56 protein-coding genes (2 of these 56 cut by a window edge) are annotated in these 56120 nt (G+C 52.4%); 35 read left to right on the top strand and 21 right to left on the bottom strand.

Going from position 1 to position 56120, the window contains the following annotated elements:
- Both WFK81_RS17345 and WFK81_RS17340 read left to right on the top strand, forming a co-directional pair.
- A protein-coding gene (locus WFK81_RS17345) for a TetR/AcrR family transcriptional regulator (RefSeq protein ID WP_336787651.1) crosses the window boundary here: on the top strand, positions 1-311 show its 3' portion. Its footprint begins 211 nt before the window's first position; only the last 311 of its 522 coding nucleotides appear in the window; its start codon lies beyond the left edge, outside the window; the stop codon is at positions 309-311.
- Between the two features lie 114 nt (positions 312-425).
- Complete coding sequence (locus tag WFK81_RS17340) at positions 426-1376, top strand: SDR family NAD(P)-dependent oxidoreductase (RefSeq protein WP_336787650.1); 951 nt, start codon at positions 426-428, stop codon at positions 1374-1376.
- A gap of 35 nt (positions 1377-1411) precedes the next feature.
- Here the strand turns inward: WFK81_RS17340 and WFK81_RS17335 are convergent, their stop codons facing one another.
- Complete coding sequence (locus tag WFK81_RS17335) at positions 1412-2290, bottom strand: MerR family transcriptional regulator (RefSeq protein ID WP_336787649.1); 879 nt, start codon at positions 2288-2290, stop codon at positions 1412-1414.
- Positions 2291-2444: 154 nt separating this feature from the next.
- On the opposite strand from WFK81_RS17335, the gene WFK81_RS17330 reads away from it, so the two are divergent.
- Positions 2445-3371 (top strand): methyl-accepting chemotaxis protein, encoded by a 927-nt coding sequence (locus WFK81_RS17330; RefSeq protein ID WP_336787648.1) that lies wholly within the window; start codon positions 2445-2447, stop codon positions 3369-3371.
- 52 nt (positions 3372-3423) lie between these two features.
- Here WFK81_RS17330 and WFK81_RS17325 read toward each other — a convergent pair whose 3' ends face one another.
- Together WFK81_RS17325 and WFK81_RS17320 are read right to left on the bottom strand one after the other, a co-directional pair.
- Complete coding sequence (locus WFK81_RS17325) at positions 3424-4410, bottom strand: GNAT family N-acetyltransferase (RefSeq protein WP_336787647.1); 987 nt, start codon at positions 4408-4410, stop codon at positions 3424-3426.
- Positions 4411-4568: 158 nt separating this feature from the next.
- Positions 4569-5459 (bottom strand): hypothetical protein, encoded by an 891-nt coding sequence (locus tag WFK81_RS17320; protein WP_336787646.1) that lies wholly within the window; start codon positions 5457-5459, stop codon positions 4569-4571.
- Between the two features lie 176 nt (positions 5460-5635).
- Between WFK81_RS17320 and WFK81_RS17315 the strand changes: the two genes are divergently transcribed.
- Complete coding sequence (locus WFK81_RS17315) at positions 5636-5953, top strand: hypothetical protein (protein WP_336787645.1); 318 nt, start codon at positions 5636-5638, stop codon at positions 5951-5953.
- A gap of 38 nt (positions 5954-5991) precedes the next feature.
- Here WFK81_RS17315 and WFK81_RS17310 read toward each other — a convergent pair whose 3' ends face one another.
- Positions 5992-7170 (bottom strand): MFS transporter, encoded by a 1179-nt coding sequence (locus tag WFK81_RS17310; protein ID WP_336787644.1) that lies wholly within the window; start codon positions 7168-7170, stop codon positions 5992-5994.
- A gap of 99 nt (positions 7171-7269) precedes the next feature.
- Here WFK81_RS17310 and WFK81_RS17305 point away from each other — a divergent pair, with 99 nt between their 5' ends.
- The 4 genes from WFK81_RS17305 to WFK81_RS17290 all read left to right on the top strand — a co-directional run bounded on the left by WFK81_RS17305 (position 7270) and on the right by WFK81_RS17290 (position 10124).
- The gene (locus WFK81_RS17305; RefSeq protein WP_336787643.1) at positions 7270-8214 is read left to right on the top strand and encodes a helix-turn-helix transcriptional regulator; all 945 of its coding nucleotides are present in this window, start codon (positions 7270-7272) and stop codon (positions 8212-8214) included.
- 105 nt (positions 8215-8319) lie between these two features.
- On the top strand, positions 8320-9117 hold the full coding sequence (locus WFK81_RS17300; RefSeq protein ID WP_336787642.1) for a lipase family protein: 798 nt from the start codon (positions 8320-8322) through the stop codon (positions 9115-9117).
- Between the two features lie 91 nt (positions 9118-9208).
- Positions 9209-9529, top strand: a complete 321-nt coding sequence (locus tag WFK81_RS17295) for a MazG-like family protein (protein WP_336787641.1) — start codon at positions 9209-9211, stop codon at positions 9527-9529.
- Between the two features lie 13 nt (positions 9530-9542).
- The gene (locus WFK81_RS17290) at positions 9543-10124 is read left to right on the top strand and encodes a TIGR00730 family Rossman fold protein (RefSeq protein WP_336787640.1); all 582 of its coding nucleotides are present in this window, start codon (positions 9543-9545) and stop codon (positions 10122-10124) included.
- A gap of 517 nt (positions 10125-10641) precedes the next feature.
- Here the strand turns inward: WFK81_RS17290 and WFK81_RS17285 are convergent.
- The 4 genes from WFK81_RS17285 to WFK81_RS17270 form a co-directional block, all read right to left on the bottom strand.
- Positions 10642-11655: a bifunctional glycosyltransferase family 2/GtrA family protein gene (locus tag WFK81_RS17285; RefSeq protein WP_336787639.1), complete on the bottom strand. Its 1014-nt coding sequence runs from the start codon at positions 11653-11655 to the stop codon at positions 10642-10644.
- Between the two features lie 18 nt (positions 11656-11673).
- On the bottom strand, positions 11674-12726 hold the full coding sequence (locus WFK81_RS17280) for a phosphodiester glycosidase family protein (protein WP_336787638.1): 1053 nt from the start codon (positions 12724-12726) through the stop codon (positions 11674-11676).
- Between the two features lie 932 nt (positions 12727-13658).
- Positions 13659-14945: a sensor histidine kinase gene (locus WFK81_RS17275; RefSeq protein ID WP_336787637.1), complete on the bottom strand. Its 1287-nt coding sequence runs from the start codon at positions 14943-14945 to the stop codon at positions 13659-13661.
- A complete protein-coding gene (locus tag WFK81_RS17270) occupies positions 14945-15622 on the bottom strand; it encodes a response regulator transcription factor (protein WP_336787636.1) in 678 nt (225 codons plus the stop codon). The genes WFK81_RS17275 and WFK81_RS17270 overlap by 1 nt, the downstream gene beginning before the upstream one ends.
- A gap of 194 nt (positions 15623-15816) precedes the next feature.
- On the opposite strand from WFK81_RS17270, the gene WFK81_RS17265 reads away from it, so the two are divergent.
- The 14 genes from WFK81_RS17265 to WFK81_RS17200 all read left to right on the top strand — a co-directional run bounded on the left by WFK81_RS17265 (position 15817) and on the right by WFK81_RS17200 (position 28654).
- Positions 15817-16557, top strand: coding sequence for a polyphosphate polymerase domain-containing protein (locus WFK81_RS17265; protein ID WP_336787635.1), 741 nt, complete (start codon positions 15817-15819; stop codon positions 16555-16557).
- On the top strand, positions 16554-17234 hold the full coding sequence (locus WFK81_RS17260) for a DUF4956 domain-containing protein (protein WP_336787634.1): 681 nt from the start codon (positions 16554-16556) through the stop codon (positions 17232-17234). The genes WFK81_RS17265 and WFK81_RS17260 overlap by 4 nt, the downstream gene beginning before the upstream one ends.
- A gap of 32 nt (positions 17235-17266) precedes the next feature.
- Positions 17267-19102 carry a carbohydrate-binding domain-containing protein gene (locus WFK81_RS17255; RefSeq protein WP_336787633.1) on the top strand — a complete coding sequence of 612 codons (1836 nt, stop codon included), beginning with the start codon at positions 17267-17269 and terminating at the stop codon, positions 19100-19102.
- A 539-nt stretch (positions 19103-19641) separates the two neighbouring features.
- Positions 19642-20286 carry a GntR family transcriptional regulator gene (locus WFK81_RS17250; RefSeq protein WP_336787632.1) on the top strand — a complete coding sequence of 215 codons (645 nt, stop codon included), beginning with the start codon at positions 19642-19644 and terminating at the stop codon, positions 20284-20286.
- 218 nt (positions 20287-20504) lie between these two features.
- On the top strand, positions 20505-21293 hold the full coding sequence (locus WFK81_RS17245) for an SDR family NAD(P)-dependent oxidoreductase (protein ID WP_336787631.1): 789 nt from the start codon (positions 20505-20507) through the stop codon (positions 21291-21293).
- A gap of 53 nt (positions 21294-21346) precedes the next feature.
- Entirely contained in the window at positions 21347-22102 is a 756-nt protein-coding gene (locus WFK81_RS17240) for an SDR family NAD(P)-dependent oxidoreductase (RefSeq protein WP_336787630.1), read from the top strand.
- A gap of 110 nt (positions 22103-22212) precedes the next feature.
- A complete protein-coding gene (locus WFK81_RS17235; protein WP_336787629.1) occupies positions 22213-23109 on the top strand; it encodes a 3-hydroxyacyl-CoA dehydrogenase in 897 nt (298 codons plus the stop codon).
- Positions 23110-23345: 236 nt separating this feature from the next.
- Positions 23346-25232: an ABC transporter permease gene (locus WFK81_RS17230; protein ID WP_336787628.1), complete on the top strand. Its 1887-nt coding sequence runs from the start codon at positions 23346-23348 to the stop codon at positions 25230-25232.
- A 58-nt stretch (positions 25233-25290) separates the two neighbouring features.
- Positions 25291-25776 carry a MerR family transcriptional regulator gene (locus tag WFK81_RS17225; protein ID WP_336787627.1) on the top strand — a complete coding sequence of 162 codons (486 nt, stop codon included), beginning with the start codon at positions 25291-25293 and terminating at the stop codon, positions 25774-25776.
- A 105-nt stretch (positions 25777-25881) separates the two neighbouring features.
- Positions 25882-26316, top strand: coding sequence for an SRPBCC family protein (locus tag WFK81_RS17220; RefSeq protein WP_336787626.1), 435 nt, complete (start codon positions 25882-25884; stop codon positions 26314-26316).
- Between the two features lie 124 nt (positions 26317-26440).
- The gene (locus tag WFK81_RS17215) at positions 26441-27016 is read left to right on the top strand and encodes a GNAT family N-acetyltransferase (RefSeq protein ID WP_336787625.1); all 576 of its coding nucleotides are present in this window, start codon (positions 26441-26443) and stop codon (positions 27014-27016) included.
- Between the two features lie 111 nt (positions 27017-27127).
- A complete protein-coding gene (locus WFK81_RS17210) occupies positions 27128-27628 on the top strand; it encodes an SRPBCC family protein (protein ID WP_336787624.1) in 501 nt (166 codons plus the stop codon).
- Entirely contained in the window at positions 27591-28274 is a 684-nt protein-coding gene (locus tag WFK81_RS17205) for a YdeI/OmpD-associated family protein (protein ID WP_336787623.1), read from the top strand. The genes WFK81_RS17210 and WFK81_RS17205 overlap by 38 nt, the downstream gene beginning before the upstream one ends.
- Positions 28275-28276: 2 nt before the next feature.
- Positions 28277-28654 (top strand): MmcQ/YjbR family DNA-binding protein, encoded by a 378-nt coding sequence (locus WFK81_RS17200; protein WP_336787622.1) that lies wholly within the window; start codon positions 28277-28279, stop codon positions 28652-28654.
- A gap of 26 nt (positions 28655-28680) precedes the next feature.
- Here WFK81_RS17200 and WFK81_RS17195 read toward each other — a convergent pair whose 3' ends face one another.
- Positions 28681-29208, bottom strand: a complete 528-nt coding sequence (locus tag WFK81_RS17195; RefSeq protein WP_336787621.1) for a YfiT family bacillithiol transferase — start codon at positions 29206-29208, stop codon at positions 28681-28683.
- 141 nt (positions 29209-29349) lie between these two features.
- Here WFK81_RS17195 and WFK81_RS17190 point away from each other — a divergent pair, with 141 nt between their 5' ends.
- On the top strand, positions 29350-30321 hold the full coding sequence (locus tag WFK81_RS17190) for an iron-hydroxamate ABC transporter substrate-binding protein (protein ID WP_336787620.1): 972 nt from the start codon (positions 29350-29352) through the stop codon (positions 30319-30321).
- 52 nt (positions 30322-30373) lie between these two features.
- On the opposite strand, the gene WFK81_RS17185 is transcribed toward WFK81_RS17190, so the two are convergent.
- Both WFK81_RS17185 and WFK81_RS17180 read right to left on the bottom strand, forming a co-directional pair.
- Entirely contained in the window at positions 30374-31867 is a 1494-nt protein-coding gene (locus tag WFK81_RS17185) for a DHA2 family efflux MFS transporter permease subunit (protein ID WP_336787619.1), read from the bottom strand.
- A 236-nt stretch (positions 31868-32103) separates the two neighbouring features.
- Complete coding sequence (locus tag WFK81_RS17180; protein ID WP_336787618.1) at positions 32104-32652, bottom strand: helix-turn-helix domain-containing protein; 549 nt, start codon at positions 32650-32652, stop codon at positions 32104-32106.
- 156 nt (positions 32653-32808) lie between these two features.
- Between WFK81_RS17180 and WFK81_RS17175 the strand changes: the two genes are divergently transcribed.
- Entirely contained in the window at positions 32809-33453 is a 645-nt protein-coding gene (locus WFK81_RS17175; RefSeq protein ID WP_336787617.1) for an alpha/beta hydrolase, read from the top strand.
- Between the two features lie 26 nt (positions 33454-33479).
- Positions 33480-34250, top strand: a complete 771-nt coding sequence (locus WFK81_RS17170; RefSeq protein ID WP_336787616.1) for a DODA-type extradiol aromatic ring-opening family dioxygenase — start codon at positions 33480-33482, stop codon at positions 34248-34250.
- A gap of 54 nt (positions 34251-34304) precedes the next feature.
- On the opposite strand, the gene WFK81_RS17165 is transcribed toward WFK81_RS17170, so the two are convergent.
- Positions 34305-36803, bottom strand: coding sequence for a choice-of-anchor A family protein (locus WFK81_RS17165; protein WP_336787615.1), 2499 nt, complete (start codon positions 36801-36803; stop codon positions 34305-34307).
- Between the two features lie 122 nt (positions 36804-36925).
- Here WFK81_RS17165 and WFK81_RS17160 point away from each other — a divergent pair, with 122 nt between their 5' ends.
- The 4 genes from WFK81_RS17160 (at position 36926) to WFK81_RS17145 (ending at position 42071) form a co-directional block, all read left to right on the top strand.
- Positions 36926-38227, top strand: a complete 1302-nt coding sequence (locus tag WFK81_RS17160) for a glycosyltransferase (protein WP_336787614.1) — start codon at positions 36926-36928, stop codon at positions 38225-38227.
- 129 nt (positions 38228-38356) lie between these two features.
- Entirely contained in the window at positions 38357-39451 is a 1095-nt protein-coding gene (locus tag WFK81_RS17155; protein WP_336787613.1) for a GerAB/ArcD/ProY family transporter, read from the top strand.
- Entirely contained in the window at positions 39448-40908 is a 1461-nt protein-coding gene (locus WFK81_RS17150) for a spore germination protein (protein ID WP_336787612.1), read from the top strand. The genes WFK81_RS17155 and WFK81_RS17150 overlap by 4 nt, the downstream gene beginning before the upstream one ends.
- A gap of 14 nt (positions 40909-40922) precedes the next feature.
- Positions 40923-42071, top strand: a complete 1149-nt coding sequence (locus WFK81_RS17145; RefSeq protein ID WP_336787611.1) for a Ger(x)C family spore germination protein — start codon at positions 40923-40925, stop codon at positions 42069-42071.
- A 2-nt stretch (positions 42072-42073) separates the two neighbouring features.
- On the opposite strand, the gene WFK81_RS17140 is transcribed toward WFK81_RS17145, so the two are convergent.
- Positions 42074-42814 (bottom strand): SDR family NAD(P)-dependent oxidoreductase, encoded by a 741-nt coding sequence (locus WFK81_RS17140; protein ID WP_336787610.1) that lies wholly within the window; start codon positions 42812-42814, stop codon positions 42074-42076.
- A gap of 123 nt (positions 42815-42937) precedes the next feature.
- Here WFK81_RS17140 and WFK81_RS17135 point away from each other — a divergent pair, with 123 nt between their 5' ends.
- From WFK81_RS17135 to WFK81_RS17115, 5 genes are all read left to right on the top strand, one after another.
- Entirely contained in the window at positions 42938-43816 is an 879-nt protein-coding gene (locus WFK81_RS17135) for a LysR family transcriptional regulator (protein ID WP_336787609.1), read from the top strand.
- 83 nt (positions 43817-43899) lie between these two features.
- Positions 43900-44442, top strand: a complete 543-nt coding sequence (locus tag WFK81_RS17130) for an NADPH-dependent FMN reductase (RefSeq protein WP_132308383.1) — start codon at positions 43900-43902, stop codon at positions 44440-44442.
- A 225-nt stretch (positions 44443-44667) separates the two neighbouring features.
- Positions 44668-46077, top strand: a complete 1410-nt coding sequence (locus WFK81_RS17125) for an MBOAT family O-acyltransferase (RefSeq protein WP_336787608.1) — start codon at positions 44668-44670, stop codon at positions 46075-46077.
- 20 nt (positions 46078-46097) lie between these two features.
- Positions 46098-47246 (top strand): DHHW family protein, encoded by a 1149-nt coding sequence (locus WFK81_RS17120; protein WP_336787607.1) that lies wholly within the window; start codon positions 46098-46100, stop codon positions 47244-47246.
- 26 nt (positions 47247-47272) lie between these two features.
- Positions 47273-48094 (top strand): DUF4358 domain-containing protein, encoded by an 822-nt coding sequence (locus tag WFK81_RS17115; RefSeq protein ID WP_336787606.1) that lies wholly within the window; start codon positions 47273-47275, stop codon positions 48092-48094.
- 255 nt (positions 48095-48349) lie between these two features.
- On the opposite strand, the gene WFK81_RS17110 is transcribed toward WFK81_RS17115, so the two are convergent.
- The 8 genes from WFK81_RS17110 to WFK81_RS17075 all read right to left on the bottom strand — a co-directional run bounded on the left by WFK81_RS17110 (position 48350) and on the right by WFK81_RS17075 (position 55922).
- Positions 48350-49168 carry a carbohydrate ABC transporter permease gene (locus WFK81_RS17110; protein WP_336787605.1) on the bottom strand — a complete coding sequence of 273 codons (819 nt, stop codon included), beginning with the start codon at positions 49166-49168 and terminating at the stop codon, positions 48350-48352.
- A 19-nt stretch (positions 49169-49187) separates the two neighbouring features.
- Entirely contained in the window at positions 49188-50156 is a 969-nt protein-coding gene (locus WFK81_RS17105; protein ID WP_336787604.1) for a carbohydrate ABC transporter permease, read from the bottom strand.
- Positions 50157-50209: 53 nt separating this feature from the next.
- Positions 50210-51571, bottom strand: coding sequence for an ABC transporter substrate-binding protein (locus tag WFK81_RS17100; protein WP_336787603.1), 1362 nt, complete (start codon positions 51569-51571; stop codon positions 50210-50212).
- Between the two features lie 31 nt (positions 51572-51602).
- Positions 51603-52388: a tyrosine-protein phosphatase gene (locus tag WFK81_RS17095; RefSeq protein WP_336787602.1), complete on the bottom strand. Its 786-nt coding sequence runs from the start codon at positions 52386-52388 to the stop codon at positions 51603-51605.
- A 20-nt stretch (positions 52389-52408) separates the two neighbouring features.
- Positions 52409-53233, bottom strand: coding sequence for a metallophosphoesterase family protein (locus tag WFK81_RS17090; protein WP_336787601.1), 825 nt, complete (start codon positions 53231-53233; stop codon positions 52409-52411).
- A 35-nt stretch (positions 53234-53268) separates the two neighbouring features.
- Positions 53269-54246, bottom strand: a complete 978-nt coding sequence (locus WFK81_RS17085) for a metallophosphoesterase family protein (RefSeq protein WP_336787600.1) — start codon at positions 54244-54246, stop codon at positions 53269-53271.
- Positions 54247-54391: 145 nt separating this feature from the next.
- Entirely contained in the window at positions 54392-55042 is a 651-nt protein-coding gene (locus WFK81_RS17080; RefSeq protein ID WP_336787599.1) for a GntR family transcriptional regulator, read from the bottom strand.
- 76 nt (positions 55043-55118) lie between these two features.
- Positions 55119-55922, bottom strand: a complete 804-nt coding sequence (locus tag WFK81_RS17075) for an S-layer homology domain-containing protein (RefSeq protein WP_336787598.1) — start codon at positions 55920-55922, stop codon at positions 55119-55121.
- 110 nt (positions 55923-56032) lie between these two features.
- Here WFK81_RS17075 and WFK81_RS17070 point away from each other — a divergent pair, with 110 nt between their 5' ends.
- Positions 56033-56120, top strand: the 5' end (the start) of a protein-coding gene (locus tag WFK81_RS17070) for a YhgE/Pip domain-containing protein (RefSeq protein ID WP_336787597.1). 2117 nt of this gene lie beyond the right edge of the window; 88 of the gene's 2205 nt are visible here — the first part of the coding sequence; the start codon lies at positions 56033-56035; its stop codon lies beyond the right edge, outside the window.

Below are 56120 nucleotides of genomic sequence, written 5' to 3'. Positions count from 1 at the left end.
AAGCGTTCAGCCGGGTTGTAGCAACCGCGGCACCGGATCGGCTGGAGCGGGAGCTTATTGAAACGTACGAAGAAATATTGGCCGCCCACCGGCAGGAGACGCTGCTTCAGATGCAGGCCCAGACCATGCAGGAACAGCCTATTCGAGCTGCGATGCAGACGGGATTAAGAGAAGTGCGCCGGATTGTACTGGAGGCGTTTACTGCCAGCCAGCTTGTGAATCCGGAGGAACGAACGATGCTGTTCCTTGCGCGCGGCATGCTATGCAATATTTCGATGGCACTCGACGTTCCGGAATTAATGAATAAATAAAGGGGGCTGCCAAGCCTTGAAAAATAGTTATTGATCAATCACTAACTAAATGATATAGTGAACTTATCGAGAAGTAGTGATTGATCAATCACTAAATAAAAAGGAGTGGCAGGAATGAAAAAAGCGGTTGTTATTGGAGCGACGGGCGGCACGGGTGCTGCGATTACGGAGGAATTGGTCAGCCGGGGAATTCCGGTTGTGGCGTTTGGGCGATCCCGGCCGAAGCTGGAAAAGTTTGCGGAAAGATTAGGAAACCCGGAGAATCTGTCACTGGCTGTAGGGGATGCTTTCAAAGCCGATGATGTAGAGAAGGCATCACGCGGGGCCGAAGTGATGTTCCATTGCGCGAATGTTCCCTACCACGAGATGGAGGAGCGGCTTTTGCCCCTTGGAGAAGCGGTGATGGAGGCGGCAGACCGGCTTGGCCTCAGGGTCGTTGTCATCGACGGTATTTATCCGTACGGAAAAAGGCAAATGGAACGGGTAACCGAGGAGCATCCGAAGCAGCCGCATACCCGCAAAGGGCGGACGCGCCTAAAGTTCGCCGAAATGGTATTTGACGCCAGGTGGCGCCAGGCCCGTCCGCTTATTGTCCGGCTGCCGGATTATTATGGACCAACCGCCAATGAAGCCTCTTATCTCGGTTCCACGCTGGAGGCTATTGCGGCCGGCAAGATGGCCTTCTTCATCGGGAACATGAATGTACCGCGCGAATATGTCTATTTGCCGGATGCGGCGAAAATGATTGTTGAAATTTCGCTGCGGGATCAAGCTTACGGCCAGGAATGGAACATTCCCGGAGGCGATATTATATCCGGTCATGAGATTGTCCGTCTCGCCCGCGAAGCGAGCGGCAGCAAGAAGGCTGTTCTGCCGCTCGGCAAAGCCGGCTTATCCTTGCTTGGGTTATTCGTTCCCGTTATGAAGGAGGTCGTGGAGATGCTGTATCTGACAACGGAACCCCTCCGCCTTAGCGGAGAGAAGTATGAACGTTTTATCGGGCCAATCCCGGCATCCGGCTTCAAGAAAGGGATTTATGAGACTATCAGCCAGTTAAAGAAGTGATCAGGCAGCGGTGACGGGCGTCACCGCTGAGCTCGTTATCGGTATAAAAGAAGGCTGTACCAGTTGTCCCATTCCGAAGGGCCCGGGGGACATACGAGCGGGGAAAGGTTGGCGCTGCACCCCTGAAAGCCGTCGCCGCCCGCAATAATCGTGAGCTCCGGATTGGCTAAGCGGTATTCGCTTATCCATTTCTCGACGGAAACGGCAAGAAGGGGATTGTTTAACGAGATAGCAACAATCCCGATATTTTTAACCCGGATCAGGCCCGTAATATCTTTTAGGGGAGTGTCCGGTCCCAGATAGATGACATCGTGGCCTTTATTCCGCAGAAACAGGCTGAAGAGCATAAGGCCCATCTGATGATGCTCGCCCTCCGGGCATAAGGCGACAACCCTTGGAAGATGCGGATTCAACGGCAGAATTCTCATGAACTGGGTGCATCTCTGAATGATCATTTGGGAAGCGAAATGTTCCTGGGCAACGGAAATAACGCCATTCTCCCATGCCGTACCGATTTGTCTCAACACGGGAGTAAGAATATGGTGAAAAACTTCTTCATGATGGAATAAGGAAAAGCATAAATCAATGACCTCATTCGCCTGGACAGTATTCAGGTCAACGAGCTCCCGGTAGAGCTGTTCCGATAGATTGATGAACCGGCCTGGCGGGCTTGAAGCTCCGGCGGGTTTATTTGCCTGCTTGTCCCGGTAAAGGGTGACGGCTTCACTAATTTTTAAGTTACAGCTGTCCATCTGCTGCTTGATCCAGCGCAGGGTTTCGATATCGGCGTCCCGGTATAGACGGTGGCCGCCTGTGCTTCGGACGGGTGCGGTGAGCTGATATCGGTTCTCCCATGCCCGGATGGTTACAGCGGGAATCCCAACTAATTGGGATGCTTTTCGAATACTATACATAAGCTTACACCTCAGGTTTTATTATACATAAGTTATACAAAAAACATAGAGGTTCCATCCCACAATATTTTCCTTGCGATGGAAATATGATTTATGTATAATTTTAACTAAAATACTATACATAAATTATACATTGGAAGTAGAAGGTGAACCGATGCTTACGGTATCCCATGATCAGCGTTCCAGTTCTCAAGTATTGGATACGCATTTCGTTCTCGCGGCAATGGAGAAGTCTCTGGCTATGATTGAATTAAGTATGGATGGAAGAGTCCTGTGGGCGAACGATAATTTCGCCCGGGCGATGGGGTATAGGGCGGACGAAATGCCTGGCCTCCTGCACCGTCAGTTTTGTACGCCCGAGTTCGCAAACAGTCCCGGTTACCGGGATCTGTGGAATAATCTCCGGACCGGACGGATCTTTCAGGAAAAGATCTCGCGGGTGTCCAAGGACGGACGGTTATTGTGGTTCGAGGCTACCTACATGCCGGTGTTTAATAACGAAGGCCATGTAGAAGGGATTCTCAAAGTTGCAACGGATATTACCGAGAGAGAGAATGCCACGGCAAAGCTTATGAATGAATTGCAGGAGATGGCGCAGGATTTGCTGAATCGGACCGGAGAAGGGATTTCCGGCAGCAGACAGATCGAGGAGACCATAGAAGACGTCGCGCAGGAAGCAGGCGATAATATGAAGGTGCTTGCTGCGCTGGAGCGGGAGACGGAATCGGTGCGAAACACGATTCACAGCATCCGGGAAGTAGCCAAGCATACGAATCTGCTGGCTTTGAATGCGGCGATTGAAGCTGCGCACGCCGGCGAGCATGGCCGGGGCTTTAGCGTGGTCGCCGCAGAGGTCCGCAAGCTGGCCAAACAGGCGGATGAAGCCGCGAAGGCCGTTCAGGCCAATCTGGCCGGGATCGCGGCTGAGGTTGGGAATATTGCCAACGGAATGCGCCGATCGCAGGCCATGATCTCGGAAAGCCGGCAGCGTGCCCGGAAGGCGGTTGTCGAATTTACCGAGATCGGGGAATCCGCGTATCAGCTGGAGGAGAAGGCGCAGGATTTCAAAAACTTGATATAAAAGGAAAAGCGGCTGTACAGGGTTCGTCCTGGCACAGCCGCTTTTTATCGTTCTACAGCGTACATACGATCTTGTAGCTGCCCGGCTCCGCACGGAAGCCCATCAGATCTCGGTTTACGCGCAGCATGGGAATATTGGCCGAGTCGTTATGCGTCCGGAGATACGGAGCACCGGCTGCCCTGGCGGATTTCAGGCCAAGCAGCTTCAGGGCAAGCGCAATACGGCGGCCGCGGTATTCCGGCAGAACACCCGTGTATTCGTGGTACATCGCTCCGGTCTGTTCGTTATGCTGCAGGCTTACCACGCCAACGTAGCGTTCGCCGTCCTTGGCGATATGAATCCACTCCGGACGCACGCCGGGCAGTTCGAGGGTCCATTTTTTCCACTCCTCAAACCAGGGGTAATCCCCCGAATAGCCGGGAATATCGTGGTGCGTGATTTTGTACAGCTCATGCAGCTTGCGCTCATTGTCCTCGCCCGGTTCCTCCGCTAACGTAACGAAGCGTATACCGGCACGCTCCGCATCGCCAATCGAAGCAAGCAGCTGCTCATCCGCGGAATACTCCCGCAGATCAAGCACGGATTCGAAGGCCAGGCGTTCCTTGATATAGCCATGTTTTTCTGCGAAAGCAAGAGACCTCTCGTCCGTTTCCTTCATGTTGTAGTTTATCAGGCGTGACGCCTTGACCTCCTGCGCCCAGGCATGAAGGGCACCGTAGATGGCTGTGCCAACGCCTTTGCCGCGGGAATCCGGATGAACGATTAACGTATAGATTAATGCGCCGGGTTCCGTCCACGGTGCCCGCCAGGCTATGGCGTAAGCGATAATATTCCCGTTCCCGTCCTCGGCCACCCACTTGGGACGGTCCCAGCCCATCAGCTCGCCTTGCTCATTATAATGAAGCTGGCCCGGAGGGATTTTGTCCTCGTCCTCCTGCAGCCGCTCTGCTGTTGTCGGTTCGGACCAAACCAGATTGAGGAGAGGCGCCACGGCCTGGAAATCTTCAGGCTGCTTTAGTTTGCGGATTGTAAAGTTCATATTGACCACCACCGTTATTGGGATAATCTTAGTATGGCATACCTTTTATTCCAGTGGCTGGAAATGATTGATTATAACGAAACTTGCTCACGCCGCCGCCTATGGGCCTATGGATATAACGCGGCCCTTCATCTTCGAGAGCTTCGATTGAGGTATTCTCAATAGCCTGCAGATCTGTTTCGATTGCTGCTGCTTGGACGCGATCCGGAAAGAAGTACTTTGCGCAGCACAGCCGCGCCAGCCGCGATTGAAAGAACAAAGCAGATGCCCGCGGCAATCGGAAGGATGGACCATTCCATTAGAGCGTGACCGTTCATCGTCTGCCATCCGATCGCAATCAAGCCAAGCAGATAAGTGATGCCGGTAATATGAATCAGGCCGGACGCTTTGGCACGGGAACGCTCGACAAGCCAAGCGACAATCGGAACGGCCTGAAGGGCGTGAAAGCCAAGTCCGTGCAGCCAGATGATGTTGCCGTCCGCGCCGACAAATCTGCCTTGATTCATGGAGATCCAGATGCCTGCGGCAAACGATACGGTAACGGCAATCATGGCATAACGCACGCCTAGAGCCATTTCAGGCCGAAGTTTATAAGCCCTCGAGCGGAAGAATTGAACGCCAAGGTACAGATAAAACAAAATAAGCATCAGAGCAACAAAAGCAAAAATATTGCCAACCGCCTGGTCAAAAAGCGAGTCGCTGTTCGTAAATCTCGGATTAACGCCGCGGAAGTTTTGAATGGTCTCCGCCCCGTAAGAGTAAAGCGCAAGAGTGATGTACACTTTCCGGAACAGCGCCCGGCTTCGCGCCTTCATTCCGGTCAAGGGCGCTATCGCGGCGGTCGATAGAATAAAGATGCCTAGGGCTGCATTAAAGGAAAAGGCTTTGGAAACGTCGCCTTCGGGTGAAACCTCTCCCCCGTTTATAAGTACCCATACCCCGCAAAACGCCGCTAGAAGAAACCCGAGAAGGCCGGTCAGAACAAGCCATTTCTCCCCCTCGAACAGCTTTGGCTTCTGCTTTGTTGTTTGATTCGCGTAGCTTTGCATGCAATCGCATCCCTTCCTGTAAATTGGATACCTTAAATTTACTGGAAAGGGCTTACAGGCAAGAATGGACCCGCGGCTAGATTTCGAGCGGCCTTAAGAAGGTTCTTTTCTCGGGCGTAGGTCTTAGGGGATACGTCTACTCGTATGCATAAAGGATAATAGGGATGAGGTGGAGCATGAAAAACTTGTTTTTATGCGCCGCAATCTTTCTCCTGGCCGGGTTGATGCTAGCGGCTTGTTCTTTGTCTAAAGGGCAGGAAAGGGATGCGTTTGCCGTAAACGTAAAGGCAATCGATAAAGGCAAGGAGGATAATGGGCAGTACTGGATTATGATGGCCTACCCCGACAAGAAAAAGTTGAAGAGCGTAGATAAAATTATGTTGGAGAAGGACGTGTGGGATACCGTTCAAATCGATCACAAATACACGGTTCGTTATATCAGGCAGGAAGACGGAACCTACGCTTTCTCCGCGATTACGCCTTTAAAAGATTAGGAGAGCCGGAAGGAGCCGACTCTCCTTTTTTTCTGTTCTCAGGCGGGTTTGGACTGCTGCTTTGCCGACGTACCGGTGTCCGTTATAAGACCGCCGAGCCGGAACGTAACAAGAGAGAGAACGATACATGCCGCGGAAAAAATACCGATAGCCGCATAACCGGCAAAGTGAACGTACAATAGTCCGGCCAGCCAAGCGCCAAGCGTATTCGCACCGTTCATGGTTGAATTGGCGAGGCTGGAGATGGTTCCGCGTATCGATGCGTTAAGGGCGGTAAGCAAGCCCATGACAAGAGGGAAGATAACGCCAAGAACGGTAAAGATAACGAAATAGATCATCACCGCGGACGATAAGCCGGTATGTGGACCAACGATATACAGCAGGGCGAGCATAAGCATGCCGGCGGTTACGGCCCGCGTGCTGCCAAGCCTGCGGATAACCGCGGAGCTGATGACGCTTCCGAGCAAGGTGCCAAAGCCAAGGCCCATCATGACGTTTCCGATCCCGCCAATGGACAGCTCGAAATGATCAGCCATCCATTTGCCGATAAAAGCCATTGCCGTACCGCTCCCCAGATGGAGCAGCAGGTAAGCGAGAAAGCCGCCCCTTGCTCTTCCGTTCGTGATTAACGGCATATAACGGCTGAAGATCGAGGCGCGCGACTGGCCGCTTGGCTTCATGTCCGGGAGGAGCAGGAAGGCGGCAACCGCAAGAAGCAAGGAAAACGCGCCGATGCTCCAGAACGGGACAGGCCAATCGGCCGCGGCCAGCCAGCTCCCGATTGGAACGCCAAGCGCTTGGGCTGCGGCCAACCCGCCGAAGGCGATACCCATCGTCTTCGCAATCCGCTGCGGCGGCATAACGGCAGGAATGGAGGCCCATACCTGCGGGGCGGTAAATGCGGCGCTGACACCGGCGAGAAAACGGAACAGCAGCATCATCCAGTAGCTGTCCGCAAAGCCGCATAAAGCGGTTGAAACGGAGAAGGCGGCCAGCCCGCAGATCATGACCGTTCTGCGGTTCCAACCGTCGGACAAAGGGCCGGACACTAGCGCGAACAAAGCCGAGCCTAAGGTATAGGCGCCAATCATCCAGCCGGCGATGCCGGTTGATACGCCGTATTCCGCCTGGAGCGTTGGGAGCAGCGGCGAAATAAGAAACGTATCTGTGCCAATCATGAACATAACCAGGAAAAACAAAATGGAGTATTTAAGCATTTTTTTCGCTCCTTTGGTTGTGGGATTGCTTCTTGCCCTTATCGTATCGGATAATAGTGACACATTCTGTCATGGATATTGAATAAGGAGGGAAGAAGGATGCCCAAATCCAAACGGCTCATGGAGCTGATGATGACGGTCAACCGCAAGCGGCGGTTCAAGGTGCAGGAGCTGGCCGATGAATTTGGCGTTTCGAAGCGGACGATTCTAAGGGATCTTCAAGAGCTCAGCGAGTTGGGCGTGCCTTTATATTCGGAGGTTGGACCGCATGGAGGTTATCAGGTATTAAGGGAGCGGGTGCTGCCTCCCATTGCCTTTACGGAAGAGGAAGCCGTGGCGATGTTTTTCGCCGTGCACGCGCTGCGGCATTACTCTTCGCTGCCGTTTGAGACGGAATCGGTCTCGGCGCTGAACAAATTTTACCTTCATATGCCCGGCGACGTGCGGGATCGGATCGATGGCATGAAGCACCGGGTTGATTTCATCACGCCAACCAGGCGTGGAGATGCTCCTTGCTTGTCCGTGCTGCTGGATGCGGCGGTGCATCAGAAGGTGCTCGATATCGAATATGAGACAAAGGACAGCGAGGCAGGCAGCCGCAAAATCCAGCCGGTATGCATTTACGCCCATAACGGCCTGTGGTATTGCACGGCGTATTGCTTCCTGCGAGAAGGCTTCAGAGTCTTCCGCTGCGACCGGATCCGCGCCGCTTCGGAGGATACTGCCGGCACGGTAAAGCGCGACCTTGGCGAAATCCGCCAAAGCCGCAAGGAGGCCGTTATGCCCGAGGATCCGGTCCGTCTGCGAGTGGAGCTAAGCCGGGCCGGAGTCCAGCGATGCGAAGCGGAGCTATGGCTCGCTCCGATGCTGCAGGTCCGGGAAGACGGGAGCGGCAGCATTGATGCGGATGTATCCCGCGGCGACATGTCCTTTTATACCGAATTTCTGATTGGGCTTGGGTATGAAGCGATGCTTCAAGGACCGGAGGAGCTGAGGGAAGCGGTGAAGGACAGGCTGACGGGGTTATTGGAGCGCTATCGGTGAGAGTGCAATTTACTTTTTAGCGCCTGTTTGCATAAAGGTTTTTCCCATTATTTGTCAAATTAAGGGGCGGAATGACCATATTCGCAGGTATAGGGAGCTGACCGAATGAGCAATACGATTAGTATGGAAGAGCTGATAGACTGGGGGCATTTTGTTAAGGCAGCTTACGAGATGTACGCGCAGAATCATCTGTCGCCGGTAAAGCCTGCGGACTTCCCGGCGGGCTGGGAGCTGGTGGCCAATCTGACGATGACGCCGCATCTCGAGAAGATGCAGGAAAGGGAATTCGGAGGCTTTATTGCAAGATCCGTGGACAACCCGCTACAGCAGGCGGTGGCGATTCGCGGAACGGAAAGTCCGCTGGACTGGCTGTCGGACTTCGAATTCGTATTGGAGACGTTCCATGAGGTGCCAAACGGAGGCAAGACGGAACAAGGATTTACGAATCTATACCGAAGCATGATGGTGGAGTACGCGGACGCGAGTGTTCCTTCCGAAACGCTGATGGCGTCCATCGACGCGCTGCCGCAAGGCACAAAGCTTCTTGTAACCGGACATAGCCTTGGCAGCTCGCTAGCTACGCTGCATGCCTTTCTCGCCGGAAGTAAAAACGTGGATGTCGAGCTCGTAACCTTTGCCTCGCCGAGGGTTGGCGACAAAAGTTTTGTTGAAGCTTTCCAACGAATGAATATCCCAAATACCCGCGTCTTTAACCAGCCGGATATCGTGCCGCAGGTGCCGGTGGAGATCGCCGGTTACCGTCACCTTGAGCCGGGTCTCGAGATCAACTCGGCGTTATACCCGATTAAGCATTCCATTCCTTGCTATCATGCGCTCAGCACCTACCTGTATGTAATGGGGGATATGGAAGCGAATATTTCGAAATGTAAAACCACTCCGTAAGGAGCGGGACAAGATGGACACCTTACTTTAAGAGGTGTCCCTTTTTTGTTTATAATGAAGTGAACAATGGGAGCGGAGGAGTAATGGCATCATGAAGGAATTTGAGATTCAGCAGTGGATTCAGGACTTCTATAAGCAGCGCGGTTGGTCCAATTACGGTCCCTTTGAGCGGATTGCTTTTCTGACCGAGGAAGTTGGAGAGACGGCTAGGGCTGTGCGGGCTATCGAAATCGGAAGAGACCGGCCGGATGAGGATCCTCAATCCGCCGAGAAGCTGAGGCAGGATTTTATTGAGGAGTTAGGCGATATTCTAGGCAATGTGTTTATTCTGGCAAGCATGTACGATGTGACGATCGGAGAGGTGCTGGAGGCACATAAGGACAAGCTGAGCAAGCGCTACAGTAAAGAATAGCAGGGGGATTAAGATGAATAAAATTTGCGTATTTGCCGGCTCCAATGCCGGGGTAAGTCCGGAATACGGACAAGCGGCAACCCAACTTGGACAGCTGATGGCAGCTCAAGGAATCGAATTGGTATATGGCGGCTCCCGAATTGGCCTGATGGGGCTTGTGGCCGATGCGGTGCTGGCTAATGGCGGCCGGGTTACCGGAGTCATGCCGCGTGGCTTATTCATTGGCGAGATGGCGCATAAAGGTCTGACGGAGTTTATTGAAGTAGGAAACATGCATGAGCGGAAAGCTCTGATGTCGGAGCTGTCGGACGGCTATATTGCGCTGCCCGGCGGACTTGGAACCTTCGAGGAATTGTTCGAGGTGGCAAGCTGGGCGCAGCTTGGCATTCACAAGAAGCCGGTTGGCATTCTGAACGTGAAGGGCTTCTACCAGCCGATTGCCGATATGCTGACCCAGACGGTTGCGGCGGGCTTTATGCGGGATACGAATCTGGGGCTTATGCTCTTTGAAGAGAATCCGAACGTTCTGCTGGACCGAATGGCCGCATACACGGCTCCGGAGCAGGCGAATAAATGGGCTGAGCTTCCGAAATAAACGGTATTTGCGGTTTGTAGACAGGCCTCGGCAGCAGCGATGTGCCGGTACCCGGAGGGGGCCCCTATTCCTATCAAGTAGAGCTACGTTGGATTTCGTCCAGCATAATGAGGCGTTTGCGGCCGGGAGCTTGAGCTACATTGGATTTTCTGAAGTATAATCAGTCGAATTTGGGCGATGGGGGCTCATTCTGGTTACTTTTACTGGAGTGAATCCAACGTAGCCATCGGGATTGTCTTATTAGCCTGATTTTAGTGTAGTTGATCCAACGTAAGGTGATGCATTCAAGCGGATAAGACGGTCGGAAGACAGTCTGCATATTCCGGAGATTTTGTCGCAGCGCAAGGCGTACAACTAGAAAAGAGGCTGTCCTAAGTCAACTTTGATGGAGACTTTGGGACAGCCTTATTATTTTTCACTGTACGTTGGATTACCTACAGCAAAATCAGGATATGAGGAAGGGAGTACGGAGCTAGGTTGGATTCATTCCGGTAAAAAGGTCCGGAATAAGCCGCGATCAGTAAACGAACTTCCTTTGGACCAGATAGCTGAACGCGAACAAGAAGACCTCCGTCATCAGCTTGGCAATAAACAGCGGAATGCCTATGCTCTCGTGGAACAGATACAGGAGAGCGTAATTGGCTATTAAGATGATGACTACAAGAGAGAAGTACCGGGGAAGCGACTTCTGAACCGATATGCCTTGTCCATCGTTAAACACATAACGGCGGTTCATCGTAAAGTTGAAGATCGAGCTGATTACCCTTGCACCGATGACTGATGCGAGCAGGCTTCCCGTCATCCATTGCAGGAGGAACAGCAGCACGAAATCGACAACCGCAGAGAAGCCCGACGAGGTGACGAACTTCAGGAACGGGAAATAGATTGTGGCCGAATCCGCAAGAGGGCGGAAGTGGGAGGACTTGTTGTTCTCCAGATAGACCGTCTCGATGGGCACCTCTACAAAATCATAACCCGCCTTGGGGGCTTCCAGCAGCATGTTCATCTCGTATTCGAACCGTTCGCCGGGCACTTTGCACAGCCAGTCGAGCATTTCGGAGGAGTAGCCGCGAAGGCCGGTCTGCGTATCTTGAATCGGCTTCCCTGTCACCAGCGCGTAGACCATCCGCGTCGCCGAATTGCCAAATCGGCTGCGGAGAGGCACTTTGCCGGTAAATTGCCGGCTTCCGAGTACGATATGATTGCGGTTTTTGCGTACGGCATCGGTAATTTTAAGGATATCCTCCGGCAGATGCTGTCCGTCGCTGTCGGCACAGACAACCCCGTCCGTACCGCCATGCAGCCGGACATAATCAAAGCCGGTCTTCAGCGCGCAGCCCTTGCCCTGGTTAACGGAATGCCGGATAACCGTGCAGCCTGCCTCTGCGGCCGAATCAAAGATCGGCTTGTATTGTTCGCCGCTGCCGTCGTCCACAATCAGAATGGAGGCGCCTTCGGCTTCCGATTTCAGGTTATGAATAAGCGTGAGCAGTCTTTCGTCGGGCTCGTAAGAGGGGATCAGTATAGTCATTGGTTTAGCCTCCGTTTCTTAAGATTGCGGAATATAGATAATGTCGCTTACGCCGCGTTCATTGCCCTTGCCCAGCGGATTGTTCACGACGCGTCCCTTGAAATACATCGTGGACGAGCCGCCGCCGTCGAGGTTGTAGGCTTCCGTCGCTCCAAGCTCCTTGAACAGGTTTGCGAATTCCGTCAGTGTCATGCCGCGGCTGTAGCCGGTGCTTCGGCCGTCAACAACAACAAATACATAATGGTTTGGCGCAATCATTCCGATGCCGGTCCGCGGGTTCGAGTTCTGGATCGAGCGGTTGCCGAAGTTTTTATCGATCTCCACATGGCTGAAATCCCCGGCAATTTCACCGTCTGTAACGAGGGCCGGGCCAAAGGAGAAGGCGTTTGTTACCCCTTGCGCGAGCAGGTCTTTGGTTGAGACTTCCTCCTCGTCGTAAGATTTCATTGTGCCGTCGTTAAAAAAGGCGAGACCAACACGTGCCGGTTCGTCCCGGTAAACGGTGCCGTTGCGGATGACAACCCCGTCGCTGCGGAAGCCGTAGTAATCGCCGTTAATGGCAAACACCGCATTGTTGTTGGCAGCAATGGTTGAGGTGTTCTGGGTGATGTTGGTGCCAAAAGAATTCTTGGCGAAAGCGGTAAGCAGGTTCATTTTGCCGTTAAACGTGACGTCGGCGACATAGTAAGTAATCATGTCCGAGCCGGAGCCGGTCTCCACCTTCTTGATGCTGATCGTCTCGTTGTCATCCTTGTAATTCCAGTCGTCGTTACCGGCATTCGTATCTGTCGTGGAGGCCGAGGTGCCGCCGCTTGAGCTGGAGCTTGGAGTCGAGTTAGAGCTAGTTTCAGAGCTAGGGCTAGAGCTAGAGCCAGAGCTGGTGCCAGTGCCAGTGCTGGTCCCCTGCGTGATGGATGTATTAGGCGTTACCTTCACCTCGACATGCTCGATTAAGTACCGGTCGGCAAGCTTGTACAGAATGGCTGCTACGACGAGTAGAATAACCGCTATAGTGGTCAGAATTTTGGATTTGCGCGTGCGGAAAATAGTAACCAACTCCTTAGTAGGCATCGTGCCTGAACGTTATGGAGTTATCTTAGAGCGGGAACCTTTAGTCAAACTTAAATAAGGAGGAGGGGGATATGAGGGAGGATTGGATCGTCGGCTGGTGGGGAGCTGGGGTATCGCCTTCGGTCGCTGTTGCCGGCAGGAAATTTCGGTTGGAATCCGTTTGTTGCGGATACTTCCCGCCGGCAAGGCGAGCGCTCCGCTCCTCAGGAGATACCCCAGCTCCAATACTCCACCTGCTTCCTCCCTCCCTCATATCCGGGAGGGGGAAGGGTGGCTGCAGGGTTCTTGCGAACCCTGGAACGCCGCAAATAAACGGGCTGACGGCATCTAACGAAACGTCGTATCGCTATTTGATCAACAACGGGCGTTTTGCGAATTTAACGAAACGTCATATCGCTATTTGGCTGATTAGAGGCCCAAAAAGGGCTTAAAGCAGGGAATAACGATACGTAGTTTCGTTAGAAATTTTGGCTAGCCTATTTTGGGCAAATAAGGATACGTAGTTTCGTTAGAGGCGCCGATCAGCTCACGAAAGGTGCCGAGTGCGGCAGGAGTACGACGAGAATGAGGGTAGGAACGAGAAGTAGAGGTTAGTTTGAAAATAAGCTGCAAAAGTGCAGGTTATTGAGGGGAAAGTAGCTCGGGTTGGTCATTCTGATGCAAAAGTACAGGTGAATAGCCTCGTATAAGCTGAATTGGCGGGGACGCAGAGGATTTGCCTGTACTTTCGCAGTACGTGGATCGTTTGGATGAACTAGTAGGGAGTTGTCATGTACTTTTGCATTTCAGAGTGATTGGCAAGGGGCTGCGAGAGTATATTGGCGGCGTGACTATTATGCTTGGTACGGGATTTCGCTCCACGGGTAGAGTCGATGGTCCACACACAACAAAAAAGCAACCATGCAGGAGAAACCCTGCACGGCTGCCCTAATCTAGTGACGTTCAGCCGGGAGCTGAACGGTGAACGAGGTGGTCTCGCCCGGCACGCTTCTGGCGTGGATTTTGCCTTTGTGCTGCTCCACGATCGCTTTGGCGATGGCGAGGCCAAGGCCGTAGCCGCCGTGTTTGCGGGAGCGGGAGGCATCGGCGCGGTAGAAGCGGTCGAAGATTTTGCCCAGATGCTCGGGCGGGATGCCATCTCCGGAGTTGGTGACGTTAAGCACCACTTCGCCGCCGTGCTTTTTCAGCGTAAGGTCAATCGTGCCCCTCGTATTCGTATACTTGATGGCGTTATCCAGCAGAATCAGCGCTACCTGCTTCATTTGCTCCACGTTGCCGTTGATGGACAGCTCCGGCGATATGTCGTAGCTAAGCGCAATGTCCTTCTCGAAGATGACCGCTTCAAGCGTCAGAATAACGCTTTCCACCGCCTCGCTTAAGTTGAACGGCGCAAAAATCACATTTTCCCGCGCATCATCCATTTGGGTCAGGTACAGCAAATCGCTTGTGAGCGTCCGCATGCGCTCCGTCTCCGACTTGATATGATGCAGCCACTTCTCTTGATTGCGGATCAAGTCATCGTTGTTGGACAGCAGCACGTCCGCATTCGTATTAATAACGGCAAGCGGCGTCCGCAGCTCATGGGAAGCGTCGGCGATGAACCTCTTCTGCTTGTCGAAGGCTTCCTTGACGGGCGCAATCGAACGATTGGCGAAGTAACGGCTCGTGAAATAGATGACGATGAGCATAATGAAGCCTACGGCAAGGAACGTATACAGGAGCGTCATCAGGAACTGGTGCTGATTCGTGACATCCAGGAAGACAACCGAATAACCGTCCATAAGCTGCTGCACATTATAAGCCCAGCGGTTGCCGTCGAGATTAAACTCGCCGCGCTCGGAATTGCCCGAGGAGGCGGCTTTGATGGCAAGCGTATAGAAATCGCTGTCCATATCGAAGCGGGAATCCGTCTTCGTAATGTTCCACCCGGCATCCGTCGTAAGCGCAAAAGATACCGAACGCTCCGGCGGCGGACCGGCTTTCATTTTGCCATCGGGAACCATCATGTCCCCGCGTCCATGGCCGCCACCGTTGTACTTGCCGCCTTCGGGACCTTCCTGCTTGCGGTAGAACTCCGATATTTGAATGAGATCCTCGTTCATGGTCTTGCGGTTGTTCTGATAGGTAATCGTATAGATCGAGGAAAAGGCCAGAATCATAATAAAGCTGATGATCACCATGTTGACGATCAGGAACCGGTTGCGCAGCCGATTAAACATCAGGAGGTCGCCTCCAGTACGTAACCAACGCCCCGAATGGTGTTAATTTTTACGCCGGATTGCAGGAACACAAGCTTTTTCCTTAAGAAAGAGATATAGACCTCCACGTTGTTATGCTCCACGTCCGAATCAAATCCCCATAGCTTCTCGATAATCTGCTCTTTGGAAGTAACCGCCGTTTTCCTTACAATAAGAAGCTCCATCAATTCGCTTTCCTTCAGAATCAGCTTAAGCTCCTTCCCTTTGCACATCAGCTTCAGGTTGGAGGTGCTCAGCTCGATATCGCCGTACTTCAGACCGTCCTCCGGAACAACCTCGCCTCTTCTTCGCAGTGCAGCCCTGATCCGGGCCAGCAGCTCGCCGGTCGAGAAGGGCTTGGCTACGTAATCATCCGCTCCGTAGTCCAGCCCGGTAATCTTATCGTTTATTTCTCCCTTGGCGGTAAGCATGATAACCGGAGCGGCAATGCCTTCCTCCCGAAGCTTCTTCAGCACCGTAATCCCGTCCATCTCCGGAAGCATGATATCCAGGAGCAGCAGATCATAGATGCCGCATAAGGCATTATCCAATCCCGACTGACCGTCATGCACGACGTCCACGGAGTAATTATTCTTTTTCAAAATTTGAGATAAGGCATCGGCCAGGTTGACCTCGTCTTCTACAATTAGTATCCGCATGAAGCATTCCTCTTTTCGTTAGCGCTGTCTTGTGAACTTATTATAAGTAGGCAACCTTTAATCAATCTTAACTTTGCTTAAGCGCCAACTCCAGCGGAATTTACATTTACAAACATTTAAGATTCATTAAAGGTTGCCCTTCTAAGATACAGACATGAACAGGCGGCAAGCCAAACGGAAAGGAGCCTGAACCTATGGCTATTGAGGTGTTTAACCGTTATGAAAGCAAATATTTAATGGACAGCCAGTCCTTTCAAGAGATTTATAACCGGCTGCTTGATTATATGGAGCTCGACGAATACAACAAGAACGATCAATTCTACTCCATAAGCAATCTGTATTTCGATACCGACCAGCACTCGATTATCCGCGGCAGTCTGGCGAAGCCGAAATACAGGGAAAAGCTCAGGCTGAGGGCTTACGGGGTTCCGAAGCCGGACGCCAAGGTGTACTTAGAGCTTAAGAAGAAAGTGTTCGGCCTGGTGAACAAGCGTAGAACGGGATTAACGCTAGGCGAGGCGTATGAGTTCGTCCGCACGGGAGTTGAGCCTGAGCTGAAGCCTTATATGAACAAGCAGGTTATTCAGGAGATCAAATATTTTCTCGGGCGGTATGAGCTGCAGCCCAAGGTGTATCTGGCTTACGACCGGATTGCGATGTTTTGCAAAAACAACCGGGATCTGCGGATCACCTTCGATACGAATATCCGCTCAAGACGTTATGATCTGTTGCTGGAAGCCGGTGACCACGGGGAATTGCTGATGGCCAAGGACCAATGGCTGATGGAAGTAAAAGCCGAGAAGACCGTGCCGGTCTGGCTCGCCCAGCTGTTGTCCGAGCTTGGCATGTTCCGGACGGGCTTTTCGAAATACGGCAACGAATACCGCATGAACATCCGACAAGAAGAACGAATAAAGGAGCGCCTTTTATTATGATCGATTCCCTTTTCTCCACAACAGCATCCGTGACCGAGCTAACCTTCGGCGAAGCCATATTGACGCTGTTACTATCCTTTGCGCTTGGCGCAATGATCAGCTTTACCTATATGAGAACACAGTCGGTTTACACCCAGAACTTTGCCCTAACGATGATCGTCCTGCCCACCATTGTGGCGATTATTATCCTGCTGATCGGCAGCAATATCGCCCGCGCGTTCAGCTTGGCCGGCGCCTTCTCCATTATCCGGTTCCGAAGCGCGCCCGGCGATCCGAAGGACATCGCTTTTGTCCTGTTCACGATGGCTTCCGGTCTAGCCTGCGGCGTTGGGGCTTACGGCTACGCGGTGCTGTTCACGATTGTGCTGTGTCTCCTGATGTTCCTGCTGAAAGCGGTGAAGTTCGGCTCAAAGTCTTCCGCGCAGAAGCTGCTTAAGGTAACGATCCCGGAAAATCTGAGCTACGAAGAAGCTTTTGCCGAAGTCTTCAACATCTATAACGTGCAATACGAGCTGAAAAAAGTAAGAACAACCGAGCTTGGCAGCTTGTACGAGCTTGTTTATGCCGTCACGCTGGAGCCTTCCCTGAATCAGAAGGAGCTGCTGGACGCGATCCGCTGCCGGAACGGCAATCTCGATATCTCCTTAACGATGGCTCCTACGGGAGCAGAAGCTTAAACCAATCCATTACCTAGAGAGGAAGAAAAACGATGAACAATAAAAAGCGATTAAGCAAGTTAGCTTTTATTTTAATATGCGCGGCGGCCTTGTCGGCATGCAGCAACAATGCGAATACGGGAACGAATACGGCGGGCAGCACGGGGGCGGCCAATACAAGCGGAACGGCGGCAGCCGTCCAGACGGCAAGCTATCAGCTTGATGACACCGTTGAATATGACGAGGATGATGCATATGCCGACTGGAGCACATCGGATGTGACGAACATTATCTTAAACGGAACGACGGCAACGGTTGACGGCTCCGGCGCGGAAGTGAAGGATGGCATCATTACGATTACGGCTGCCGGGACCTACATAGCCAGCGGCAAGCTGGATGAAGGCCAGATTGTCGTGAATGCAGCGGATAAAGGCGTAGTCCGTCTGGTTCTGAACGGAGCAGAGATCCATTACAGCAAGAGCGCTCCGATTTATGTAGAGGAAGCGGGCAAGCTGATCCTGTCCCTGCCGGAAGGCACCAATAATGTCGTATCGGACGGAACGGACTATGTCTTCCCGGATTCGGAAACGGATGAGCCTAATGCGGCTATCTTCAGCAAGGACGATATGACGATTAACGGCACGGGCAAGCTGACCGTACAAGGCAACTACAACAACGGGATTGCAAGCAAGGATAAGCTGAAAATCACCGGAGGAACGTTTGATATTCAGGCGGCGGACGATGCCGTAATGGGACGCGACCTCGTGGCGGTGAAGGATGGAAACTTCACGCTGGATGCCGTTGGCCACGGCATTAAGACCACCAATGATAATGAAGGCGAAGAAGGAATCATTGTCCTGCAGGGCGGCACGTATAACATCCAGTCCGGCAAGGATGGCTTGCACAGCACAGGCGGTTTGTCCATCTCTGGCGGGGATTTGACCATAGCAGCCGGCGATGACGGCATCCATGCCGATACAGCTTTACAGATTGCGGGCGGCAAGATCGATATTACAAAGAGCTATGAGGGCATCGAAGGTTCGAACATTACCATTGCGGGTGGAGACATCAAGCTGGCGGCTAGCGATGACGGCGTTAATGCGGCAACTGGCGCAGACAGCTCCGGTGGCGAAGGCGCGGCTCCTGGCGGCGGCGGTCAACAGGCAAGCGGTGCTTCGAAAGGTCTTCTCACCATCAGCGGCGGCAGCCTGTATGTTGACGCGAACGGCGATGGTCTTGACGCAAACGGTTCTATCATTATGACGGGCGGCACCGTTATGGTAAACGGTCCGACCGAGAACAACAACGGCGCACTGGATTATGACGACACCTTTAACATGACGGGCGGCACGCTTGTTGCAGCGGGCAGCTCCGGCATGGTGCAGGCGGCATCGGACAGCTCGACGCAAGCCGGCATTCTGATGATGTTCCCCGAGACCCAGCAAGCGGGTACGCTGGTTCACCTGGAAGACGAGTCCGGTAAAAAGATAGCTACTTATGCGCCGTCGAAGAATTATCAGGCGGTCTACATCAGTACGCCGAATCTGGCTAAAGACGCTTCCTACACCGTCTACTCGGGCGGAAAGTCAACGGGTACGGCAACGAATGGACTTTACGCGGACGGTGAATACAGCGGTGGAACAAAAGTGGTATCCTTCACGGCTTCCTCCCTCATCACGTGGGTCAATGAATCAGGTGTTACGGAGGCTCAAAGCGGATTTGGCGGCGGGATGGGCGGCGGACGCGGCGGTCATGGCGAATTTGGCGGCGGCGGCGGTCGTGGCATGGGCGGTCAAATGCCGCAGGACGGCGCCGCTGCACCGGATGGCACAGCGCCAGACGGCGCAGCCCCTCCGGATGCTCCCGCAGCTACAACAACAGCACAATAACGATTATAGGGGGCGTCCATCGGGCGCCTCTTTGTTTTTCTCCGAAATCTGCCGTGTTTCCATGTTTTTTAGCCGGTTACATGCTTCAGATCGGTGTATGGCGGGAAGGTGATAGACCTATATTTAACCGATTATAAGACGGGTTTGAAAGGGTGTTATTATGAAATAAAAATCAAGCTTTAATTTACTTGCGGGCATGTCTTGCGGAGCTGTTTTCGACGCAGAGTATCGGCATCATTCCGTGCCTGAAGCAGGAGGGAGAGGCCGATAGGCGTCCATGTCACCCATGTCGCTTGCCGTCGAAGCAGCGGGATTTTGCGATTTCGGCGGTGATTCAGTTCGATATTTAGGGTGAAATACGACAAAAATCGACGTTTTACACCTTTTGGTTTTTGTCCGTTTTACTGCAAATCGGCAGCGAATTGATGGCCGATCTGCTATGCAGCTGCAGGGGAGAGCGAACGGCATATTGATTTTGCCCGCTTAATTTGGGATAACTAGAAGAGGAGCTTTATTAGACAGACAGGGAGACATTAATCATGTTCAATTCTTATGAAATATCGGATTCGCAGTTCGGGGAGTCTTTGCCGCAGCAGATCTATAGGCATATCCTGAAAAAAATTATCGGCAAAGAGCTGAATGCCGGAGATAAAATCGTGGAAGAGGAAATCGCCAAGGAGCTGAATACGAGTCGTGCGCCCGTCCGGGAGGCGTTATATTTGCTGCAGGTTGAAGGGATTGTGGAGCGTCTTCCGCGGCGCGGGACGATCGTGAAGCCTTTTACCCAATCCGAGATTGAAGACTACAATACGCTGATGGCGGAGCTTCTTCGCGTGGCTGTTATGTACGGGCAGCAGCGATGGACGCCTGAATATAAGGAAATGCTGAAGCAATATGCCGCAGATACGGATGCTGCCTGCGAGCAGGGCAATGTGCGGGAATACGAGATGAAGGCCGAGCGGGTGCTGCGGCATGTTGTGTTAGTGGCGGACAATGTCGCATTGGCGAAGTTCTACGAGAAGGCGAGCCTGATTCTGAACATCTTTGTTGAAGTGAAATGGAGCGAGCAAAAAATCAAGGAATTTCACGCTCCGTTTCAGCGGTTTACTGCGTCCATTCTGGCATCGGAATATGAACAAGCGCAAGCAGCCATTTATGAATTCCTGTTGATAGGAATTAAATAAAAAAAGGGAATTGGAGTTAATGGAAGAGCTTTTTAGGTTAAATTGTCGACAATCGACAAAGTAATCTGTTAAGATAGGTTTGTAAGCAAATTGCTTACGCGACATGAATGAATACAGTTGGTTCATCACAAACTGCGTACTGCAATTCTTTTGTTCAAGCTTACGAAGCAAGAATAGCAATAAAAAGCGATTGCAATTCTTTTAAGGAGTGATTGGTCATGCAAAAGTTTGATTTTACGGATAAAGTGGCGATCGTGACGGGCGCAGGCGGAGGCATTGGCCGCGCAGCATCGCTTGCTCTTGCCGGGAACGGCGCAAAGGTTGTTGTGGTTGACCTGTCGGAGGAAGCCGGAAACGAGACGGTTAAGCAAGTCCAGGCAAACGGCGGAGAAGCCGTATTTATAAAAGCAGACGTAACCAAAGAAGAAGATATTCAGGGTTATGTGGCTCAAACAGTCGAGAAGTTCGGGAAAATCGATATTTTCCTCAACAACGCCGGCTGGGAAGGCAAAATTGTTCCTTTGGTCGAGTATCCAACCGAAGCATTTGACCGACTGATGGCGATTAACGTGCGTGGCGTATTCCTTGGACTCAAGCATGTGCTTCCGCAAATGATCGCTCAGAAGAGCGGCGCAATCGTTAATACCGCATCCGGAGCAGGGCTTTTGGCAACGCCAAACATGGTGGCCTACGGCGCAAGCAAGCATGCGGTGCTTGGCATGACAAAGACGGCCGGCGTTGAAGCGGCACCATACGGCGTCCGCGTTAACGCGGTATGCCCGGGCGTTGTTAATACGCAAATGATGCGCTCGATCGAAAGCGGCTTTGGCAAAGGCAATCAGGAAGCGGCTGAAGCAGCAAGACAGCAATTGGCGAATACAACGCCGGACGGCCGATATGCCGAAGCGGAAGAGATCGCCAACCTGATGATGTATCTCGTATCCGACCTCTCCACTCATATTGTTGGACAAGAATTCGTGATCGACGGCGGATCGATTTTGATCTAATTTGCGGCTTTACGTTTTTCTACAACTACTTCAGAGCAAAGGGGATATTTATCATGGCAGAACTAGACGGCAAAGTCATTATTATTACTGGCGGAGCAAGCGGCATAGGCAAGCAAACGGCTTTGCAGCTGTCTGCAAAAGGCGCATCGCTTGTTATTGCGGACTATAACCTGGATGGCGCGAATGCGGTTGTTGCAGAGCTTGAAGCGGCTGGCGGCAAAGCGGCTTCCTTCAAGGTAGACGTATCGAAAGGCGAAGAAGTGAAAGCACTCGTTGATTTCGCGGTAGAGAAATTCGGCACGTTGAACGGGATCTTCAACAACGCGGGCATTGGCCTTGTGAAGCCTTTCCTCGAGATGGATCCGGAATCGTATCACCGCGTTATTGATGTCGACCAGCATAGCGTCTACTACGGCATGTATTACGGCGCGAAAAAAATGGTCGAGCTAGGCGCCACAGGTACGATCGTGAACACTGCATCGATCTACGGTACGGCGGCGGCGCTGGGCAGCTTCAACTATAACGCAGCCAAAGCTGCTGTTGTTATGATGTCCAAATCCGGCGCGCTTGAGCTCGCCGACTATGGCATTCGTGTTGTAGGCGTTGCTCCCGGCTTTATCAACACGCCAATCCTTGGCGACGACGAAGCGATGAAATCGGCGCTTGGCGCTCAGCATATGCGCGGCCAGCTGATTCAGCCTGAGAAAGTGGCAAGCGTGGTAACATTCTTGTTCACCGACGGAGCAAGCGCGATTAACGGTCAAACCATTCCGGTCGATGATGGCTTCCTCAGCTTCAAAACGAAATAATGGCTTCCAGTGGCCGCTACCCTTCAAGGGTAGCGGCTATTTTATTTTCGCATGGATTCACCTGAACAGGGGATTTTAAAAGAGAATGGCCAAACAAAGGAGCTTGGACAATGAACTACACAAACATTACTGTTGCAGGCAGCGGCGTTCTCGGCAGCCAGATTGCTTTTCAGACCGCTTTTAAAGGGTTTAACGTAACGGTCTACGATATTAATGACGAAGCACTGGAGAAAGCCAAAGAGAGGATTGCCGAGCTGAGGCCGCATTACGAAGCGGATTTGAATGCCCCGGTATCCGAGCTTAACGCAGCTATTGAACGGATTGCTTACAATAGCGACCTGACGCAGGCTGTGGCGGACGCGGATCTGGTTATTGAGGCGATACCTGAAGTCGTTCAGATCAAGATCGATTTCTATACGAAGCTTGGACAAGCGGCACCGGCGAAAACCGTGTTTGCGACGAACTCCTCTACCTTGCTGCCAAGCCAGTTTGCGGATGCGACAGGCCGTCCGGGCCAGTTCCTTGCGCTGCATTTCGCCAATGAGATATGGAAGAACAACACCGCCGAGATTATGAGGCATCCCGGTACGGAAAACCGGGTTTTCGAGGAGGTTGTGGCGTTTGCCAAAGCCATTGGCATGGTGGCATTGCCCTTGCAGAAGGAGCAGCCAGGATACATCCTGAACTCTCTGCTTGTTCCGCTGCTTGAAGCGGCCCAACAGCTGCTCGTCCGCGAAATCGCCGATGTGGAGACGATTGATAAGACGTGGATGGTTGCGACCGGCGCGCCACTTGGACCATTCGCCATCCTTGACGTTGTTGGCATCAATACGGCCTATAACATTGGCCTTGCGAAAGCGAAAGCTACCCGCAACGCGGAGTTCGAGAAAATCGCCGGACTGCTGAAAAGCGAATACATCGATAAAGGAAAGCTAGGCCGGGCAACGGGCGAAGGCTTCTACAAATACCCGAATCCGAGCTTCGCAAAGCCGGACTTTAAGAGCTGATAAGCTGGAGAAGGAGATGTCTCATGACGATCATGGGCATCTCTTTTTCTATTCCCGCCTGCTACAGGTTGGGGAGATCAAGGTGCGGTTGCCGCGAGGAGTACGGCATGTCGCCGGACGCCTACCGTAAGAGAAGAGGAACCTTTCAATAATGTAAGGAAACGTAAGGTTAATCGATAGCAGCGTCATTCCCTCCTTTGTTACGATGGGATCAAATCAACAGGGAGGGCTTATTTATGAGCTTGCGACGGTTTGCTTTCAATAACGTAATCCGCAACCGGAGGATTTACGCGGGGTATTTTCTAAGCAGCGCGTTTTCGGTTATGGTGTTTTTCGTCTATTCAATATTTGCTTTTCATCCGGGGCTTGCCGATGGCAGCATTCATATTAACGTGACTACTGCCATGCATTTCGCGGAATCGGTTATCTATGTGTTCTCGTTCTTCTTCGTGCTCTACTCGATGGGATCATTCCTGAAGACGCGCAAGAAGGAGTTTGGCATCCTCATCATGCATGGGATGACCAGTATGCAGCTGCGCAGTCTTGTGTTTATGGAAAATATCGTGATCGGCTTTGGCGCGACGATCGCGGGTATTGCGCTCGGATTTGGCTTCGCCCAAATCATTCTTATGTCAGCCAAGCAGCTGCTCAGCCTTGACGCGGCGCTGCCGTTTTATTTTCCAACGAAGGCGATTGTGCTGACCGGGGCGGCTTTTATGGCGCTGTTCCTGCTTATCTCGTTGTTTACGGTGACGGTGCTTCGGAACAACTCGCTTATCGATTTGCTGAAGGGCTCTAACAAGCCAAAGCCGGAGCCAAAAGCATCCGCGCTGTTATCCTGGTTTGCGTTGCTCTTGATCGCGGGCGGTTATGCCGCAGCGCTGGTGGCCAAAGGCATGCTGGTCTTTTATGCGATGATTCCGGTAACGGTTGTCGTTATTATCGGTACGTACTTCCTGTTCACGCAGCTGAGCGTGTATGCCGTTCATAAAGGCCGCAAGAGCCGTTCGATATTCTGGCGGAAAACAAACATCGTCCTGTTATCGGACCTTGCCTTCCGAATGAAGGATAACGCAAGAACGTTCTTTATGGTGGCGATTCTGTCGACGGTCGCTTTCTCCGCGATTGGTTCGTTGTTTGGCTTTAAATCAATGTATACGGATGTTATCCGGAACGATAATCCGTTCGCCATGAAGTACACCTCGTATGACAAGCCTTCCGAGCAGGATGTCGCGATGATTGAACAGACGCTGAAGGATGCGGGACTGTCCTATCAATCCTATGCGCTCACCATTAAAAATGTGGAGACGAAGGACGGCAAGAGAATTTCCATCGTGCCACAATCCGCCTTTAATGCGCTCGTAACGGCAGTAAAGGGGACTAAGGCCGACGTGCAAGGCGATGAAACGGCTATTGTCCACTACAACGGCGCGATGATGGGGGCAGCTCAGCCGGAGCTGACGCCGGTTACGCTCAAGGAAGCGGGGCTTATTCTAAAGCCCGTGCAAACGATTGATACGCCGGCTATCCAAGCGGGAACCGATTATTACGTGGTGCCCGATGAACGGTTTGACCGGATGAAGCAGTCGGAGAGCGATATTTACCAGTATGCCTTTGACGTAACCGGCTCGCATGAAACGTTGAAAAAGGCGGGAGAAGAGATTGACGGCAAGCTTGGCAAAACCGATAACTGGTTTATGGGCGTGGATTACGCGCTGTACCAGCAGGATCAGATTTTTGGCATTGTTCTGTTCGTCGGATTTTTTATCGGCATCGTATTCTTCGTGGGAGCGGGCAGCTTCTTGTACTTCCGCCTGTATACCGACCTTGGCGAGGATAAACGGAAGTTCCAGGCGATCCATAAGATTGGGCTTACGGACCGCGAGCTGTCCGCCATTCTGACGAAGCAGCTGATCATTCTGTTCTTCGCCCCGATCGTAGTGGCCGTCATTCACGGAGCGGTTGCCCTTACGGCGATGCAAAATATGTTCGAGTACAATATGATGAAGCCGTCACTGACGGTGCTTGGATCATTCGTTGTTATTCAGCTTGTCTATTTCCTCTTTATCCGTAGCAAATATATTTCTAATGTAAAATCGGCTTGGGGGTTGCACCTTACGTAACGTCATGTTTTACAATAGAGCTACCGGTATGAAGCTAGCGTCCACGAAAGGACTGAGCATGAACAATCTTTGGAAAGTTGGAGACCTCGCCAGAATGACGGGGCTGACGGTCAGAACCTTGCGCTTCTACGACCAGATCGGATTATTCTCGCCGTCGGGACAGACCGATTCCGGTCACCGTCTGTACGACGAGTCCGATCTGTCCCGTCTTCATCAGATTCTGACACTGAAGGAGCTGGGCTTGTCGCTGGAGGAGATTAAGGAGACGTTATCCGCCAAGCAGATCAGTCCGCTGGAGATGGTGACGCTGCAGAAGCAGCGGATCAAAGAGCAGATAATTCGGCAGCAGAAGCTGCTGGAACAGCTGGAGCATGCCTCCAAGCTGCTCATCGGCAAGAAAGGCCTGACGGTGGATGATTTTACGGGTCTTCTGCAGGCGATGAAGATGGAGTTCGAGAAGCCCGTGCTTGAAAGGCGCGCCAGCTGGGAGCAGCATTTGGACAGGCTGGGCAGCCTGCTGGAGCAGGGAGAAGACGAGGCGTAATCGGAGGGACTACGCTTACGAAGCATGAATTGCTTCGCAATTCATTAAGCTTATGCTTACGAAGCATGAATTGCTTCGCAATTCATTTGAGGAGGATCATTCACGATGAGCGAAAGATTTGTTAAGCACGCAACCTTTGTTGTTGAACGTACTTACAAGACTGGCGCGGAGCGGGTATTCGAAGCTTTTGCCGATCCGGAAGTAAAGGGCAAGTGGTTCTCGAAGCCCGATCAATTCGAATTCCGGGTAGGTGGGCGCGAGTACAGCAGCGGCGGGCCGCCGGAGGGACCTGTCTTTACCTTTGACGCGGTCTATCAAGAAATTGTGCCGGCCGAGCGTATTGTCTACACGTACACGCTGGATATGAACGACACGCGGATGTCCGTCTCGACAACTACAATCGAATTGTTCCCCATGGACGGCGGAACCAAGCTGGTATTCACCGAGCAAGGCGCCTTCTTCGACGGTCATGATACGCCGGAGATACGCGAGCATGGCACGGGCGAAATGCTGGATGCGCTGGGCAAGCTGTTTGAATAGAACATGGAGGAAGAGTCTCTTTAGCAGAGGCTCTTTTTTTGTGTCTAATCGCCGATTGCATTGGGATAGCCGTTCACGGTATTTTAGTTATACAAGAGGAAGAGATGGCATGCAGGAGGCAGACATGACGAATATAACGATAGAGGTTGTAAAGGACGGCAACATTGAGCCTTGCCGGGAGCTGTGCAACGAGTTGATGGCCTTCCAGCAGTCCCGGGCTGTCATGGCTCCGGAGGTATTCGACCGGATGAACTTTGATACGCGGATGCGCAGAAGCTATGACGGTGCGCTTCGTACCCATGTCCTGATCGCAAGAGATGAAGGCGTGCCGGTTGGCTACGCATTCTCGACGGTAGAAGATCTGGAACCCGGGGATGACAAGCTTCCGGCTTGGGCTCCAAACCGGGACTTGGCTGACAGCATGGGCTTCTACCCGGATTGGGTAGAGCTTCCGAAGAAGATTGGCTTCCTCAGCAATTTGTATTTGCGTGACGGCTACCGGAGCATGGGACTTGGCAAGAAGCTGTTCGAGTCGTCGATAGAGTGGCTGGAAAGCTTTCCGGACGTGGATCTGCTGTTCATTTATGTATCGAATGGCAACGAGGAGGCTCTCCGTTACTATCTGAAGCACGGCTTCACTTACAGCCATGACGTATTTGGAGGCTTTATCAAGGCGGTTTATAAGAGGCTGGAAAAATAATAAAAGAAGCTATGCCCCTAACGAGGAATGCTGCCCGCAGCAGGTTTAGCAGGTCGAACGCGGGCCAATATAGAAATAAGGAAGAAATAAAATGCACGGGGAGGTTTGGCGGTGGCAACAACAATCGAAGCTAAAGCGGAAATGATGATCAGGCGTCCGGTGAGCGAAGTGTATGAGGCTTTTATCGATCCGGCTATTACGACGAAGTTCTGGTTTACGAGAGGCAGCGGAAAGCTCGAAGCGGGCAGTCAGGTAGAGTGGTTCTGGGAGATGTACGGAGCATCGGCACCGGTTCGCGTACTGGAGCTTGAGACGAACAAGCGTATTGTCATCGACTGGGGAACAAGAGCGGAGTGGACATTTACCGCTTTGTCCGAATCGGAAACCTTTGTGACCGTTACCGACTCCGGCTTTCAGGGAGAAACAGAGGAGATCGCGCAGCGCGCGATTGGCTCGACGGAAGGCTTCACGATTGTATTATGCGGAGCAAAGGCCTATCTGGAGCATGGCATTCAGCTTAATCTGGTCGACGACAAGGCACCCTACGCGCATGTAAAGGAATCGGAGGTTACCCATGAGCAAGACGATCGTGGAGAAGTTGAATTTACATAAGTATAAAAAAACTGCCGTTCTGCATCTGCCGGAGGGCAGCGAAGCGCTCGCCGGCTTGGAGCGATATGAAACAACGCTGCAGGCGGGCAGCCGTTATGACCTGATCTTTGCTTTTGTCCTGGAAATGCCATCTTTGCAGAAGCTGATGACTGAAATTATAGAGAATAACTACTTGGAGGACGGCGGTTATTTCTATGCGGCTTATCCGAAGAAGGGCAATAAAGCGTATCCGACCTACATCCACCGGGACAGTCTGTTTGAAGGGCTTGGTGCGAGCGAGGCGGACGGCTATGTCGGGGACAGCGAGGTTAAATTCGCCCGTATGGTAGGACTGGATGACGTCTTTACGGTTGTAGGCTTCAAGTCCGAGGCTCGCAAGAAAGGTTCCTCTGCCTCCTCTAAGAAGCCGAGCCAGAGCGTGGCCGACTACGAGGCGCTTGTGTCCCAGGTAGAAGAGGAACTTCAGGACCAGCCGGAGATTCTGGCGTTCTTCCGATCGCTTACCCCGGGGTACCGCAAGGATTGGGCCCGTTATGTGTTTAGTGCCGTACAAGAGGAGACCAGGGCCAAACGGAAAGCCGAGATGAAGTTTGTTCTGGGAGAAGGCTATAAGAGTATCGACCTGTACCGGAGAAGAGAGGGTTAAGGATGAAGACGGAGCTTGGGAAAGCGATGCTGGAGCGGGTGCGGGGGATTTGCTCCGCATTGCCGGAGGTAGACCAAATCGTTGACGGATTTGGGCATGACGTGATGAAGGTAAGAGGAAAAACCTTCATTATGATGGGGGAAGGGCATAATAGCGCCCTCCCGAGCCTGTCGATCAAAGCGACGAAGGAGCAGCAATACCTGCTGCTTGAGCAGGGCGGCTATGTTAAGACGCCGTATATCGGCCATCATGGCTGGGTTTCCGTTGATATGGAAGCGGGTCCGAACTGGGACGAGCTAGCCATACTTATTCAGGAGGCTTATTTGCTGGCGGCACCTAAGCGTCTGGTGAAGCAGGTACTGGAAAGCGTCGCAAGATAAACGCAAGAGGCATTTAAGCGTATGGGCTACCAGCCCATACGCTTTTTTAATGAGTTGATTTGGGCAAGATGATGCCGGCCATGCCATTCGAAGCGTTGTATGGCCGTATCCAGCGTCATAAGTCCGTTTGTCGGGCTTGTAAAGGTTCTTGCAAAGTCCCATGACTGCATCCCTTGCAGCAGCACGGCAAATCGGCTGCGCAGCGCTTCGATCAGAACAAGCGACGTCTCGATGGGAGCTTCATAGTCGTTAAGCTCAGCCCACATGTTCTGCCGGTACGTGGAAGCGGCCGGGTTCTCCTCGGTCATTGCTTTCTTGAATCGGATATAAGAGTTCATGTCATTATCCGCCAGATGATGAACGACCTGCCGGATCGTCCAGCCGCCGGGACGGTAAGGGGTCGCTAGCTGATCTTCGGACAGATTTCCCACCGCATTCCGAAGCCGCGACGGCATCCGCTCGATCTCCTTCATCCAATTGCTGCGCTGCTCGGCCGTAGGGCCGCATACTTCTTCGAAAGGCCCGATGGGATACCGCAAATGGTCCATGCTCATGTTTAAATAACCTCCGCTTTATTGCAATAATGTTTATTTTGCGCTCATTGACAGACTTTCAATAACCATTTATAGTTATTTAATGTGATATTGATAATCATTATCGTAGTAAATGCCATTCATAATAAAAGGAGCTAGACCATGAAAAAGTTTATTCCTGCAATTATGCTGCTAGTGCTTGTTGTTGTTCTTAGCGCATGCGGCAGCAACTCGGCAAACAACAAGAGCAACGCAAATAGCGGAGCTGCGGCTGCGACCGAAACACCTGCGTCAACGGAATCCGCAGCAGCGGAACAGCCGGCATCCGGAACCGTTACTTATCAATCCGAGAGCGGCCCGGTGGAAATCCCGGTAAATCCAAAGCGCATCGTAGCGCTGGCTTACGCGCCAAATATGATTTCCATGGGTGCCAGCCTTGTTGGCGTAGACCAATGGACCAATATGAGCCCGCTTTTCACCGAGAAGCTGAAAGGCGTGGAAGTCGTATCCGATGAAGACCTGGAGAAAATTATCGAGCTCGATCCGGATCTGATCGTGGTTGGCACGGAGAGCAAGAACGTTGCCAAGCTGAGCGAAATCGCTCCTACGGTTGCTTTTACTTGGGGCAAGTTTGATTATCTGAATCAACAGCTGGAGATCGGCAAGGTTCTTGGCAAAGAAAAAGAAGCGCAAACGTGGGTTGACGATTTCAAATCCCGTGCCGCCGCAGCCGGCGACGAGATTAAAGCGAAGATCGGCGAGAACGCAACCGTCTCCGTCATTGAGACCGACGCGAAGAGCTTCTACGTGTTTGGCGACCACTGGGCACGCGGCACAGAAGTATTGTACCAAGCAATGGGGCTGAAAATGCCCGAGAAAGTAGCGAAGGATGCTCAAGGACCTGGCTACTACACTTTGTCGCAAGAGCTGCTGTCCGATTACGCGGGCGATTATATCGTACTTAGCAGAAGCAGCGCGAACGACAATGCCTTTATGAATACGGACACTTGGAAGAACATTCCTGCGGTTAAAAACAATCATGTCATCGAAATCGATACGGAAGCATCATCCTACAGTGACCCTACTACCTTGGAAAACCTGCTTGCAATCTTCAAAGAAGGCTTCCTGAAATAAGCTCCAAACGGCAAGCGCCCTTCAGAATCATCTGGAGGGCGCTTTTGTTCAATTAATGACTCATGCTTACTTGCTTCTCGCCTTCCGTCGGCTGATCGCCTTCAGGCGGCTTGGTGCGCTTCACGAACAAACCGATTACGATGGCGGCAATGGCGACAATAAGGCCAATCCAGAAGGCGTCATGAATGCCTGCCACCATTCCGTGAGCTTGCTCAGCCGGCGAGCCCGGATCGGAGGAGGTCTTCAGATAATCTTTGGTGCCGTTACTCATAATACTGATGAACAGCGCCGTACCGATTGCGCCCGACACTTGCTGCAGAGTGTTCAGGATCGCCGTGCCATGCGGATAAAGGTGGCGCGGCAGCTGGTTCAGGCCGGAGGTTTGAGCCGGCATCATCACAAGGGAAATACCAATCATCATAATAATATGAATCATGATGATATGCCCGTTGCTTGCCGTGGCGTCAATGCCGGTAAACATCCACAGCGAGATCGCCACAAGGATAAGGCCGGGCGTTACCAGAACGCGAGGACCGAATTTATCGAACAATACGCCGGAGATCGGTGCCATAATGCCGTTCACAATACTGCCCGGAAGCATAATGAGGCCGGAAGTGAATGCCGTCATCAGAAGTGCTCCTTGCAGGAACATTGGCAGCAGCGTCATCGTCGAGAACAACGTCATCATAAGGACGAAGAGAAGAATCGTTACGATAGAGAACATCGGCGATTTGAAGGCGCGCAGGTCCAGAATCGGAGCCTCCAGCCTCAATTGGCGCAAGATAAAGATAATCAACGCAACAGCGCCAACGGCGATCGTCCAGATGACCACCGGATCCGACCAGCCTTTCTCGCCTGTCGAGCTGAAGCCGTATACCAGGCCGCCGAAGCCGATCGTGGAAAGCAGAATCGAAAGGATATCCACCTTAGGCTTCGTAATATCCGATACGTTCTTCAGGAACATAAAGGAGAAGATAATCGACAAAGCCGCAAGAGGAATAACGAGAATAAACAACCAGCGCCAGTTAAGCGAGTCCATAATAACGCCGGACAAGGTTGGGCCGATGGCTGGAGCCGCCATAATGACAAGCCCGATCAGGCCCATGGCGCCCCCGCGTTTTTCCGGCGGGAAGATAACCATAATGGTGTTCATTAATACGGGCAGCATCAAGCCGGTGCCGATGGCTTGAACAATCCGTCCTACAAGCAAGACGCCAAACTCGGGGGCAACGGCCGAAATAACCGTACCCGCAAAAAACAAGGTCATAGCGCCTATAAACATCTGTCGGGTCGTAAACCATTGTTGAAGCAACGCCGTTACCGGAACGAGTACGCCTACAACAAGCATATAGGCCGTTGTGAGCCATTGAATGGTTGAAGGGCCAACTTCAAAGGCTTTCATTAGCTCGGGAAGCGCGTTGCCTAGCAGCGTTTCATTGAGAATGGCGATAAAAGCGCCAATTATAATTGTAGCAATAATAGGCCCGCGCTTAATGTTCGTTAAGTCGGGGGCAGAGCTGGATCCACCAGCATGAGAAGCATTCATGAATAATTGCCTTCCTTTCCTTCGTTTTTCAACGAAAAGGTATGTATGTTATTTTGTTTAGGCTCGCTGGACGGTATGCGTCCTTCATTTCCCCTCCACGGATCTTTATTTGGCCCTTTTTCCACTTTATCACAGGGGGCTAGGCCGAGAAAAGAGCGTCAAGCGGGAACAAATGTGTATAAATTATTTATTTTGAAAAGAAGAAGGGCACCATGCGGGGTGCCCTTAATGCTTCTTTACATAAACGCTTTCGAAGGATCCGATTCGGTGTAAACCGCGATCATGACGATTGCGGTATCCTCCCCGATGTTCTTCACCGTATGCGGGGTGCAGGCATTCCAGCTGAAGGAATCGCCGGCGCTTAATTCGGCGGCATCCTCTCCTTGCTCGATATAGATCGTTCCCTGGATCACGACATGGACTTCTTCGCCCTCGTGGGCGTGATTTTCTCCGGTTGACGCGCCGGGCGGCAGCTCAACGATCATCATATGAACATTTTTGGTGGAGCTCAGGTGAGAGACGTTCAGCTTGTCCGGCCCGCTTGTCGTTACCCGGCGATCATCCTTGCGGACGATCTGCATCTTTTCCTTTTTATCCAGCAGCAAATAGGCCAGCGGAACCTTAAGCGCATTCGCAATGCTCTCGAGCGTTGCAATCGACGGGGAGGTCTTATTCGTTTCGACCTGGCTCATAAAGCCTTGAGACAAGCCGGTTTCTTCGCATATTTGGGCGATCGTGATGTTCTTCCGTTTGCGGATGGCCCGAATGGTGGAGCCGATATCCATGACGCAGCTCACTCCTCAAAAATATTAGTCATACATAACTAATATTTATATTAACAATTTTCCGGTTGACAGGCTAGACCTTGCGGCGTTATATTTCTTATATAAAATAAATATTCACATTACTAATATATTTCATTTCAAACGGAGGGTTGTTCCATGAACTCGGTTTATGAGTATGATGTCCATCTGCCGTCCAATTTGGAGCCGGGCAGAACGTATCCCACGATTTTTACGCTTCACGGGAAAGGCTCGAACGAGCGGAATATGTACGGGTTAGTTGAACCACTGGCAGAGGATTGCATCATTATCGGTATCCGGGGCAATCTTCGGCTCGGAGCAGGTTATCAATATTATGAGCTCAAAAGCCTCGGCAATCCGGTCCGTGACTTATTCGATCAAGCAGCCGTGCAGCTGGAAGCCTTTATTAAGGAAGCAACTGCACAATATCCGATAGATCCGCAGCGCCGTTATGTGCTTGGCTTCAGCCAAGGGGCGATTCTGGCGATGACGCTGGCGCTTACGATGGGGAACCAACTGAGAGGGATCGTAGCTTTGAATGGTTACGTGCCCGGTTTCGTGAAGGACGAATATGCGCTGCAGAGCGTGGAGCAGGTAGCCTTCTTTATTTCGCACGGCGAATACGATTCGGTATTTCCGGTCAGCATCGGATACGAGAACGAAGCTTATTTCCGGGAGCTTGCCCCCAAGCTTACGTTCAAAACGTATAAGTCCGATCATGGCGTTACGGAAGAGAATCAACAGGATTTCCTGCAATGGATCAAGGAAGACGCTAGAGCATAATACCTATATAAAAGGAGTGGACGATAATGCTTCCATCTTATTTCTTCGCGCATGGCGCGCCATCCATCGTATTGGAGGATAACAGCTATACGGATTTATTGAAGACCTTCGCGGCTAATCATCCAAAGCCGAAGGCCATTGTTCTATTCTCGGCCCATTGGGAGGAGAACGTGCAAGCCGTCAGCGCATCTAAGACGTACAGCACGATTTACGACTTTGGCGGATTCCAGGATGAGCTGTACCGGATGACTTACCCGGCGAAAGGGGACCGTTCTCTGGCGGAACGCATCGTATCCTTGTTTGAGACGCAAGGGATACAGGCGGTAACGGACGAAGAGCGCGGTCTGGATCATGGCGCATGGGCGGTGCTGAAGCCTTTGTATCCGGATGCGGATATCCCCGTTATTGCTTTATCGGTGAACCGGTACTTGACCAACGAGCAGCAGTACCAGATTGGCAAAGCGCTTGCCGAGCTTCGGGAGCAGGATGTTCTGATCATCGGAAGCGGGGGAACCGTTCATAATTTGCGTGCGTTGAACTGGCGTTCGGACGGCGTAGACGATTGGGCAGCCAGCTTCGATCAATGGCTGCAGGATCGTCTGGAGACTTGGGATATTGACGCGTTGTTCCAATACCGCACGTTAGCTCCGTATGCGGCTCAGGCAGTGCCGACAAGCGAGCATTTTATTCCGCTTCTGCTGGCCATGGGTACAGGGGACGGCACCCGCCAGGCGAAGCTGCTTCACCGCAGCTATCAATACGGCAACCTCAGTCTTAGCTGCTGGGAATTTGCGTAATAAAGAGCAGGAAGCCCAAGACCCTTGCGAAGCATGGTCTTGGGCTTTTTTGCGTTATTCCTCCTCTTCCTCCACGATAATCCGTACGGTATTGGTCAAGAGACCGGCCCGGAAGCAGGACGTTCCGAAGCGGAATTCGAACAGAACAGCCGCCAGGTTAATAAGGATGCCGCCCGCTGGCTCAGCCAGCACGTTGACCTGGAAGGTCAGCCGCCGCGTTGCGCCGGGACCGATGGTGCCAAGCGGGATGCCCGCTTGAGGGTCAGGCTGCGGTATGCCGTCAACGGTAAGGCTTCCCGAAACGAACTGAAGCTGATTGTCGAGCGGATCGTAGAAGATGACGTTGCCTGCCGTAATATCCGTTGACAGGTTCGTAAGCGTAACATTGTAGTGGTAGCTGTCTCCGACCTTAACGATTTGCGCGTCCGCCGTCTTGAGGAAGGAAGCAAAATCGGCTGCCCGGATCGTGCTGACCGGGTTCGAAATCGTATTAGATCGGAACGTCTGCGAGACAATCTGTTGATTCGGCATAATAAAATCGGCTTTTACCTGGCTCGTGTTCGTCAGTGAACCGCTGCCTCTTACAAGCACGTCAAACCGGATAAACGCATTTTGGTTAGGAGCAATAGGTCCGAGACTAATGCCTTCATTCGGATTCGCATTAAGCCTAAGAACATTATTGACCCGGACGGTACCCGGGAGGAATGTCGCATTGGACGGCAGAGCATCGGTCAGGACCGTTCTTCCGGACACGGCATTGCCGTTATTGACGACAAAGATCGTGTACGTTATCCGCTGTCCCGCAAACAAAGAAATATCAAGGAAAGCCTTGGACACCAGAAGAGAAGGCGCATTTGGGCCCGGTGTATTCGGAACCGCAACAAAGCTGGTTGAGATAATAGGCTGAACGGTTCCCGTCAGAACAGGAATAGTTAAGCCTACAAGCGGCGTAAGCGTAATGCCGGGAACGGTGACCTGCTGATTAAGCAGGACGTTTCCGCTTGGGTCGGTTATCGGTCCAAGGTTGGGAACCTGGCCCGGCGCCGGCGTTACGCCCGGCTTAAAGACGGGTAGGACAGGCAGCATAAGCCCGGGAATAGGGGTGACGCCTTGCAAAGGGGTCAAGGATACGTCTCCCGGCGTACAGGTCGCCGGCACGGTGCCCGGCGGGACAGTAACAACAAAGCCCGCATTGACAATTTGTCCGTTTGGCGGATGACCTGCGACAAAAGCCTCGAATTGGATGGTGACGACCTGCCCTGCGTTAATTATCCCGATGACGACCTGTTCGGTAATATCGACGCCGCTGAACCGGCCCCCGTCAATGAACAGGCTGGACGGAATAAACTGGATGCCCGGAGGAAGGACCTCGACCAACAAGGCTTCTCCCGGCGATGTCCCTACATTTGTGACGGTGATCGTATAAGTAATCGTATCCCCAATTTGCGCGGTTGAGACATTTGGTGTTTTGGTTGCCGTAATGATGGGTCCCGTAATTAAGGCCGGTGTCGTCGTAGAGGTAGAAGTTGTGGTTGTTGTCGTAGGCACCGGCGTCGTTGTCGTTGTTGTTGTCGTTGAAGTAGTAGGGACGGCGGTTGATGTACTGGATGTTGACGTGGTGCTCGTTGTTGAGGTCGTTGATGTCGTGCTTGTCGTTGACGTGGTTGAGGTTGTCGTCGTTGTTGGGGCTAGCGTTGTCGTTGTTGTTGTCGAAGTCATTGGCACGGCGGTACCCGGCAGGCAGCCCATAAACGGAATATTATGCGCCTCAAGCGTGCCGCCAACATTCGTAAGCGATTGGGCGACAAGCGTGCCGTCAATGTTGCCGAAGCCAATCGCTTCCCAGTTGGCGTAAGGAGCCAGCACCGAGCCGGTAATCGAGATATTCTGATTAAAGGCGGTAACCGCCTGATAGAAATTCCAAAGAATAAACTGTCCTTCGCTAGGACTGGCCGTAACGCCATTGCGGAAGATTTGAAAGCTGCCGAAGCCGACGTTATCGTCGCCAACGTTAATAAGGATAGTCGAGCCCGCAGGGGCGATGATATTAAGTCCGTTCGCCGTATCCAGGCGCAGCCCGTTGCCGTCCACATTATTGCCGTTAAACATAAAGATGTTAATCGCGGGATCCGTTCCCGTAAGTACGATTTGGCCAAAATGATTCATTACCGTGCCGTTTACCGGCAAGGCGGCAAGGTTAAGGGATAACTGGGCCAAGGATTGCTCCGCTCCGTCAAAATCGATAGGGGTGCCCACCAGGGGTTGGCCGGGAACTCGGTTGTTATTGGTCATCGTATAGTTAATGACAGTGCTGCTAGGAAACACGGTTGTATTTCCCGCGAAGTTAGTTCCTGCCGTGATATTTACGTCTCCCCGGATAATGAGATCCGATCTGGTTGTAGAAACGGGCAGTTTATCCCCTACCCCATAGCTGTTGTAAGTGGCATTGCCGCCAACGGCCACTCTCCCCTCCGAATCAACGAAGGATTGCGTGTGATCGCCAAACAGAAACAAGTTGAAATCATTGGCTATCCCCAGATTGACACAGGCCATTTTCGTTATCCCCTCCTAGCACAGTATTCAGCCCTATATACGCACACCCTACATACCTATGCATAATCCCTTTTATTCAGGCATACAAGACATTATTTACGCGAAAAAAAGGGGGGCGAGCGTTGAAGGTTGCGATTCTGACCATGTTCAACGGGTTGTCGAAAACCTATTCCTTAGTCAGCGTTGTGGAGGAGCATCTGCATATGCTGCTTGGCGGCGGAGCCGAAGTCAAGATGCTCGTCAGTCAGGACTGCCCGGATTCCGAGCGGTATGGCATCTATAGCGACGAACGGATTGAGTGGGTGAAAATAACGAATAGGCTGCATGGCAAGCAGATACATTGGGTGGATTACGCGCAGCCAACGGGAAGGGTTCATCCAAGCTTCTTCCAGGAGGCAGAGGCCATTGCCGACAGCCTCTATGAAGCTTTGCTTGATGTGGACGTTGTGTTTCTCCACGATATTTTGTACCAGGGCTGGCACCTCGTTCATAATATTGCGGTCCGCCAAGCGCAGGCCCGGCTGCCCCGGCTTCGGTTCCTTGCCATGACGCATTCTTACCCGGCCGTCAGGCCGCAGCGGATGGACTGGCCTCTCTCGGCCAGGTTTCTGCCGCTGCCGAATACGACCTATCTTTATCCGGCCGAATCGGGACTAGCCGCGCTTGCGGACCAGTACAGGGTTCCCCTGGAGCTGTGCAAAGCGATTCCCAACAGCCTCAATCTGTTTGGCGAAATGGGAGAAGAGGTACGGCGGCTTGGAACGAGGACCGATCTGCTGTCGCCGGACATTCTGGCCGTCTATCCCGGCCGGCTCACGACAGGCAAGCAGATGGAGAAAGCGGCTGCTTTGTTAGGGGCCATTGGAGCGGTGTCGGGCAAACGGGTGAAGATGATCTTTTGCGATTTTCCGTCTCTCGATATCGAGCCGGCTGCTTACAAACGGAGAATCGGAAGCGAAGGAGAGCTATACGGTCTTGGCCGAGAAGACCTTGTATTCACCTCGGATCTGGGCTGGCCGGACGGCTTTCCGCATTCGGGGGTCATGGATCTGTTTACTTTAAGCAATCTGTTTATATGCACCTCTTACTCGGAATCCTTTGGGCTTATTGTGCTGGAGGCGGCCAGCCGGGGCAATATGCTTGTTCTTAATGAGGCGGTACCGGCGTTAGAGGAACTGGGCAACCGGCTTCAAGCGTATTTTATGAGATGGAATGCAAGGGGGTTCGGCGTGGATACGAGAGAGACCTATCATCCTTCGGAGGAGGCGTATTTGCGCGAGCACGCGGAGCTCATCCTGGAACGGATGGAGAATAATCCGGTTATTCAGGCCAAGACCATAATCCGCCGGCAATACAATCCAAGGTGGATCTGGGAAAACCGGCTAAAGCCGCTAATTGAACATCGGCCCTTAGAGGGGCTTTAAAGAAAGGCTCTCCGTATCCGGGGAGCCTTTCTTCTTGTTTCTATGAATAATTTGGCATTGCTATTGGGAATCAATAACATAATCTTTTTCCCTGTGCCCAGGGAATAACAGGAACGGAATGAGCTGCTTATGAGTGGAACGACCAATAAAATCAATATCGCCCAATTGCTAATGATTTTCGCTTTGACGAACGGCCTTATCAATCATGTCATTGTTAATCCGATGCTGCTTGACGCTTCCGGGCGGGATGCTTGGATTACGGTAATCGTGACAGGGGCTGTTTATCTAGTATTGTGCCTGCTGCTGACCTGGATGATGAAAAAGTCGGGCCAGCAGAAGTGGCAGAAGTGGATAGCGGATAAGACTCATCCCATTGTGTCATGGATTCTGATTCTTCCGGTCTGCGTCATTCTATATGTAATCGGGGCAACAACCGTTCTCCATACCGTGAAGTGGAATACAACCAACTACCTGCCGGCCTCCCCGGCTCTGGTGCTTGCTCTTACTCTGGTTATTATCTGCTTTTTTATAACGGTATGGGGTCTCCGCTCGATTGCGATAACCTCGGGCGTATTGTTTCCCTTTGTCTGCGTATTGGGGGTGTTCGTCGCCGTCTTTAACCACTCGGAAAAAGACTATAGATTGCTGACCCCGATTCTGGAGCACGGGTGGACACCTGTTGCCGACGGCATCTTGTATGCGTCAAGCGGTTATATCGAGGTTATCTTCCTGCTACTGCTGCAGCATAGGCTTAGCGAAAAAATCAAGACGTGGCACGTTCTCGTCTACGGCCTGTTTATCGTAGGAATCATGCTGGGGCCAATCGTTGGGGCTATTACCGAATTCGGTCCCAAGGAAGCAGCCAATCAGATGACTTCCCCTTACGAACAGTGGCGTCTTGTGAAGGTGGGGCAATATATAGAGCATGTCGATTTCTTCTCGATCTTTCAATGGATGTCAGGGGCTTGCATTCGCATTTGCATAGCGGTGTACCTCTTGACCGATGTTCTGAAGATGAAGGGGAAAGTCCGCAAATGGACGACGGCCGTTATTATGTCCAGCTATATCTTTATTGGCATCATTCGCACGAATGATTATTCCTATTACCAGTGGATGTACAAAGTGTTTTTGCCTATTTCGCTTGTTATTCTGCTGGTTATAACACTGACATGGATGGTCATCACCTTGTTTGCCAAACCATACCGGAAGGATGAACCTCAATGACGGCAGCCGCAGGCAGCGTGAGCTGGACCGAAGAACGATTGAAGCAGTTATATCAGGGGTCGGCTGACGTATTCGTCAAGCCATGCCGGTTCGGAGCAAGCGACAAGCCTTCCGTCGTACTGGTATACGCGAATGCTCTTTGCGATACGGGGCAAATTCACGAGTTTGTCCTTCCCGTTCTTACCGAATATTACGAGGCAGCCGGCAAGGCTTCGGCTGAAGACATCCATCAGATGATTTCCCGGCTGTCTCTGTTCGCATATAAGGGAATGCCTACCGCGGAAGATATTGATGAGATTGTTTTTGAGGGGGGGCTATTTCTTTATTTTGTTCAGGAAAAGCGTTATTTCAATATGGGAATCAGCGACCGCCCGCAGCGGATGCCAAGCGAATCCAGCACGGAAATTTCCATTAAAGGCCCCAAAGACGGCTTTATCGAGGATATGTCCGTCAATGTAGCGCTCATTCGCAAACGGCTGCGCAGCCATTCTCTTCACGTGAAGGAATATACGATCGGCAAGCGGACGAAGACAAGGCTGTCCGTGCTCTATTTCCAAGATATTATTAACCCAAAAATATTAAATGCGGTACATAAAAGCCTGCAGTCCATTGATACGGACGGTCTCTACAGCATTAACCAGCTGGAGGAGGAGCTAACCGGCTCGAAATACAAGCTTCTACCGCTGCTGGATTATACGGGGAGGCCCGATTATTGCGTAAACGCCCTGCTTTCCGGCAGGTTCCTCATTGTTATGGACGGCAATCCGCTAGTTATGATAGGGCCTGCGGGATTAAGCCTGCTGCTTAAATCGCCGGAGGACATTCATTTCAATTACACTTATGTCTCGTTTGCACGGTTGATAAGGCTGATCAGTCTGTTCTTAACCGTCTTTCTGCCTGGGATTTGGGTAGCGCTTATGGCCTTTCATCAGGACCAGCTGCCGTTCCGGATTATGGCGACCATATCGGTCTCCCGGCTTGGGCTGCCTTTCTCCGCTCAAATCGAAATGTTTATTCTGCTGATGCTGCTGGAGATCTTCCGCGAGGCCGGCGTCCGGCTGCCGACTTCCATCGGCCAGACCTTAACGTCGATTGGCGGTCTCATCATTGGCGATGCCGCGATCCGCGCGGGGCTGGTGTCTCCGTCGGTCGTGGTGATTGGCGCCATTACCGCAGTCTCGGGAGTAACGCTGGTTAACCAGTCGTTAAGCACGGTCGTGAGCATTATCCGGCTGTTCTTTTTCATGCTGTCTTCCTTCCTCGGCATGTATGGGGTCATTCTCGGGATCGTCATCTTTATTGCGCTTATGGGAAGCCAGCAGTCGTTTGGCATGAGCTATCTTGCGCCTCTATCGCCGCTTAAAATCAAGGATGTTGTGGCCTCGTTCCTTAGACTTCCTTGGTTCCTAATGAAACGGCGTCCGTCCGTCCTGCAAAATCAGGATGACGAGCGGTAAAGGAGTGGAATAGGATGCGGCTGCTTATCGTAAAAATATTTGTTTGCTTGCTGAGTGTTTGCCTTCTTCCCAGCTGCGCAAACTCGAGGGATATTCAGAATATGGCCTATGTAACCGCGCTTGGCGTGGATTTCGAGAATGGCGAATACAAGACGTATGTACAGGTGCTTAACTTCTCCAATATCGCGAAATCCGAGAATACGTCGCTGGGCAAAAAGGTACCGATCTGGATCGGAAAGGGGCACGGGAAAACGCTTGCCTTATCGCTTTCCGATACGAACCAGACCTCGCAGTTTCCTTTGTTCTGGGGGCATCTGAAGACTGTCGTTCTAAGCGAGAATCTAATGAGGCGCGGCGGGAAAGATACGTACGAAACGTTAAACCGCCATTACGAAATCCGGTATAACGTGCTTGTATTCGGCACGAAGGAGAGGATGGAGGACATTTTGACGCAGAAGTCGATCTTTAATCTGTCCCCGCTTGATACCATCATGTACACAAGCGTGCAGAACCGCAACCAAAGTTCTTACGTCATTGCCTCCTATGGCAACCGGCTTATCGCAAATATGAATGAACCGGGTAACTCGCTTTACATTCCTTCCATTTCGATTAATAAACACACATGGCTGGAGGAAAAAGCCGGGCGCGGGATGTTTGAGATGAACGGAGCGTATTTTTTCGATAAGGGCAAGGTAGTGAACTGGATGTCCTCGCAGGAGCTCATGGGGCTGAGGTGGGCTACGGAAAAAATCAGCAGGACGGTACTTCAGGTGCCTTTGGAGGACGGTCAAATAGGAGCTATTCAGTTCGAACATCCCAGGATGAGGGTGATTCCGAAGGTGCAGGGCAACGGGGACGTCAAGTTCGACCTTAAGGTTATGGCAAAAGGAACGGTCAGAGATTCGGATAATGCGACTATAGCGGTGATGGAGAAAAAGGCGGAGCAGGCTATACAATCGGAAATCCAAAAGACGTACAAGGTTGGCATTGCGAAGCATTGCGATCCGTTCAAGCTGGAAGAGACGTTGTACCGGCAGCGCCCGCGCCTGTTCCACCAGCTGACCAAGGGAGGCTTCTTTTTCCTGAACGAGCATTCCCTTGGCCGCGTGTCGGTTACCGTCAAGATTACAAGCACAGGGAAGTACAAGGAGATCGTAAAATAGGGTTACAACGTTTGGCCACTGTCGACGGTAATCATCTGGCCGGTCATGGCTTCCTGCTCCAGCGAAGCGCAGATAAGCCGGGCAATATCTTCGGGAGTTGAGATTTGCTTCAGAAGCAGGTTAGGGGCGAGCTGCAGCATTTGTTCTTCCCGGCCGGCCCACCATCTCGTTGCGACGGCGCCCGGCACCACGCAGTTGACTCTTATATGAGGAGCCAACGCCCGCGCGAGAGATTTGGTAAGGCCGTGGACGGCGGCTTTGGATACCGCATATGGCAGGGACGATCCTAAGCCAGTTGTACCGGCGATGCTGCCGACATTAACGATGGCGCCTCGTCCCTGTTTTTTCATGTGGGGAGCGGCTGCTCTTGCGCAATAGAACATGCCCTTTACGTTGACCTCAAAGAGTTCGTCCCATACTTCGCCGGTTGCGGCGTCCAGGTCGGAGAACGGAATGTGGCGGGTGATGCTGGCATTGTTCACAAGCAGATCCAAGGTGCCAAAGCGCTGAACGATACTTTCTACCATGTCTTTGACCTCCTGATCCTTCGATACATCCGCCTGAATGGCCATCGCCTTCCCGCCCAAGCTCTGAATGAGCTGTACGGTTTCCTCTGCTTCCCGCGCGGAGCGGGAATAGTTAACGGCAACAGACGCTCCTTTGCCGGCTAATGCTAGACTGGTTGCCCGTCCGATTCCCGTTCCTCCTCCGGTTACAAGCGCTATCTTATGTTTCAGTTCCATAGGATGACCTCCCCGTTCTTCGTTTAATGTCATTGTATAAGCTGCTGTTCCATTTGTATAATTGAATAAAATAAAGAATTGATTCAATTTTATTGAATACAATTGGAGGAGATGGAGCAACGAATGGATCTGAAGACCTTAAAGACTCTGCACGCCATTGTCCGGCATGGCAGCTTTCATCAAGCGGCCGAGGAGCTGAGCTACGCCCAGTCTACGGTGACGATGCAGATTCAGAGGCTGGAGGCGGATCTTGGCGTCAGGCTGTTTGAGCGGGGGAAGAAGGTTCGGCTGACGGAAGCGGGAATGCTGTTCCATGAGCAGAGCCTGGATATTGTCCGCCGTATGGAACGGCTGCAGAGCAGCTTGGTCGAATTGCAAAACGGCGAAGCCGGGAAGCTGAGGCTTGGGGTAACGGAGCCGACCGCCAGCCGCAGGCTGCCGCAGCTGCTTATGGATTTTATGAACAGGCATCCGAAGGTTGAGGTGTCTCTTGAGATTGCCAGCACGCCTCTGCTGGTGAACGGGCTGAGACGGGGGGAGCTGGATTTTGCGTTATGCTCCGCGCCTGAATCAGGGGAGGAATTGTATTTCCACCCGCTGTTTCAAGAAAAGTTTGTCCTGCTGCTGCCCGAGAACCATCCGATGACAGGCTTGGAACGCATCAAGCTTGCCGACTTGGAAGGGCATCGCCTGCTTATTACGGCGGCAACCTGTCCCTACCGGAAGAGGCTCGAGAGGGTCCTGCAGGATAACGGGCCTCTATCGATCGAGACGATGGAAATCGGCAGCATGACGGCGCTTAGACAATATGTGGCGCACGGCTTTGGCATCGCCCTCGTTCCGCTGACTGTCCTAGAGCCATTGCCCGAAGGCACGCGAATAAGGGAGCTTGAAGACGTATCGATAGACATGCTGATGGGGCTGGCAAGCCGTACCGCTCCGTTATCGCCTGCAGCCGCAAGACTTTACGAGAATTTAAGGCAGGCGTTAGAAAGGATTTAGACCCCTGCATAGAGAAGGAATGATATGGAAACGATAGTGCAAGGTTCAAATCGTTTAACTAACTCTAAGAAAGAAGGTCTATCATGTCCAAACTGAATATCGGGATTATTTTGGGAAGCACACGCCAGGGCCGCGTATGTCCGCAAGTAGGCGAGTGGGTAAAGGGTGTTGCCGATAAACGCGGCGATGCTAACTACGAGATCGTAGACGTTGCAGATTATAAGCTGCCGCTGTTTGGCGAAGTGGATGCTTCGGAGCAAGCAGGCGCTTGGAATGCGAAGCTGGCGGGCCTCGACGGTTTTGTGTTTATCGTAGCGGAATACAATCACAGCATCACGGGTTCCTTGAAAAATGCGCTCGATTTCGCGCGCGAAGCTTGGAACAACAAAGCAGCCGGCATCGTGAGCTACGGCTCGGTGGGCGGCGCCCGCGCGGCAGAGCATCTTCGCGGCATTCTTGGCGAGCTGTCGGTAGCCGACGTGCGCGTACACCCTGCGCTGTCGCTGTTCACGGACTTCGAGAATGGTTCGGTATTCAAGCCGGCCGATCTTCATCTGACGAACGTAAACGGCATGCTGGACCAGGTCCTTGCCTGGAGCGGCGCGCTTAAGACGCTTAGACAATAGAATGATTGCCTTACGAAGAGCATCCTCCTTGGAGGGTGCTCTTTTTTGCTGTTTATTTTGCGGCAAATTGTAACCTTCTTGTCCGAATTCGCGTCAGTAGCACTGTTATGCATGCGATATCATTACCCACATCGAGGAGAGTGCTGGACGTGAAATCATTGGAAGAGGGAAGATCAATTGAAACCTGCCGCCTGGGGCGGATTTTGGACAGTGACGTAATCGGCTATGGTATTTAGCAGCCTGTTATTCCTGTTTATTTTTTTGCCGGCGGTATTCCTGCTCTACTGGCTGTCGCCGCGAAGAGGGAAGAATCTGATTCTGTTCCTGGCCAGCCTTGTCTTTTATGCCTGGGGCGAGCCGGTCTATATCGTCATTATGCTGATCTCGACGGTGACGGATTACAGCTTCGGCCTCCTGTTGAGCAAGCCGGAGTGGGGGCCGAAGCGGCGCAAAGCGATTGTCGTCGCCTCGGTTATCGTGAACCTGGCGCTACTGTCGTATTTCAAGTACGCCGACTTTGCGATCCGCAACGTGAACGCCCTGCTGGGCACGGATATTCCGCTCACGGAATTGGCGCTGCCGATCGGCATCTCGTTCTATACGTTCCAATCGATGTCCTACATTATCGACGTGTACCGGGGAACGGCGAAAGCCCAGCGGAACTGGATAGACTTCGGTACGTTTGTGGCCTTGTTCCCGCAGCTTGTCGCGGGGCCAATCGTGCAGTACAACACGCTGGCGGAGCAGCTGAAGGAACGCCGCGTGACGATGGAGATGTTTGCGGAAGGAGTAAGGCGTTTTATTATCGGCCTGGCCAAAAAGGTGCTTCTGGCCAATAACATCGGCTTGCTCTGGCATGCGGTTTCGGACGCCGATGCGGGCACGCTGCCGGTACTTACCGCATGGCTTGGCATTATCGCTTTTGCGTTCCAGATCTATTTCGATTTCAGCGGCTATTCGGATATGGCCATCGGGCTGGGGCTGATGTTTGGGTTTCGGTTTAACGAGAACTTCAATAAGCCGTATACGGCGCAGAGCATTACGGATTTCTGGCGCAGATGGCATATATCGCTGAGCACCTGGTTCCGGGATTACGTCTATATTCCGCTTGGCGGCAACCGGAAAGGTCTGCCGAAGCAGCTCCGCAACATCCTGATTGTTTGGGTTCTAACCGGAATCTGGCATGGGGCGGCCTGGAATTTCATGCTGTGGGGCTTGTATTTCGGCATTATTCTTATTTTCGAAAAATGGGCCGGGCTTAAGCTGCTCGCCCGCGTGCCGCGCTGGATCCGGCATGTGTACGCCTGCCTGCTTATCCTGATCGGGTGGGTGCTCTTCGCCTTTGACGAGCTGCCGAAGGTGGTCATCTACCTGAAAGCGATGTTTGGCCTAAGCGGCCAGCCGCTCTGGAATGACGGGACGGTGTACTACTTGTACACGAACCTGGGTTTGCTCGCGGTGCTTGTGCTGGCCTCAGTCGCCTGGAGGAAGCGGATGGCGTCCACGCCGGAGAACGGCAGCTGGCCGGCCGTCCGCCCGCTGGCCGGCTTTGCCTGGCTGCTTGTCCTGTTCTTCCTCTCCGTCTCTTATCTCGTCGACGCGACGTTTAATCCGTTCCTGTATTTCCGTTTCTGACAGCAAGGGGGACCTCCATGATGAAAAAACAAACCGACCGTCTGCTCGCCATCTGGTTTGTCGCGACGATCTTTGTTCTCGCCCTGATCTTCCTCTTCTCGCCGGCAAGGAAGTTCTCCGAGCTTGAGAACCGCTATTTGCAGGCGGAGCCCAAGCTGACCTGGGACGCTCTGCTTTCCAAGCAGTTCGCGGAGGAGGCGGAAACGTTCGTCACGGACCATTTTCCGCTTCGCGGGCAGTGGGTATGGGTGAAGTCGCTCTCCGAGCAGCTGCGGCTTCAGCAGGAGAACAACGGGATTTACAAAGGGAAGGACGGTTACCTGTTCGAGAAGTTTACGAAGCCGGATCCTGCCTTGCTCGCTCAATATACGGATGCCGTGAAGGGCTTCGCCGCCTCTAGTCCGGACTCCGAACTGACGTTGCTTCTTGCGCCGACCTCCATTGGTCTTTATCCGGACAAGCTTCCTTGGAAAGCGCCGCATGACCGGCAGGATCAGGTGAACGCAGCGGTAGGGGAAGAGCTGCGAGGATCTGCCAATCTGACGTATATCAACGGGTTCGACGTTCTGATGCCGCATGTCTCCGACTCGATCTATTACCGGACCGACCACCACTGGACAACGCTTGGCGCTTATTATGCCTATGAGGCTTATGCGAAGCGGATGGGCTGGACCCCGCATCCGCTGTCGGATTATACGGTCAAGACCGTAAGCGATTCTTTCCTCGGCAGCTACCATACGCGCGGGCAATTCAGCCTGGCGAAACCGGATTCGCTGCAGGTCTTTCTGCCGAAGAAGCCGGTGGCCACTTCGGTGCATGTAGCGGATACCGATTCGACCTCAACCGGCTTATACGACGAGAGTTTCCTGGCGAAAAAAGATAAATATTCGTATTTCCTAGGAGGCGTTCATGCGCTTATGACGCTGACAAGCGATATTCCGGAGGGCGAAGCGGATCTCGACAAGCTGCTTGTAGTCAAGGATTCGTACGCCCATAGCGTCTTGCCTTTCCTGGCGCAGCATGTCAAAGAAATTCATGTCATTGATATGCGCTATTACAACGGCAGCGTAAGCGAATATAGGAAGGCGAACGGCATAAGCCATACCCTTATGCTGTTTAATACGGCAACCTTCTCGGAGAACAACGAGATTCTTAAGCTAAACAAATAATCGATATCACAAGGGAGAGTTCTTACATGCAAAAACGTGCCATCATTCTTCTTCTCGCCGTCATGATTATGGGAGGCGCACTAAGCGCCTGCGGCGGCAATAACAATAACAGCAGCAATAATACGGCAGCCTCGCCAACCCCTACGGCTACGGCTACGGCTCCGGCAGAAGAGAGTCCGTCCGAAAGCCCCGATTCGCAGCCTAGCGAAGAGACATCGGCGACACCGGCTGAGAGTCCTTCGCCAAGCGCTAGCCCGGATCCTTCGCCAAGCGCTTCAGCCGAGCCAAGCAAGAAGCCGGCGCCGTCGAAGGAACCGGCAGCTAGCGCGAAGCCATCCGAGCCGGCCAAGAAGCCGGCGGTAACGCCTTCGCCAAGCGCGAAACCGTCCGCTACGCCAAAGCCGACGCCTGCACCAACGCCAAAGCCAACCGTCAAGCCTAGCCCAAGCCCGTCTACTGAGGCTGCGGCGAGCGATGTCATCGATGCGATGCTGAAAGCGGTCGAGCAGCCTGCCCTGATCGCGATGACCGCCGATGATGTGAAGAACATGTATGGCATCGACACCTCGACGCTTGCCGATTATTCCGTCCGCATGCCGCTAATGAACGTAAAGACAAACGAGATTGCCGTATTTAAGGTGAAGAAAGAGAAGGATATCGACGCCGTGAAGAAAGGCATGGTCAGCCGCGCCGAAGCGGTTCAGAAGCAGTTCGAATCCTATTTGCCGGACCAGTACGAGAATGCGAAGAACTACAAAATCGTCGTGCAGGGCAACTACGTCCTCTTCGTCATCTCGGAGAGCGCGGATGATCTGGTGAAAGCGTTCAAGGCCGCGGTGAAGAAATGATGAACAAGGCAGCCGTATAATTTGGCTCGTTAGATTCATCCTATTTGGGTAAGAGCTGGCGTAAGGAGGTTACCCAAATGAATAAATCTCTGTTCCATCTGTCTTATATCGTTTTGCTTGGAGGGCTGCTCGCGCTGGGGCTCATTTGGATGGGATGGTGGACATACCACCGGAGGAAGAGAAAGATACGATAAACCAAGAAGCCATGAATTCCGTCTTAGGAGTTCATGGCTTTCTATTTTCGATGTGAACCGATTACTTAATCCCGAAACGGATAAACGAATCCACGATATGCCGGCGGAGCAGCAGGTAGATAATCAGGATCGGCAGACAGGAGACGGTGGTGGCGGACATCAGGGAGCCCCACATATTCGTATCGGAGTTGACGAACAGCTTCAGGCCGATCTGAATCGGCGAGTTCTCCATCTTCTTGGTGATCAGCATCGGCCACAGGTACTCATTCCAGGAATTAATGAACGAAATGATGCCAAGCGAGGCGATCCCCGAGCGGATATTGGGAATGATGAGCCGCACAAGGATGTCCCAATCGTTCATGCCGTCGATGCAAGCCGCCTCAATCAGAACGCCGGGGAAGGATTGAAACGACTGATAGAGGGACAGAATCGCAAAGGTAGACACGCAGAAGGGCAGGACAATGCCAAGCAGGTTGTCGTTAAGCCCCATGTTATTGACGAGAACATAATTCGGAATCATGATCGCCTGGAACGGAATAAGCCAGGTCAAGCTCAAGACCGAGAAGATCAGGCCTTTGCCGCGAAATCTCCAGCGGACGAGAGCGTAAGCCGCAAGCAGGCTGGTGGCCAGCTGAAGCAGCGTCATCAGAATCGAGATGCCAAACGAGTTGAAGATCATCCGGACAATCGGCATCTGGGAAAAAGCGTACGTATAGTTGCTGAACGTAGGAGCCTTCGGAATCAGGCTGGATGTAAAAATCTCGGACTCGTTCTTGAGCGAGGAGTTGACCATCCAGTACAGCGGGATAATCGCAATGATACACATCATAGCAAGCGCTCCGTGCCGCAGGAATGCCAGTACCGGGCTACGTTGTTTCATCGAGCATTCTCCTTCACCGTTAATTATCGTAGAACGACAGCTTGCGGGATGCCGCATTCATAAGCAGCGCGATCGCGCCAAATACAAAGAAGAAGACAAGCGCCGCCGCCGAGCTGAAGCCTGCATTCAAGTTTGAGAACGCGAAGCGGTACATTTCGTAATAGATGTTGGTTGAAGTGCCGTACGGACCGCCCGTTGTCAGAATATCGATATAAGCAAATGTCCATTGACTGGAGAATAGGATGCTCATCATCAGCATGAACATAATCATTGGCGACATGAGTGGTACGGTGACGTTAACGAATTGGCGCAGGCTGGAAGCTCCGTCAATCGCGGCGGCCTCGTAATATTCGCGGTTGATGCCGGTTAACGCCGCCGAGAACATAATGACGCTGAAGCCGATCATTTTCCAGCCGGTAATGAACAGAATGATCCACTTCGCATAATGCGCGTCGGAGAAAAAAGCAATGGGCTGGTTGATCAGATGCAGCTTGACCAGGATATGGTTCATTACGCCGTTCGACGGATGAAATAACCATCTCCAGATGGCGCTGACCGACACGGGGGCCAGAATCATCGGGATAAAGAAGATACCTCGGTAAACATTTTTCATGCTGCCGTTCATATTGTTCGTGACGACAGCCAGTACAAGCGGAATAAGGATGGAGAAAGGCAGCAGGCCTACCGTATAGAAGACGGTATTGCCGATGGAATCGATAAAGCTGGGATTATGGAACAGCCGCTCGAAGTTATCGAGGCCTACGAACTTCTTGTCGGTGCCGGGAACCATGTTCCACTTATGGAAGGCCAGATAAAAGGTTTGGATAAGAGGCCTGTACATCCAGATGCTGAGCAGAGTAATGGCGGGGGCCAGGTAGACGAACGGTTTGATCCGCCGCCACAGCTTCGCTTTATTCAGACGTTTTCTTGCAATAGAAGGACTCCCCTTTAAAGGGGGGGCATACGAGTTATCGATCGTTTGGCTCATAACGGTTCCTTTCCTTATGGAGGAGGCAGACTCTCCAAGAGTTATGGCTGCGGTTAAGGCATCATACTGTTGATTTGGTCTTGGGCTTGCTTAAGCGTTTGCTCGACATTCGCATCCGTGCTGACCGATTTAACGACAGCGTCGGTGAACGCGGTAACCATTTCCGTTGCGCTGTCGCCCGGCCAGATGGCAACCGGCTGAATACGGGACAATTGTTCAAGGTTGATTTTGTACAATGGGTTTTGCTCGACAAAATCCTTCAGGCCGTTCGGGTCGTCGGCAAGGCCGGTGCGGAGCGGCAGGTAGCCGATTTGGGACGTAATGATCGTGTAACCTCTATCGCCTGTGACAAACTTGATGAATTCCCATACCGCCGCGTTTTTCGTTGGCGTGTCCGGACGTACGGCAAGCACGCTGCCGGAGTTGACCGGAATGGACGGTTTATCGCCGAATTGCGGAAGCGCTCCGCCGTATACCTGCCAGCCGCCCGCTTCGGAAGCCTTCTTGATTCCGCTGTACAGGGAGGTGGAAGACACATACATGCCGAGGTTGCCTGCCATAAATTGCTCAGCCAGCTCGTTGTCCGTACCTTTCGCGGAAGCGCCGTTCATGTACAGGTCTTTCCACATCGAGATGGCGTCCACGCTTTCCTTGTTCGCAAACTCCGCCTTCGAACGGTCTTCCGACAAGACGCGGCCGCCGTTGCTCAAGATGACGCCTTCCGTTACCCAGCCGTTGGAAGGAGAGAGGCCAAAGCCGTCCTTGCCGGTTTTTTCTTTGATTTGCAGCGATGCTTTTTTAACGTCATCCCATGTTTTCGGCGGGTTAGCCGGATCGAGACCGGCTTCTTGGAACAGCTTGCCGTTAATGAATACGATTGGCGTACTGAACGTAAAAGCAAGGCCGTACATTTTGCCGTCGATCTTGCCCAGCTCCAGCGCGTTTGGCGAGATGCCCTTTAAATGCTCATCGAGCTCCGCCTTCGGAAATACATCCTCGTAAGCTTTGAATCCAAGGCCAAGGCGGGAGCTGTCGAGCAGGTTAAACGTATGCTGAACGACATCAACCTCTTTGCCGGCGGAAATGTCGACTTTGTACTGTTGGAAGGTGGCGTCCGGCACGCCTTCAACAATAACCCCTTTTTCCTTGCCGACGGTGTCGTTGAATTCTTTGATCAGCTGCTCCATGCCTGCCTTCATGGTCGGGTAAGCAAGGCTGTAGGAGTAGAAAGTAACCTTGGTAGGATTAGCCGGGTCCAGCTGGCCGAGCTCAGCCTCATTGGACGACTGGTTGTTAGCCGCCGCGTTGCCGGATGCGTGGTTTGCCCCCGTGCTTGCTCCGCAAGCACTGCTCAAGATAAGCGATCCTACCGTCATAAGGGCGATAGCTCCTTTTGCCAAACGTTTCATCGTCATGTTTCCCTCCGCTACAATTTTGGCCCGTGATCTATTCCAGGCAATAGTCTTGAATCTGTTGTCTAGCGACTTCGTCAATGCCGAATTCCTCCAGCAAATAACGGTCGAATGTCCCGTATTCAGCGATAATGCTGTCCATTGCCGCTCCCAGGTATATTTCCTGCAGCTTCATCGCTTCTTCGATTTCCTTCAACTCTTCGGTGCTGACGTATTTGGCTGCCATCTCGAACATTTGCCGATGGAATTTCTCCAGCGTGACATTGGACAGCAAATAATCCTCGAGCACCGTTTCGTAAGGCACGCCAAGCGTGAGCAGAATCAGCATGCTGCCAACGCCCGTTCGATCCCGGCCGCCGGCGCAATGCTGGACAAGCGGCAGGTTCGCTTCCGGCTGTTTGAGAAGCTCCATCAGCTTCTTGTAGGAAGCGTTCCGGATGGGAAGAGCGGCATACAGGTCGCCTAGCATGCTTTTCGAAAATTGCTTGTGAAGACCGCTCGCAAATACGTGCTCGAGATCAAGGCTTGGCGCATCCTCCGCCGCCGTATTGGCGGGAATCCGGATATTCACGGCTTGTCCGATCCGCGGATCGGGCTTTTGTTCCGCTTCGCCGCGGTTGCGGTAGTCGAATACGTGTTTCAGGTTCAAGCCCTCCAGCACGCGGTGATCCTCCGGCGTCAGTCCGATTAACTCCGCGGCGCGGAACAATAAGCCTTGCTTGACCGTACGGCCGTCGGTTGTGCGATAGCCGCCCATATCGCGGAAGTTGAAGGCTCCCTCCAAGGGGAGCAGGCCCGCGGGCATTACTTGATTGGTCATGGTGTATCTATACCTTCTTTCTATTCGTTATGAGCGGCGGCAGCTTCCATGGAGAAGCGGAAGAATTCTTCCTGCATGCCAGGCATGACGACGGTTTGTACCGTGATGCCTTCTTCGAAGACCGAGACAACGTTATAGCCGCAGAAATCGACCATTTTGAACTGATTGTCTTCAGCCGCTTCGCCGCCGAAAGCCGTTCCCGTTGCCGCTACGTGGCAAATTCCTTTGTAAGTGCCCACATTGTTGGTGTGAACGTGGCCGGCAACCACGCCGATAACGTCCTTGCCTTCCAGCACGGCGCCGAGCTGTTCGGGGTTAGCAAGCAGGTGGTCCGCAGGCATGCCGTTTATGTTCAGCAGCGGGTGGTGGAGGGCGACGATCGTGCCATGCTCAGCCGGCATGCGCAGCGTTTCCTCGAGCCATGCCAATTGCTCGGCATCGATCTCGCCGTGGTGCTGGCCTTTCACTTGGGAGTTCAAGCCGATCAGACGAACGCCTTTAATTGTATGGCTGTAGTGGTAAGGCTGCTCGGAGGGCTCCTCCCTCAGGAAGCCTTCGCGGAATGGAGCACGGTGGTCATGGTTGCCGAGTACGACGTATACCGGTACACCAAGCAGCGCGGAGCCTTCGTCAACTATCGTGCGGATGTATTCATAGTCCTGGGTATTGCCTTCATGCGACAAATCGCCGGTAATGACAACGAAAGCAGGGGAGATAGCGTTATCGTGGATATGGCCGAATACGCGTCTTACTTTTTCGGCCAGCTGGAGCTTCGAAAAGATATTGCTTGTATCAGGCGCATTCATGTGCGTGTCGGTCAGGTGAACGAATTTCAGCTTTTCCATAATAAGAACCCTCCTATTGTTATCCTTGATAGTATCTAGTGCTGATGCGGCTCGTAGTTCTCGATCTGGTCCACGCCGTCCAGATGGATAACCCGGTAGGATGGTACGCCGCTTTTCATCGTTACCCAGAGAATCAGATTCTCGTCCGAACGGCTGCCGCCATGCGTCAAGCCGCCGGTTCGGCCGAGCTGAATATATTGCTTGGACGCCTCTGGCTTGCTGGTATATTCAAGAGAGTGGAAGTGGCCGGCAAATACGGTGTGGGAGCGGCCTTCAAGCATGCGCTCAAGCTCCGCGAAATCCGCGTTATCCGATTTCCATCCCGGCTTATGCATCGTCACGAAAGTGTGCTTCACGTCTTGGTTGTTCTCCAATACTTCCAGGAAGAAGGCCAGCTGCTCTTCGCCGATGCCGATCTCGAGCTTGCTGAATACGGCCGCTTCTTCCGGGGTCATCGAAGCCATTCCGCTAAATAATTGCTCCAGCGGTGTGGTAGGGTTTTGTTTAAACCTTTCAGTTGCCTGCTTTATGGTGTCTAGGAAGATTTCCGGGAACTCGTGAGGCGGATTCTCGGTGTTTACAACTAAATACAGGACATCGTTCAGGCGGAAGGCATAATATTCAAAGCCTTTGCGCGCTCTCCATACTTCGGCCATCATCGGATTGCCGTAGTCATGGTTGCCGACAACCTGGAAGAAGGGAACGCCGGTAGCCGCGATCTTGGCATCAATCTCGTCCCACTCTTCATGGACGTTAGCCGGGTCGCGCCAATAGCCTTCGATCAAGTCGCCAACGGAGAGAATAAAGCTTGGCTTCAGATCCGTCAGCAGGTCGAGTGCTTTCTCGAATACGCCCGGCGTAGCGAGACCGCAGCGGTCACCTACAACCGCGAAGGAGAAATCTCCCGCCGGCAGCTGCGGAAGCTCGCCAAACCAAGGGCGTTTGTCTGTAGCAAAGCGTTTTTCGTCAAACCAGATCCCCGAATCGGATTTACCTAATTGAATGATTGTCATCTTTCTTGCCTCCTCGAATCTCTATCTTCGAAGTTTAGTATGCAAGTTGTATGTAAGTTGCGTGTAATCGTGGGATTGAATATTTGTAAAAGCAAAATAAAAACCGGAAGTCCTGAGGACTTCCGGTTTGGGGGTTGGCCGCTATTTATTTCATCAAGCCATGCAGAATGAAATGCTCGTGGGTATCCGAGTATTGCGAAGCAACGGCGGCTTTAGCCGCGGCGATATCGCCGTTCTTGATGGCTTCCAGAATACTGCGGTTCGTTTGAATGGAACGGCTTGGTTGATATTGCGGATATTTGATGCGATACGATACGGTGCTGAATACGTATCGGCCGCGGTATAGCTCCATAATTTGCAGCATGCTTTCGTTATGGATCGTCTTCAGGATGGTCTCGGTAAACTGCAAAGTACTGTTGTAGTAGCCGTAAAAATCCTTTTGCTCCAAGGCGGATTGCTGCTGCTCGAGTACTTGTTCCATCGCAGCGATATCGAACTTTAACTGCCGTTTGGCAGCCGTGTCGAGCACGAATAACTGCATGGAGACAAGAACCTCGTACATTTCGCTGAATTCATGGGCGGATACTTCCTTTACCATAACCCCCCGTCCCCGGTAGGAGCCTACAAGCCCTTCCCGCTCAAGCAAGGAAATAGCGGCGCGAACCGGCGTTCTGCTCATGCCAAGCTGCGCGGCAAGCTCATTCTCCGACAGCATGGAGCCCGGCATAAATTCAGCCCGCATAATCCGTTCCCGAATTTCACGGTAAGCGATTGATTCTAACGAAGTGGAAGACATAGCGTATTTTCCTTTATCTGTTTTTTAGACTAATAGTACCAAATAACCGGAAAACAATGCTATAGGCAAGCTGATATCAGCTAATGGTGTCGCCGTCCACTGTGACATCGATAAGGCGATAACCTTCGCTGCCGCTCTTGATAATCAAATCCCCTTTAATATGCAAATCCCGCAAAGTAATATCTGGAGCCGCTATCGTAACGTCTCCGTACACCGTCTCGACGGCGGATTCCAGGCCATAGGTACCCGGAGCCGAGTAAGTCCGGTTCACGCTGCCGGTTTTCAGCAGTCTATCGATCATGCTGACAGCGCTTGCGCGGGTGACCGGCTCGGCAGGCCGGAAGGTGTCGTCCGGGTAACCTTGCACAATTCCTTTTTCCGCTAAGTTCGCTACGGCTCCGCGGTTTGCTTCCTGAATCTGATCATTGTCCTTGAATGGGGTGTCCTGTTCTCTCGGAAGCTCGAGCTGAACAAGGGTTGCCAGCATAAGCGCCGCTTCCTCCCGGGTGATGATCTGCTCCGGTCTTATCCGGCCGTTACCTCCCTCGGGTATGTAGCCTGCTTGGACAGCTTTGCCTATATCGGTATAAAACCAGTCGGACGTCTTGACATCCTGATAGAAGAACGGGGCTGCGCCGCTCAATTCGAAAGCTCTGTTGATCATCGATACCATCTCAGCCCGGGTTACGGGCATATCCGGTTTAATTGTCCCGTCCGGATAGCCCTGCAGCCATCCGAGATCGAGCCATTCCTTTAAAGCCGGGGCGGCCCATGACTGATCCGCTTCTTCGTAAGCCGCTTGGGAGGCGGCATAGCCCGTTATTGCAAAGGTAAAGAGACAACCGATTAGCAGCGGCACAACGGCTTTCCATCGACTCATCAGCATCGCATCCCTTCAAAATGTAGTTCTCTACTAAAGTGTACGAGATTGTAAATGCAATAGCTGTCGAATGGAAGTGGAAGGCATAGGAAACAATAGGGGCACGACGAATGACAGATAAGGGTGAATCTGAAGTGGCTAATCCGTTTCGTGTATTTAAAAAGGACCTGGGTTATTTTCTGAAAAACAGGATGCTTA

This window comes from Paenibacillus sp. MMO-177 (genome assembly GCF_037147795.1).
Taxonomy (GTDB): domain Bacteria; phylum Bacillota; class Bacilli; order Paenibacillales; family Paenibacillaceae; genus Pristimantibacillus.
The sequence above is the reverse complement of the archived record's forward strand: the minus strand, read 5'-3'. Positions and strand labels throughout refer to the sequence as shown.

What these genes read in the sequence shown, in the direction of transcription:
- WFK81_RS17315 (WP_336787645.1), top strand. Translation starts at nt 5,636, where the DNA reads ATGAAAAACTTGTTTTTATGCGCCGCAATCTTTCTCCTGGCCGGGTTG.
- WFK81_RS17285 (WP_336787639.1), bottom strand. Translation starts at nt 11,655, where the DNA reads ATGACTATACTGATCCCCTCTTACGAGCCCGACGAAAGACTGCTCACG.
- WFK81_RS17340 (WP_336787650.1), top strand. Translation starts at nt 426, where the DNA reads ATGAAAAAAGCGGTTGTTATTGGAGCGACGGGCGGCACGGGTGCTGCG.
- WFK81_RS17165 (WP_336787615.1), bottom strand. Translation starts at nt 36,803, where the DNA reads ATGGCCTGTGTCAATCTGGGGATAGCCAATGATTTCAACTTGTTTCTG.
- WFK81_RS17145 (WP_336787611.1), top strand. Translation starts at nt 40,923, where the DNA reads ATGCGGCTGCTTATCGTAAAAATATTTGTTTGCTTGCTGAGTGTTTGC.
- WFK81_RS17185 (WP_336787619.1), bottom strand. Translation starts at nt 31,867, where the DNA reads ATGAATGCTTCTCATGCTGGTGGATCCAGCTCTGCCCCCGACTTAACG.
- WFK81_RS17180 (WP_336787618.1), bottom strand. Translation starts at nt 32,652, where the DNA reads ATGGATATCGGCTCCACCATTCGGGCCATCCGCAAACGGAAGAACATC.
- WFK81_RS17090 (WP_336787601.1), bottom strand. Translation starts at nt 53,233, where the DNA reads ATGGAAAAGCTGAAATTCGTTCACCTGACCGACACGCACATGAATGCG.
- WFK81_RS17115 (WP_336787606.1), top strand. Translation starts at nt 47,273, where the DNA reads ATGCAAAAACGTGCCATCATTCTTCTTCTCGCCGTCATGATTATGGGA.
- WFK81_RS17225 (WP_336787627.1), top strand. Translation starts at nt 25,291, where the DNA reads ATGAACAATCTTTGGAAAGTTGGAGACCTCGCCAGAATGACGGGGCTG.
- WFK81_RS17100 (WP_336787603.1), bottom strand. Translation starts at nt 51,571, where the DNA reads ATGACGATGAAACGTTTGGCAAAAGGAGCTATCGCCCTTATGACGGTA.
- WFK81_RS17205 (WP_336787623.1), top strand. Translation starts at nt 27,591, where the DNA reads ATGAGCAAGACGATCGTGGAGAAGTTGAATTTACATAAGTATAAAAAA.
- WFK81_RS17255 (WP_336787633.1), top strand. Translation starts at nt 17,267, where the DNA reads ATGAACAATAAAAAGCGATTAAGCAAGTTAGCTTTTATTTTAATATGC.
- WFK81_RS17130 (WP_132308383.1), top strand. Translation starts at nt 43,900, where the DNA reads ATGTCCAAACTGAATATCGGGATTATTTTGGGAAGCACACGCCAGGGC.
- WFK81_RS17235 (WP_336787629.1), top strand. Translation starts at nt 22,213, where the DNA reads ATGAACTACACAAACATTACTGTTGCAGGCAGCGGCGTTCTCGGCAGC.
- WFK81_RS17175 (WP_336787617.1), top strand. Translation starts at nt 32,809, where the DNA reads ATGAACTCGGTTTATGAGTATGATGTCCATCTGCCGTCCAATTTGGAG.
- WFK81_RS17295 (WP_336787641.1), top strand. Translation starts at nt 9,209, where the DNA reads ATGAAGGAATTTGAGATTCAGCAGTGGATTCAGGACTTCTATAAGCAG.
- WFK81_RS17120 (WP_336787607.1), top strand. Translation starts at nt 46,098, where the DNA reads ATGAAAAAACAAACCGACCGTCTGCTCGCCATCTGGTTTGTCGCGACG.
- WFK81_RS17300 (WP_336787642.1), top strand. Translation starts at nt 8,320, where the DNA reads ATGAGCAATACGATTAGTATGGAAGAGCTGATAGACTGGGGGCATTTT.
- WFK81_RS17215 (WP_336787625.1), top strand. Translation starts at nt 26,441, where the DNA reads ATGACGAATATAACGATAGAGGTTGTAAAGGACGGCAACATTGAGCCT.
- WFK81_RS17110 (WP_336787605.1), bottom strand. Translation starts at nt 49,168, where the DNA reads ATGAAACAACGTAGCCCGGTACTGGCATTCCTGCGGCACGGAGCGCTT.
- WFK81_RS17305 (WP_336787643.1), top strand. Translation starts at nt 7,270, where the DNA reads ATGCCCAAATCCAAACGGCTCATGGAGCTGATGATGACGGTCAACCGC.
- WFK81_RS17310 (WP_336787644.1), bottom strand. Translation starts at nt 7,170, where the DNA reads ATGCTTAAATACTCCATTTTGTTTTTCCTGGTTATGTTCATGATTGGC.
- WFK81_RS17125 (WP_336787608.1), top strand. Translation starts at nt 44,668, where the DNA reads ATGGTATTTAGCAGCCTGTTATTCCTGTTTATTTTTTTGCCGGCGGTA.
- WFK81_RS17220 (WP_336787626.1), top strand. Translation starts at nt 25,882, where the DNA reads ATGAGCGAAAGATTTGTTAAGCACGCAACCTTTGTTGTTGAACGTACT.
- WFK81_RS17150 (WP_336787612.1), top strand. Translation starts at nt 39,448, where the DNA reads ATGACGGCAGCCGCAGGCAGCGTGAGCTGGACCGAAGAACGATTGAAG.
- WFK81_RS17325 (WP_336787647.1), bottom strand. Translation starts at nt 4,410, where the DNA reads ATGAACTTTACAATCCGCAAACTAAAGCAGCCTGAAGATTTCCAGGCC.
- WFK81_RS17240 (WP_336787630.1), top strand. Translation starts at nt 21,347, where the DNA reads ATGGCAGAACTAGACGGCAAAGTCATTATTATTACTGGCGGAGCAAGC.
- WFK81_RS17155 (WP_336787613.1), top strand. Translation starts at nt 38,357, where the DNA reads ATGAGTGGAACGACCAATAAAATCAATATCGCCCAATTGCTAATGATT.
- WFK81_RS17275 (WP_336787637.1), bottom strand. Translation starts at nt 14,945, where the DNA reads ATGTTTAATCGGCTGCGCAACCGGTTCCTGATCGTCAACATGGTGATC.
- WFK81_RS17105 (WP_336787604.1), bottom strand. Translation starts at nt 50,156, where the DNA reads ATGAGCCAAACGATCGATAACTCGTATGCCCCCCCTTTAAAGGGGAGT.
- WFK81_RS17335 (WP_336787649.1), bottom strand. Translation starts at nt 2,290, where the DNA reads ATGTATAGTATTCGAAAAGCATCCCAATTAGTTGGGATTCCCGCTGTA.
- WFK81_RS17260 (WP_336787634.1), top strand. Translation starts at nt 16,554, where the DNA reads ATGATCGATTCCCTTTTCTCCACAACAGCATCCGTGACCGAGCTAACC.
- WFK81_RS17080 (WP_336787599.1), bottom strand. Translation starts at nt 55,042, where the DNA reads ATGTCTTCCACTTCGTTAGAATCAATCGCTTACCGTGAAATTCGGGAA.
- WFK81_RS17245 (WP_336787631.1), top strand. Translation starts at nt 20,505, where the DNA reads ATGCAAAAGTTTGATTTTACGGATAAAGTGGCGATCGTGACGGGCGCA.
- WFK81_RS17195 (WP_336787621.1), bottom strand. Translation starts at nt 29,208, where the DNA reads ATGAGCATGGACCATTTGCGGTATCCCATCGGGCCTTTCGAAGAAGTA.
- WFK81_RS17075 (WP_336787598.1), bottom strand. Translation starts at nt 55,922, where the DNA reads ATGAGTCGATGGAAAGCCGTTGTGCCGCTGCTAATCGGTTGTCTCTTT.
- WFK81_RS17095 (WP_336787602.1), bottom strand. Translation starts at nt 52,388, where the DNA reads ATGACCAATCAAGTAATGCCCGCGGGCCTGCTCCCCTTGGAGGGAGCC.
- WFK81_RS17140 (WP_336787610.1), bottom strand. Translation starts at nt 42,814, where the DNA reads ATGGAACTGAAACATAAGATAGCGCTTGTAACCGGAGGAGGAACGGGA.
- WFK81_RS17290 (WP_336787640.1), top strand. Translation starts at nt 9,543, where the DNA reads ATGAATAAAATTTGCGTATTTGCCGGCTCCAATGCCGGGGTAAGTCCG.
- WFK81_RS17280 (WP_336787638.1), bottom strand. Translation starts at nt 12,726, where the DNA reads ATGCCTACTAAGGAGTTGGTTACTATTTTCCGCACGCGCAAATCCAAA.
- WFK81_RS17230 (WP_336787628.1), top strand. Translation starts at nt 23,346, where the DNA reads ATGAGCTTGCGACGGTTTGCTTTCAATAACGTAATCCGCAACCGGAGG.
- WFK81_RS17135 (WP_336787609.1), top strand. Translation starts at nt 42,938, where the DNA reads ATGGATCTGAAGACCTTAAAGACTCTGCACGCCATTGTCCGGCATGGC.
- WFK81_RS17270 (WP_336787636.1), bottom strand. Translation starts at nt 15,622, where the DNA reads ATGCGGATACTAATTGTAGAAGACGAGGTCAACCTGGCCGATGCCTTA.
- WFK81_RS17250 (WP_336787632.1), top strand. Translation starts at nt 19,642, where the DNA reads ATGTTCAATTCTTATGAAATATCGGATTCGCAGTTCGGGGAGTCTTTG.
- WFK81_RS17170 (WP_336787616.1), top strand. Translation starts at nt 33,480, where the DNA reads ATGCTTCCATCTTATTTCTTCGCGCATGGCGCGCCATCCATCGTATTG.
- WFK81_RS17330 (WP_336787648.1), top strand. Translation starts at nt 2,445, where the DNA reads ATGCTTACGGTATCCCATGATCAGCGTTCCAGTTCTCAAGTATTGGAT.
- WFK81_RS17200 (WP_336787622.1), top strand. Translation starts at nt 28,277, where the DNA reads ATGAAGACGGAGCTTGGGAAAGCGATGCTGGAGCGGGTGCGGGGGATT.
- WFK81_RS17085 (WP_336787600.1), bottom strand. Translation starts at nt 54,246, where the DNA reads ATGACAATCATTCAATTAGGTAAATCCGATTCGGGGATCTGGTTTGAC.
- WFK81_RS17190 (WP_336787620.1), top strand. Translation starts at nt 29,350, where the DNA reads ATGAAAAAGTTTATTCCTGCAATTATGCTGCTAGTGCTTGTTGTTGTT.
- WFK81_RS17320 (WP_336787646.1), bottom strand. Translation starts at nt 5,459, where the DNA reads ATGCAAAGCTACGCGAATCAAACAACAAAGCAGAAGCCAAAGCTGTTC.
- WFK81_RS17265 (WP_336787635.1), top strand. Translation starts at nt 15,817, where the DNA reads ATGGCTATTGAGGTGTTTAACCGTTATGAAAGCAAATATTTAATGGAC.